The organism is Micromonospora sp. NPDC049203 (assembly GCF_043197215.1).
Classification (GTDB): domain Bacteria; phylum Actinomycetota; class Actinomycetes; order Mycobacteriales; family Micromonosporaceae; genus Micromonospora.
Genome location: NZ_JBICSV010000005.1, coordinates 57,451 through 114,941, shown reverse-complemented (window position 1 = coordinate 114,941; position 57,491 = coordinate 57,451). Strand labels below are relative to the sequence as shown.

General features: G+C 71.6%; 50 protein-coding genes (2 of these 50 only partly in view). 16 read left to right on the top strand and 34 right to left on the bottom strand.

The window, feature by feature from the left end:
• Positions 1-352 carry the 5' portion of a sensor domain-containing protein gene (locus ACGFIA_RS15835; RefSeq protein WP_357384815.1) on the bottom strand. The gene continues 875 nt to the left of window position 1, outside the view, so only the first 352 of its 1,227 coding nucleotides appear in the window; it begins with the start codon at positions 350-352; its stop codon lies beyond the left edge, outside the window.
• 167 nt (positions 353-519) lie between these two features.
• Between ACGFIA_RS15835 and ACGFIA_RS15830 the strand changes: the two genes are divergently transcribed.
• From ACGFIA_RS15830 to ACGFIA_RS15820, 3 genes are all read left to right on the top strand, one after another.
• The gene (locus ACGFIA_RS15830) at positions 520-732 is read left to right on the top strand and encodes a hypothetical protein (RefSeq protein WP_357384813.1); all 213 of its coding nucleotides are present in this window, start codon (positions 520-522) and stop codon (positions 730-732) included.
• A gap of 196 nt (positions 733-928) precedes the next feature.
• On the top strand, positions 929-2,311 hold the full coding sequence (locus tag ACGFIA_RS15825) for a glycoside hydrolase family 43 protein (protein ID WP_393260553.1): 1,383 nt from the start codon (positions 929-931) through the stop codon (positions 2,309-2,311).
• Positions 2,312-2,349: 38 nt separating this feature from the next.
• Positions 2,350-5,103 (top strand): beta-L-arabinofuranosidase domain-containing protein, encoded by a 2,754-nt coding sequence (locus ACGFIA_RS15820; protein WP_393260550.1) that lies wholly within the window; start codon positions 2,350-2,352, stop codon positions 5,101-5,103.
• A 68-nt stretch (positions 5,104-5,171) separates the two neighbouring features.
• Here ACGFIA_RS15820 and ACGFIA_RS15815 read toward each other — a convergent pair whose 3' ends face one another.
• From ACGFIA_RS15815 to ACGFIA_RS15795, 5 genes are all read right to left on the bottom strand, one after another.
• The gene (locus tag ACGFIA_RS15815) at positions 5,172-6,377 is read right to left on the bottom strand and encodes a hypothetical protein (protein WP_357384807.1); all 1,206 of its coding nucleotides are present in this window, start codon (positions 6,375-6,377) and stop codon (positions 5,172-5,174) included.
• Positions 6,364-6,897, bottom strand: a complete 534-nt coding sequence (locus tag ACGFIA_RS15810; protein ID WP_357384805.1) for a SigE family RNA polymerase sigma factor — start codon at positions 6,895-6,897, stop codon at positions 6,364-6,366. The genes ACGFIA_RS15815 and ACGFIA_RS15810 overlap by 14 nt, the downstream gene beginning before the upstream one ends.
• Before the next feature lie 97 nt (positions 6,898-6,994).
• Entirely contained in the window at positions 6,995-7,810 is an 816-nt protein-coding gene (locus ACGFIA_RS15805; RefSeq protein ID WP_357384803.1) for an endonuclease/exonuclease/phosphatase family protein, read from the bottom strand.
• Positions 7,811-7,933: 123 nt separating this feature from the next.
• Positions 7,934-9,889 (bottom strand): translation factor GTPase family protein, encoded by a 1,956-nt coding sequence (locus tag ACGFIA_RS15800; RefSeq protein ID WP_357472983.1) that lies wholly within the window; start codon positions 9,887-9,889, stop codon positions 7,934-7,936.
• Between the two features lie 107 nt (positions 9,890-9,996).
• Positions 9,997-11,040 carry a hypothetical protein gene (locus tag ACGFIA_RS15795; RefSeq protein WP_357472980.1) on the bottom strand — a complete coding sequence of 348 codons (1,044 nt, stop codon included), beginning with the start codon at positions 11,038-11,040 and terminating at the stop codon, positions 9,997-9,999.
• Between the two features lie 66 nt (positions 11,041-11,106).
• Here ACGFIA_RS15795 and ACGFIA_RS15790 point away from each other — a divergent pair, with 66 nt between their 5' ends.
• Positions 11,107-11,688 (top strand): TetR/AcrR family transcriptional regulator, encoded by a 582-nt coding sequence (locus tag ACGFIA_RS15790; RefSeq protein WP_357384796.1) that lies wholly within the window; start codon positions 11,107-11,109, stop codon positions 11,686-11,688.
• A gap of 9 nt (positions 11,689-11,697) precedes the next feature.
• On the opposite strand, the gene ACGFIA_RS15785 is transcribed toward ACGFIA_RS15790, so the two are convergent.
• From ACGFIA_RS15785 to ACGFIA_RS15765, 5 genes are all read right to left on the bottom strand, one after another.
• Positions 11,698-12,594, bottom strand: coding sequence for a VTT domain-containing protein (locus ACGFIA_RS15785; protein ID WP_357472977.1), 897 nt, complete (start codon positions 12,592-12,594; stop codon positions 11,698-11,700).
• A 49-nt stretch (positions 12,595-12,643) separates the two neighbouring features.
• A complete protein-coding gene (locus ACGFIA_RS15780; RefSeq protein WP_357472974.1) occupies positions 12,644-14,296 on the bottom strand; it encodes an RICIN domain-containing protein in 1,653 nt (550 codons plus the stop codon).
• Between the two features lie 56 nt (positions 14,297-14,352).
• A complete protein-coding gene (locus ACGFIA_RS15775; protein ID WP_357472971.1) occupies positions 14,353-15,801 on the bottom strand; it encodes a family 43 glycosylhydrolase in 1,449 nt (482 codons plus the stop codon).
• Positions 15,802-15,826: 25 nt separating this feature from the next.
• The gene (locus ACGFIA_RS15770) at positions 15,827-17,281 is read right to left on the bottom strand and encodes a family 43 glycosylhydrolase (protein WP_357384787.1); all 1,455 of its coding nucleotides are present in this window, start codon (positions 17,279-17,281) and stop codon (positions 15,827-15,829) included.
• A 175-nt stretch (positions 17,282-17,456) separates the two neighbouring features.
• The gene (locus ACGFIA_RS15765) at positions 17,457-17,909 is read right to left on the bottom strand and encodes an OsmC family protein (protein ID WP_357384786.1); all 453 of its coding nucleotides are present in this window, start codon (positions 17,907-17,909) and stop codon (positions 17,457-17,459) included.
• A 243-nt stretch (positions 17,910-18,152) separates the two neighbouring features.
• On the opposite strand from ACGFIA_RS15765, the gene ACGFIA_RS15760 reads away from it, so the two are divergent.
• Positions 18,153-19,268 (top strand): carboxypeptidase-like regulatory domain-containing protein, encoded by a 1,116-nt coding sequence (locus tag ACGFIA_RS15760; protein WP_357384784.1) that lies wholly within the window; start codon positions 18,153-18,155, stop codon positions 19,266-19,268.
• Here ACGFIA_RS15760 and ACGFIA_RS15755 read toward each other — a convergent pair.
• The 7 genes from ACGFIA_RS15755 to ACGFIA_RS15725 are packed head-to-tail and all read right to left on the bottom strand — an operon-like array spanning position 19,228 to position 27,986.
• Positions 19,228-20,508: a HAMP domain-containing sensor histidine kinase gene (locus tag ACGFIA_RS15755; RefSeq protein WP_357472968.1), complete on the bottom strand. Its 1,281-nt coding sequence runs from the start codon at positions 20,506-20,508 to the stop codon at positions 19,228-19,230. The two genes, ACGFIA_RS15760 and ACGFIA_RS15755, sit on opposite strands and share 41 nt — an antisense overlap.
• A complete protein-coding gene (locus ACGFIA_RS15750; protein WP_357384780.1) occupies positions 20,508-21,179 on the bottom strand; it encodes a response regulator transcription factor in 672 nt (223 codons plus the stop codon). Before ACGFIA_RS15750 ends, ACGFIA_RS15755 begins: the two co-directional genes overlap by 1 nt.
• A 52-nt stretch (positions 21,180-21,231) precedes the next feature.
• On the bottom strand, positions 21,232-22,500 hold the full coding sequence (locus ACGFIA_RS15745) for a cation:proton antiporter (protein ID WP_357384778.1): 1,269 nt from the start codon (positions 22,498-22,500) through the stop codon (positions 21,232-21,234).
• Complete coding sequence (locus ACGFIA_RS15740; protein WP_357384776.1) at positions 22,497-23,831, bottom strand: cytochrome P450; 1,335 nt, start codon at positions 23,829-23,831, stop codon at positions 22,497-22,499. Before ACGFIA_RS15740 ends, ACGFIA_RS15745 begins: the two co-directional genes overlap by 4 nt.
• Positions 23,828-24,919: an alpha-hydroxy acid oxidase gene (locus ACGFIA_RS15735; RefSeq protein WP_357384774.1), complete on the bottom strand. Its 1,092-nt coding sequence runs from the start codon at positions 24,917-24,919 to the stop codon at positions 23,828-23,830. The genes ACGFIA_RS15740 and ACGFIA_RS15735 overlap by 4 nt, the downstream gene beginning before the upstream one ends.
• 1 nt (position 24,920) lies before the next feature.
• Positions 24,921-26,486: an NAD(P)-binding domain-containing protein gene (locus tag ACGFIA_RS15730; protein WP_357472965.1), complete on the bottom strand. Its 1,566-nt coding sequence runs from the start codon at positions 26,484-26,486 to the stop codon at positions 24,921-24,923.
• A gap of 12 nt (positions 26,487-26,498) precedes the next feature.
• On the bottom strand, positions 26,499-27,986 hold the full coding sequence (locus ACGFIA_RS15725; protein WP_357384770.1) for an aromatic amino acid ammonia-lyase: 1,488 nt from the start codon (positions 27,984-27,986) through the stop codon (positions 26,499-26,501).
• Between the two features lie 63 nt (positions 27,987-28,049).
• Between ACGFIA_RS15725 and ACGFIA_RS15720 the strand changes: the two genes are divergently transcribed.
• The 4 genes from ACGFIA_RS15720 (at position 28,050) to ACGFIA_RS15705 (ending at position 33,225) form a co-directional block, all read left to right on the top strand.
• Positions 28,050-29,594 (top strand): NAD(P)-binding domain-containing protein, encoded by a 1,545-nt coding sequence (locus ACGFIA_RS15720; protein ID WP_357384768.1) that lies wholly within the window; start codon positions 28,050-28,052, stop codon positions 29,592-29,594.
• Positions 29,584-31,017, top strand: coding sequence for a fatty acid--CoA ligase family protein (locus ACGFIA_RS15715; RefSeq protein ID WP_357472961.1), 1,434 nt, complete (start codon positions 29,584-29,586; stop codon positions 31,015-31,017). The genes ACGFIA_RS15720 and ACGFIA_RS15715 overlap by 11 nt, the downstream gene beginning before the upstream one ends.
• 25 nt (positions 31,018-31,042) lie before the next feature.
• Entirely contained in the window at positions 31,043-31,459 is a 417-nt protein-coding gene (locus ACGFIA_RS15710) for a hypothetical protein (RefSeq protein WP_393260537.1), read from the top strand.
• A 266-nt stretch (positions 31,460-31,725) separates the two neighbouring features.
• The gene (locus tag ACGFIA_RS15705; protein ID WP_393260899.1) at positions 31,726-33,225 is read left to right on the top strand and encodes a CopD family protein; all 1,500 of its coding nucleotides are present in this window, start codon (positions 31,726-31,728) and stop codon (positions 33,223-33,225) included.
• A 24-nt stretch (positions 33,226-33,249) separates the two neighbouring features.
• Here the strand turns inward: ACGFIA_RS15705 and ACGFIA_RS15700 are convergent, their stop codons facing one another.
• The 7 genes from ACGFIA_RS15700 to ACGFIA_RS15670 form a co-directional block, all read right to left on the bottom strand.
• Complete coding sequence (locus ACGFIA_RS15700; protein WP_357384760.1) at positions 33,250-34,170, bottom strand: M56 family metallopeptidase; 921 nt, start codon at positions 34,168-34,170, stop codon at positions 33,250-33,252.
• On the bottom strand, positions 34,167-34,529 hold the full coding sequence (locus ACGFIA_RS15695; protein ID WP_357384758.1) for a BlaI/MecI/CopY family transcriptional regulator: 363 nt from the start codon (positions 34,527-34,529) through the stop codon (positions 34,167-34,169). The genes ACGFIA_RS15700 and ACGFIA_RS15695 overlap by 4 nt, the downstream gene beginning before the upstream one ends.
• 93 nt (positions 34,530-34,622) lie before the next feature.
• A complete protein-coding gene (locus ACGFIA_RS15690) occupies positions 34,623-35,270 on the bottom strand; it encodes a DUF305 domain-containing protein (RefSeq protein WP_357384756.1) in 648 nt (215 codons plus the stop codon).
• Between the two features lie 77 nt (positions 35,271-35,347).
• Positions 35,348-35,740, bottom strand: a complete 393-nt coding sequence (locus ACGFIA_RS15685) for a DUF6153 family protein (protein ID WP_357384754.1) — start codon at positions 35,738-35,740, stop codon at positions 35,348-35,350.
• Positions 35,741-35,861: 121 nt separating this feature from the next.
• The gene (locus ACGFIA_RS15680) at positions 35,862-36,359 is read right to left on the bottom strand and encodes a DUF3237 domain-containing protein (protein WP_357472952.1); all 498 of its coding nucleotides are present in this window, start codon (positions 36,357-36,359) and stop codon (positions 35,862-35,864) included.
• Positions 36,356-36,823 (bottom strand): MarR family transcriptional regulator, encoded by a 468-nt coding sequence (locus ACGFIA_RS15675; protein ID WP_357472947.1) that lies wholly within the window; start codon positions 36,821-36,823, stop codon positions 36,356-36,358. The genes ACGFIA_RS15680 and ACGFIA_RS15675 overlap by 4 nt, the downstream gene beginning before the upstream one ends.
• Complete coding sequence (locus ACGFIA_RS15670) at positions 36,820-38,238, bottom strand: flavin-dependent oxidoreductase (protein WP_357472944.1); 1,419 nt, start codon at positions 38,236-38,238, stop codon at positions 36,820-36,822. The genes ACGFIA_RS15675 and ACGFIA_RS15670 overlap by 4 nt, the downstream gene beginning before the upstream one ends.
• A 60-nt stretch (positions 38,239-38,298) precedes the next feature.
• On the opposite strand from ACGFIA_RS15670, the gene ACGFIA_RS15665 reads away from it, so the two are divergent.
• The 7 genes from ACGFIA_RS15665 to ACGFIA_RS15635 all read left to right on the top strand — a co-directional run bounded on the left by ACGFIA_RS15665 (position 38,299) and on the right by ACGFIA_RS15635 (position 47,515).
• Positions 38,299-39,273 carry an ABC transporter substrate-binding protein gene (locus ACGFIA_RS15665; protein ID WP_357472939.1) on the top strand — a complete coding sequence of 325 codons (975 nt, stop codon included), beginning with the start codon at positions 38,299-38,301 and terminating at the stop codon, positions 39,271-39,273.
• A gap of 7 nt (positions 39,274-39,280) precedes the next feature.
• Complete coding sequence (locus ACGFIA_RS15660) at positions 39,281-40,051, top strand: ABC transporter permease (protein ID WP_357384744.1); 771 nt, start codon at positions 39,281-39,283, stop codon at positions 40,049-40,051.
• On the top strand, positions 40,048-40,863 hold the full coding sequence (locus tag ACGFIA_RS15655; protein WP_357384742.1) for an ABC transporter permease: 816 nt from the start codon (positions 40,048-40,050) through the stop codon (positions 40,861-40,863). The genes ACGFIA_RS15660 and ACGFIA_RS15655 overlap by 4 nt, the downstream gene beginning before the upstream one ends.
• Positions 40,856-41,668, top strand: coding sequence for an ABC transporter ATP-binding protein (locus ACGFIA_RS15650; protein WP_357384740.1), 813 nt, complete (start codon positions 40,856-40,858; stop codon positions 41,666-41,668). Before ACGFIA_RS15655 ends, ACGFIA_RS15650 begins: the two co-directional genes overlap by 8 nt.
• Positions 41,669-41,802: 134 nt before the next feature.
• Positions 41,803-44,367, top strand: a complete 2,565-nt coding sequence (adhE, locus tag ACGFIA_RS15645) for a bifunctional acetaldehyde-CoA/alcohol dehydrogenase (RefSeq protein ID WP_357384737.1) — start codon at positions 41,803-41,805, stop codon at positions 44,365-44,367.
• Between the two features lie 39 nt (positions 44,368-44,406).
• On the top strand, positions 44,407-44,976 hold the full coding sequence (locus ACGFIA_RS15640; protein ID WP_357472936.1) for an SRPBCC family protein: 570 nt from the start codon (positions 44,407-44,409) through the stop codon (positions 44,974-44,976).
• A gap of 109 nt (positions 44,977-45,085) precedes the next feature.
• Positions 45,086-47,515, top strand: a complete 2,430-nt coding sequence (locus ACGFIA_RS15635; protein WP_393260529.1) for a phosphoketolase — start codon at positions 45,086-45,088, stop codon at positions 47,513-47,515.
• 75 nt (positions 47,516-47,590) lie between these two features.
• Here ACGFIA_RS15635 and ACGFIA_RS15630 read toward each other — a convergent pair whose 3' ends face one another.
• From ACGFIA_RS15630 to ACGFIA_RS15590, 9 genes are all read right to left on the bottom strand, one after another.
• Positions 47,591-49,555: a right-handed parallel beta-helix repeat-containing protein gene (locus tag ACGFIA_RS15630; RefSeq protein ID WP_357384731.1), complete on the bottom strand. Its 1,965-nt coding sequence runs from the start codon at positions 49,553-49,555 to the stop codon at positions 47,591-47,593.
• A 66-nt stretch (positions 49,556-49,621) separates the two neighbouring features.
• Positions 49,622-51,295, bottom strand: a complete 1,674-nt coding sequence (locus ACGFIA_RS15625) for a CocE/NonD family hydrolase (protein WP_357472933.1) — start codon at positions 51,293-51,295, stop codon at positions 49,622-49,624.
• Between the two features lie 3 nt (positions 51,296-51,298).
• The gene (locus ACGFIA_RS15620) at positions 51,299-52,168 is read right to left on the bottom strand and encodes a carbohydrate ABC transporter permease (RefSeq protein ID WP_357472930.1); all 870 of its coding nucleotides are present in this window, start codon (positions 52,166-52,168) and stop codon (positions 51,299-51,301) included.
• Positions 52,165-53,118, bottom strand: a complete 954-nt coding sequence (locus tag ACGFIA_RS15615; RefSeq protein ID WP_357473014.1) for a sugar ABC transporter permease — start codon at positions 53,116-53,118, stop codon at positions 52,165-52,167. Before ACGFIA_RS15615 ends, ACGFIA_RS15620 begins: the two co-directional genes overlap by 4 nt.
• Before the next feature lie 71 nt (positions 53,119-53,189).
• Positions 53,190-54,449 carry an ABC transporter substrate-binding protein gene (locus tag ACGFIA_RS15610; RefSeq protein ID WP_357472927.1) on the bottom strand — a complete coding sequence of 420 codons (1,260 nt, stop codon included), beginning with the start codon at positions 54,447-54,449 and terminating at the stop codon, positions 53,190-53,192.
• A gap of 411 nt (positions 54,450-54,860) precedes the next feature.
• Positions 54,861-55,133: a hypothetical protein gene (locus ACGFIA_RS15605; protein ID WP_357472924.1), complete on the bottom strand. Its 273-nt coding sequence runs from the start codon at positions 55,131-55,133 to the stop codon at positions 54,861-54,863.
• 253 nt (positions 55,134-55,386) lie between these two features.
• Positions 55,387-55,851, bottom strand: a complete 465-nt coding sequence (locus tag ACGFIA_RS15600; protein ID WP_357384721.1) for a hypothetical protein — start codon at positions 55,849-55,851, stop codon at positions 55,387-55,389.
• Between the two features lie 144 nt (positions 55,852-55,995).
• A complete protein-coding gene (locus ACGFIA_RS15595; RefSeq protein WP_357472921.1) occupies positions 55,996-56,985 on the bottom strand; it encodes a helix-turn-helix domain-containing protein in 990 nt (329 codons plus the stop codon).
• 443 nt (positions 56,986-57,428) lie between these two features.
• On the bottom strand, positions 57,429-57,491 hold the end of the coding sequence (locus ACGFIA_RS15590; RefSeq protein ID WP_357384717.1) for a polysaccharide pyruvyl transferase family protein. 1,263 nt of this gene lie beyond the right edge of the window; the window shows 63 of its 1,326 coding nt (coding positions 1,264-1,326); its start codon lies off the right edge, out of view — the gene reads right to left on this strand; the stop codon is at positions 57,429-57,431.

Here is a 57,491-nt window from a genome sequence, read left to right as displayed (position 1 = left end):
CGAGCGCGATCAGCCCGGCGACGAAGCCGAGCGTGGCGTGGGCGCCGACCCAGCGCAGCTCCCGCCGGACGACCGGGTCGCGCAGCGCCGGCCGCAGCCCGTCCGGCACCGGGCCGGGCGCCGGGATCGGCGACCCCCACCGGGACAGCCGGGCGCGCTCCCGGTCGGCCACCGACCGCACCGCCCGCAGCATCCCGGGTACGAGCAGCAGCCCGACCCCGCCGGCGCAGGCGGCCGCCACGACGATCACCCCGAACAGCGCGCCCAGTGCCAGCACGGACGTGCCCAGCCCGCCGACCAGGTGTTCCAGCGCGTCCACCGAGGCGCGGAACCGCCCGCGCACGTATTCCATCCCGGCCCACCCCCGGCCGACACGATAGGTCACCGCGGTCCCCGCGCGGCAGGGCCGGGCACGGAAAGTACAGCCTGCTGTACCTCGGTCGTCGTGCTGGCGGGATCGTTCCGGGCGGGCCGCGCGCCTAGCGTTGGTGGCAGACGAGATCGCCCGAGGAGGCAGCCGTGAACGAGCTGGACCGTACCGCCGAGAACACCGCCGCGACGACGCCCGTCACCCGGATGCGCCCGCTGCTGTGGCTGGTGCTCATCGTCAGCGTGGCGGCGAACGTGACGCTGTCGAGCCTGCTGGACAACCCGTGGGCCGGCTCGGCCTTCGGCGCGCTGGCGCTGGCGTCCGGCGTGGCCCTGGCCATGAACCACTACCGCAACCGCTGATCCTCACCCGGCCGCGACGCCGGGAGGAGGGTGACAGCGCAGGGCGGGCCGCGTCGCGGCCCGCCCTGCGGCGTTACCGGCGCCGAACGGCGAGCGCTAACGAATTCATTGACATCAAGCTATGTGAACGCCAGGCTAAGGGACGTTGTTAGCGTTAACGCGGCCGTCATCTCCACCACAGAGAAAGGCCACCGTCGTGCCCCTGACCCGACGTGCGTTCACGGTCGGCGCCCTGTCCGCCGCTGCCACCGCCACCGGCGCGCTCAGCCTGCCGCGCGGCGCGCTCGCGGCCGCGAACACCGCCTACGCGATGGCCTACTTCACCGAGACGCCGAACGGCCTCGGCGCCGACTACGGCCTGCACCTGGCCGTCAGCCGGGACGGGCTGAACTGGACGCCGCTGAACCAGAACAACCCGGTGGTCACCCCGACCGCCGGTCAGCTCGGTCTGCGCGACCCGTTCGTGCTGCGCCGCACCGACGGCACGTTCGTGGTGCTGGCCACCGACCTCAAGGGCACCAACTGGGGGCTGACCAGCCAGTACCTGCACGTGTGGGACTCGGCCGACCTGACCGCGTTCACCGGCTACCGGCGCATCCGGATGCACACGCTCGACACCCACACGTGGGCGCCGACCGCGTTCTGGGACGCCGCCCGGGGCCAGTACGCCATCGTCTACTCCGCGAACAACGGCCGGGACGTGTTCCTGGTCAACTACACAAACGACTTCCGCACCGTCAGCGCCCCGCAGGTCTACTTCAGCCCGAATTTCGGGGTGCTCGACGGCGACGTGGTGGTCGACGGCGCCACCACGTACCTCTACTACAAGAACCTCAACGACGGATACCTCTACGGCGCCCGCTCCACCACCGCCGCGCCGAACAGCTTCACCACGTACACCAGCGGGCTGCGGCAGGGCAACGCGATCGAGGCGCCGCTGCTGCTGCGTACGAACGAGGGTGGCTGGCGGCTGTGGGGCGACTCGTTCAGCCCGGTCAACAACGACTACTACGCCTGGTCCACGACGACCATCTCCGGCAACTCGTGGACGCCGCTGAACCAGCGCGACTACACCCCGCCGCTGAACTCCAAGCACGGCTCGATGATCGGCATCACCGATGCCGAGTACGCCGGGCTGGTCAACCGCTGGGGCACGCCCAACTGGGTGCGGCTCAAGTCGTCGAACCTGCCCGACCGCTACGTCCGGCACGCCGACCGGGTCGCCCGCGTCGACGCGTACCCGTTCGACCCGTACCAGGACCAGATGTGGCGCATGGTCCCCGGCCTGGCCGACTCCGCCGGCGTCTCGTTCGAGTCGGTCAACTATCCCGGCAACTACCTGCGGCACTACGACTACGCGGTCCGGCTGGACCCGAACGACGGCACCGCCACGTTCCGCGCCGACGCCACCTTCCACCGCACCGCCGGGCTGGTCGACGCCGCCTGGTCGTCGTTCCGCTCGCACAACTTCCCCACCCGCTACCTGCGGCACTACGACTACCGGCTGCGCATCGACCCGCTCGGCGCCGGCTCCCCCGCGATCGACCGGCAGGACGCCACCTTCCGGGTCACCGCGTAACCGTCCCACCACCACCGTCCCCGCCACGGAGGCCGTCCATGCCCGCTCCCCTGGTGAACCGCCGCTTCCTGCTCCGCGCCACCGGCGCCACCGCCGTCGCGGCCACCGCCGGCGCCGCCGCCGGATCCGTCCTCTCCGGGGGTACGGCGCGCGCCGCGCTGCCGCCGGCCCGCCCCGACATCGGCGTCTCCGCGTACGCGTTCGACAGCGGCCAGGTACGGCTGACCGCCGGCCGCTGGCAGGACAACCAGAACCGTACTGTCGCCTACCTGCGCTTCGTCGACGTGAACCGGCTGCTCTACAACTTCCGGGCCAACCACCGTCTCTCCACCGGCGGCGCCGCCGCCAACGGCGGGTGGGACGCGCCGAACTTCCCGTTCCGCACCCACATGCAGGGGCACTTCCTGACCGCCTGGGCGCAGGCGTGGGCGGTGCTCGGCGACACCACCTGCCGGGACAAGGCGCTCACCATGGTCGCCGAGCTGGCCCGCTGCCAGGCAAACAACGGCGCGGCCGGCTTCGGCGCCGGCTACCTGTCCGGCTTCCCGGAGTCCGACTTCACCGCGCTGGAGGCCCGGACGCTCAGCAACGGCAACGTCCCCTACTACTGCATCCACAAGACGCTGGCCGGGCTGCTCGACGTGTGGCGGCTGATCGGCAGCACCCAGGCCCGGGACGTGCTGCTGGCGCTGGCCGGGTGGGTCGACCAGCGCACCGGCCGGCTCACCTCGGCGCAGACGCAGGCCATGCTCGGCACCGAGTTCGGCGGCATGAACGCGGTGCTCACCGACCTCTACCAGCAGACCGGCGACGGGCGGTGGCTCACCGTCGCGCAGCGGTTCGACCACGCCGCCGTGTTCAATCCACTCGCCGCCAACTCCGACCAGCTCAACGGCTTGCACGCGAACACGCAGGTGCCCAAGTGGATCGGCGCGGCCCGGGAGTACAAGGCCACCGGCGTCACCCGCTACCGGGACATCGCCGCGAACGCGTGGGCCATCACGGTCGGCGCCCACACGTACGCCATCGGCGGCAACAGCCAGGCCGAGCACTTCCGCGCACCGAACGCGATCGCCGGCTACCTGCGCAACGACACCTGCGAGGCGTGCAACACGTACAACATGCTCAAGCTGACCCGGGAGCTGTGGCAGCTCGACCCGGAGCGGGTCGCGTACGCCGACTTCTACGAGCGCGCGCTGCTCAACCACATGATCGGCCAGCAGAACCCGGCCGACGCGCACGGCCACGTCACCTACTTCACCCCGCTCAACCCGGGCGGGCGGCGCGGCGTCGGCCCGGCGTGGGGCGGTGGAACGTGGAGCACCGACTACAACTCCTTCTGGTGCTGCCAGGGCACCGGGCTGGAGACCAACACGACGCTGGCGGACGCGATCTACTTCCACAACGGCACCACGCTGACCGTCAACCTGTTCGTCCCGTCGGTGCTCACCTGGAGCCAGCGCGGCATCACCGTCACGCAGGCCACCTCGTACCCGGTCGGCGACACCACGACGCTCACCGTCACCGGCTCGGTGGCCGGTTCGTGGACGATGCGGATCCGGATCCCGGCGTGGACCAGCGGCGCGAGCGTCAGCGTCAACGGCGTCGCGGCGGGCATCGCCACCACGCCCGGCACCTACGCCGTCCTGACCCGCGCCTGGACCTCCGGCGACACGGTCACGGTCCGGCTGCCCATGCGGGTGGCCACCGTCGCCGCCAACGACGACGCGGCGGTCCAGGCCGTCACGTACGGGCCGGTGGTGCTCTCCGGCAACTACGGCAACACCGCGTTGAGTGCCCTGCCGACGCTGGACCCCGCCTCGGTCACCCGCACCGGCACGGGCAGTCTCGCGTTCACCGCCCGGGCCGACGGCGCCACCGTCAACCTCGGCCCGTTCTACGACGCCCACGGGCACAACTACACGGTCTACTGGCGGGTCGGCGCGGGCGGTGGCGGCGGTGAGGCGAGCTTCCGGCTGGCGAACGCGGCGAGCGGGCTGGTGCTCGGCATCCAGAACATGTCCACCGCCGACGGCGGGCTCGCCCTGCAGTGGGGTGACACCGGCACCGCCGACCACGACTGGCAGCTCGTGGTCGACGGGTCGGCGCTGCGGCTGCGCAACGTCAACAGCGGCAAGGTGCTGGGCGTGGAGAACATGTCCACGGCCGACGGCGCCCGGATCCTCCAGTGGGCGGACAACGGCACCGCCGACCATCTGTGGACGGTGGTCGACGTCGGCGACGGCAGCCACAAGCTGCGCAACGTACACACCGGCAAGCTGCTCGGCATCTCCGGCGGCTCGACCGCGCAGGGCGCCTTCGCCGTGCAGGACCCGGACAACGGCAGCCCGGACAACCAGTGGCGGTTCCTGCCCAACGGGGCGCGGCGCATCCAGAACCTCGGCAGCGGGCTGGTGCTCGGCGTGCAGGACATGTCGACCGCCGACGGCGGGCCGGTCATCCAGTGGGGCGACACCGGCACCGCCGACCACCTCTGGACCGCCCTGGTGGACACCGGCGGCTACCTGCGACTGCGCAACGGCAACAGCGGCAAGGTGCTGGGCGTCGAGGGCGGTTCGAGCGCGGCCGGCGCCCGGATCGTCCAGTGGGCCGACAACGGCACCGCCGACCACAGGTGGCGGCTGCGGTACGTCGGAGGAGGCTGGTTCCGGATCCAGTGCGCGAACGGGGGCCGGGTGCTCGGCCTGAGCGGCGGCTCCGGCGCCCAGGGCGCGCAGGCGGTCCTCGCCGACGACACCGGGGCCGCGCACCAGCGCTGGCGGTTCCTGTAGATCCCGTGGTGACGGTGGGAGCGGGCTGGCCGCTTCCACCGTCACCGGGTCGTTCGGGGCTCAGGGGGTCAGGGGATCAGGGCGTCCACGGCGGGCGTCCAGGTCGCCTCGTCCCGCACGTCGTCGGCGACGGTGATCCCCTGGGCGATCTTCAGCAGCTCGGCCTGGGGCAGCCGGCTGCCGAGGGTCTGGGAGCTGACCTGGACGACGACTGTGCCGTCAGCGCTCCAGATGTTGCAGAACCCGCCTCTGCGGGCCGGCCCCGGATAGCACCTCGCCGCACCGGGCTCCGGTGACTGGTTGGAGTTGCGGCTCGGCGTGACGAAGATGTGGAACCCGTCCCTGATCGTGCCTTCGCCCGAGTCGAACGGTGCGGTCAGGCCGGTGGTGGGCAGGGCCGGCCTGGTGTACGTCGCGCCGCCGTAGTCACCGCCACGGGCGGTGGCGATGCCACTCAGGCCGGGCATGGCGTGCGTGCCGACCTGCAACGGCACGTAGCCCTTCGGCACGTAGCCCACTGTGAACGGCAGCGGAGCCGGCGTCGGCCCGGCCGGCTTCAGGCCCGCGACCAGGCCGGTCAGGTCCCCGAAGCTCGGCGTCGCCGGGTCGTCGGAGATCGACGTCACGGCCGCCCAGGCGTTGTGGGCGTACTGCCAGGCGAACAGCTTGTTGCCCGGCTCCAGCGGCTGACTCGGGTCGAGGGCGTACGGCAGCGTCGCCCGCACCGCCTTGCGCCCGGCCACCGTGATGTTCCGCCCGTGCTTGATCGCCGCCGGATCGAAGGCGCCGGGCCGATAGACGGTCAGGTAGGCCCAGAGCGACGGCTTCGCCCCGGCGGCCGCCCTCTCGTGCTGCTCCCACGACTCCGCCTCTTCCGCGCTGACGGGCTTGTCGTTCGAGGTGTGCCGGTCGGAGTAGACGGGGGCGATCTGGTACGCGGTCGACACGACTATCGGATCCTGCACGTGCAGCGTGCCCGCGTCGTACCCGGTGAAGGTGAAGGTGAACGGCGAGGCGTCAGGCCAGGGGCTGGCGCCCGGACGCGGCGCCCCGGACACCGCCGAGGTCTCCCCGGCGTCGCGCCTCGCCCCCAGGATCGGCACGGTGATCGCGCCGGCGACCGCCACCGCGACGAGGGCCGCCGCGCCGGCTGTCGCGAACCGGGTCCGGCGGCGCCGTTCGGCGTGCCGTCCGGCCGCGACGATGTCGTCGACGGTACGGCCCATCGGCGGCTCGTCGGCGGTCACGGTGTCCACCAGCTCACGCAACTGCATTCGTCCACTCCCCTATCGGCTTGCCGGTGAGATCGAGGTGTTCGCCGCCCAGTGACTCGCGCAGCTTCGCCAGCCCTCGGGAGACCTGGCTCTTGGCCGTGCCGACAGTGCAGTCGAGCACGGCGGCGGTGTCCTCCAGGCTCAGATCCAGGTAGTGCCGCAGCACCACGGCGGCCCGCTGCCGCGCCGGCACGGCTTCGAGCGCGACCTGCAGGCGCATCCGCTCGTCGGTCGTCGCCGCCGTGTCCCGCACCGTGACGTCCGGCACGGCGTCGCCGGCCGACCGCTCGCGCCGCCAGGGCCGGCGCGTCTCGTCGACCGCGGCCCGGTAGACCATGGTCTTGACGTAGAGATCGGGCCGCTCCAGCTTCGGCCAGCGCGGATAGAGCTTGACCAGCGCGTTGGCCACGGCGTCCTCCGCGGCGTGCCAGTCGCCGCAGGTCATGTACGCCAGCTTGCGCAGCGACGCCATCTGCGACGTCACGAACTCGCGGAACGCCTGCTCGTCTTCGGCTCTCAACTGACTGCCTCCTCATGACGGAGGTAGAACGCACAGACCCACCCGAGACGTTGCACGCGCGGCCCACCCGATTGCGCCGCGCCCGCGCCGGTCCCGGTCAGTACCGTCCCGGCGGCGGCGCTGACCACGAGCGGATCATGGTCGCCAGCAGCGCCGGATGGTCTGTCGTCCCGCGCATGTCCACCGCGCGCCGGCAGCAGATCGTCACGCCGGTGGACGCCAGGATCTGCTGCCGGGCACCGTCGTCGATGCGCCGGTATCCCACCGGCACGCACGAGCGCACGTCCGGCACGCCACCGGCGCGCAGGTTGAGGTCGCCGCCGAGGACGGTCGGCGCGTTCCCGTCGCCCCGGGTCTGCGGCACCACCGCGCCGAGCAACTGACCGCACTGGGCCAGCGCCACCTGGCCGCTGGTGTTCGCCAGGTGCGTGGTGCAGGCGTGCAGCCCGTCGGCCCGGACACAGAGCCAGACCCGCTCCTCCGGGTCGGCGAGGTCCTGCGCCGGATAGGTTCCCCGGTGCACCGACGACCGCGCGTCCCGGCCGTCGAGGCGGGTCAGCAGACCGATCCCGTACGGCTCGCCGTTGTCGCACCGGGTGGGCCCCCGGGAGGGGCGGTCACCGGCGGCCTGGAACGCGGACACCACGGTGCCGCCGGTACGGGCGGCCCGCAGCGTACGCCCCAGCGTCACCACGTCGTCGCGGCAGATCTCGTTGAGCGTGACCACGTCGGGCGCCTCGGCGGCGATCACGTCGGCGGCCTGACGGACGGCCCGGCCGGTGTAGCAGCCGGCCCGCCCGCTGTTGCACAGGTTCATCTGGAGCACCCGCAGCGTTCCCGGACCGGTGGTGCCGGCGCTCGACGACCCGGCGGGCAGCCCGGCCACGACGAGCAGGCACACCACGGCCAGCACCCGGCGGACACGCCGGGTCGGACGGGTGGCCGGCTGCGCTGACAGCGGGGCTCCAACGGGTACGGGCGGCGGCGGGCGCCGGTGATCCTATCGCCGTGACGTGCCAGTCGCCGCCCGGCCGGCCTACCTCGGCACGGCCCGGAACCACGCCTCCCGGTCGTCCGGGTCGGGCCCGCGCCGGTGCAGCGTCGGCGGCTCCTCACCGGTGACCGGCGCGTAGTGGTCGAAGGTGGTGGTCAGGACCGCCTCGCCGCCGGTGAGATCGGGCAGGGCGGCGACCACCCGCGGCACCCGGGCGGACGGCAGGGTGCCGCTCACCTCCAGGTAGCCGCCCGCGACGGCGGTGTCGTGGACGACCGCGCCGAGCCGGCCGAGCAGCGCCAGCACCGTCTCCACCGCGTGCCGGGGCAGGTTGACGTCGAACCGTTCGATCGGCTGGCACACCCGCGTCCCGGCCTGCCGCAGCGCGGCGGCGACCACGACCGGGGCGAGGTTGCGGAAGTCCGCCGCCACCGTCGAGATGGACTTGTCGAACTTCTGGTGCGGGCGGCTCTGCCGGGGCCAGTACCGCGACGCCGTCATGGTGACGGTGCAGTCGGTGACCGGCCAGCCGTGCCGGCCCTGCCGTAGCGCCGCCCGTACGCCCTCCTCGGTGGCGGCGACGAACGCCGGGGGCAGCCGGCCCGGTTCGATCCCGGGCCGGAACCCGATGCCGTGCCCGGCCGGTGCGGCCTCGATGCGCAACCCCAGCCCGGCCAGGTACGGGTTGCCGCGTTCCCGTACCCGCTCCTCGGCGGTGCCGGTGCCGGCGACCCGTTCGACGCAGGCGGTGAGCGTGCCGGAGAACCGCACCCGGACGCCGTACCGCTCCTCCATCAGGGCCGCGAGAACCTCCTTCTGGACCTCGCCGTGCAGACGGATCACCGCCTCCGCCTGCTGCTCGTCGAGGCGCAGGTCCACCAGCGGGTCCTCGTCGGCCAACTCGGCCAGGCCGGCGAACATCGCGAGGCGCTGCCCCGGGTCGACCGGTTCGACGACCGCCTGGCGGGTCGGCGGCGGGAACCGGTAGCCGTGCCGCCGGGGCGGGTCGCCGATGTGCTGGCCGATCCGGGCCGACACCCCGCGTACCGCCGCGATCTGCCCGGCGGAGACCGTCCGGCGCACCAGCACGCCCGCGGGTTCGATGACGGCGATCTCGGTCACCGGCTGCGGACGACCGCCGTCGAGCCGCACCCGGTCCCGCACACGCAGATGCCCGGACCACAGTCGCAACCAGACGCGCCGGCCGTGCCCGTCCCGGTCGACGGCGAAGACGGTGCCCGCAGGCGGACCGTCCCGTGCCTCGCCGTACGGCAGCAGGCCGGCCAGGACGTCGCACAACGCGCGTACCCCGGCGCCGGTGATCGCCGAGCCGCACACCGCCGGGACCAGGTCGGCGCGGCGCACCGCGCGCCGGATCGCCCGCCTGACGTCGCGGACGCGGACCGGCCGGTCGGTCAGCCAGCGCGCCGCCACCGCGTCGTCGACCTCCGCCACCTCCGCCACCACCGGTTCGGCGTCGAGGCCGACCGCCCGTACCCGGGCCTCGCGTGTGCCCTGGCCGGTGACGGTGGTGAGCGGGACCGGCCGCGCGCCGAGCCGCTGCCGCACCTGGGCCGTCGCCCGGTCCACGTCGGCGCCGCCGCGGTCGACCTTGTTGAAGAAGAACACGGTCGGTACGCCGATACGGCGCAGCGCCCGCCAGATCGCGACGGTCTGCGGCTGGACGCCCTCCACGCTCGACACCACGAGCACGGCGGCGTCGAGTACGGTCAGCGACCGCTCGACCTCCGCGATGAAGTCGGGGTGGCCGGGCGTGTCCAGCAGGTTGACGCGCAGATCACCGACGGCGATCGACGTGACAGCCGCCCGGATGGTGATGCCACGGCGGCGTTCCAGCTCCATCGAGTCGGTCCGCGTCGTGCCGGCGTCGACGCTGCCCGGCTCGGCCACGGCGCCCGCCTCGTAGAGCAGGCGTTCGGTCAGGCTGGTCTTTCCGGCGTCAACATGGGCGACGATCCCGAGGTTCAACAGGGCCAAGGCGGAGCTCCACGGTAGGACGGTCAGGGGTCCGAAGCGTGGAAGCTGCTCGCATTGTCTCTCCTGGTCCTTGTCGTGGTGGCGGCGCTCGCCGCCGGTGTGCAGTCCTACCTTGCCCGCCCGTCGCGATCGTCACCACCGAATTCGGTCCGGCTCAGCGCACGGACGCGGCCGTACTCGGCCAGGGCGTGGAAGGCGGCCTTGGGCGTCCACGAGCCGTCCGGCAGCACGCGCACGATCCCCCGTGACGCCAGGTCGTAGTCGTGCTCGGGGTCGCGGGTGGTCGGCAGGTGCCGGTTCGCGAACGTGTACACGAACGCCGCCTCCACCCCGCCGGCCTCGTAGTCGCGCAGCAGGTCGACGATGTAGCGCGCCTGGCCCTCCTCGTCGCGCTCCAGCTTCGCGGTGAGCTTCGCCGCACGGCCGCGCTCGTCGTAGACCACCGGCTCGGTCGCGCCCGCGACGTCGGCCGCGCCGCGGAACGTGCAGCAGCCGAACTCGGTCGCCGCGTACGGCTTGCCCTGTCCCACGGCAGCCGCCAGGGACTGCGGGAACGCCGCGGAGTTGGTCGCGTCGCGGTAGCCGGCGTCGCTGGCGATGATGTCGAACGCCGCCCAGTCGACGTCCTCCAGCGGAATCGAGGCGTATCCGACGGGGCCGCCGAAGCGCTCCCGCACCGCGGGTACCGCTTCGGCGAGGAAGTCGCGCACCGCGGCCCGGGCGGCCGGGACCGCCTCCCGCATGCGCATCGGGTCGGTGAAAAGCGCCATGCGCTCGGTCAGGTCACGGCCGGGCAGGAAACCGTCGGTGAACATGGAGATCTCGGAACCGGTGAGATAGACGACCGGTGCGCCGTCACTTCGCAGCCGCTCGGCCCGCTCGGCGCCGTCGAGCAGGAACGCCATGAGGCCGTCGCGGTCCAGGCCGTTGGTGAACGGGCAGTACCACACCTCGAGCCCTGCCTCGGCCGCCAGCCGCGCGGTCAGCTCCAGCCGGTCCTGCACGCCGCCGGTGACGCGGATCGCGTCGCACCGCAGCTCGTCGCGGATGACACGCAGGTCGCTCCGCACGATGCCGGGGTCGAACGGCTCGTGGGTGGTGGACCCGGCGCTCACGAAGCCGGTGTCGTAGTTCATGCCGAAGACGCGCATCGCTCACTCCCCGCCTGCATAAGGTACGCGTCGTACCCTATAAGGTACGACGCGTACCCTGCAAGCATGAGCAGGAGGCGACGGGGCGAGGAGCTGGAACAGGCGATCCTGCGGGCCGCGGCGGAGGAACTACGCGAGTCCGGCTACGCGGGGATGACGATGGACGGGGTCGCCGCGCGAGCCGGGACCAACAAGAACGCCATCTACCGCCGATGGCCGCACCGGGCGGCGCTGGGCATCGCGGCGTACCGCCACCTGTCCGACGACGCCATGCCGAACCCGGACACGGGCACGCTGCGAGGCGACGCGCTGGAGATGCTCCGGCTCGCAAACGAGACGTGGTCGTCGCCGCACGGGGCCGTCCTGCGCGGCCTGCTCGCCGCCGCGGCCGAGGATCCGGAGCTGCTCACGCTCATGCGAGAACGATCCGGCGCCGACACCATGGACCGCGCGTGGATCGGGATGCTGGAACGGGCCGCCGCCCGGGGCGAGGCGCCGGCGGCGGCAGTCCGTCACCGGGTGGCGACGGTACCGATGATGCTGCTGCGCGCCGAGTACGCGATGCGCGGCGTCCCGTCCGTCCCCGACGAGGTGCTGGTCGAGATCGTGGACGAGGTGTTCCTGCCCCTGGTACGTGGTCGCGGCTGACGCCACCGTTCAGCGGTGGGCCGCCCGGCGCCGGATCCGCCAGACCCGCAGCGCCACGACGACACCGATCACGGCCAGCAGGGCCCACTCCCCGATGCCCAGTTCCCGCTCCAGATAGCGGTAGGAGGCGGCGCCCAGGTAGCCCAGCAACGCCACGGCCGTCGCCCACACCAGCCCGCCGGCCAGGTTCGCCCGGAGGAACACCGGCCACCGCATCCCACCGGTGCCGGCCACCAGGGGGACCACGGCGCGCAGCACCGCCACCCAGCGTCCGACGAGCACCGCCCACGCCCCGCGCCGGGCGACCAGGCGGCGGGCCCGCGCGATGTCGAGGCGCCGTCGCAGCACCCGTGGAGCGCGGGCGAGCACACCCGGGCCGTAGCGGCGGCCGAGGGCGTACCCGGCCTGGTCACCGAGGCAGGCCCCGGCCGTCCCGGCGGCCACCACCGCCCACAGCGGCAGCGCGCCACCGTGGGCCACCAGCCCGCCGATCAGGATCGCCGTCTCACCCGGCACGACGAGCCCGAGCAGCGTCGAGGACTCCAGCGCCGGCAGGACGAACACCAGCGTCAGGACGAGGACCGGCGGCAGCCCGACGAGCGTCTGCAGAACCTTGTCCACCACCAGCTGATTGTCGCCCCCCACGGGTTCACCGGTGGCGAACAGCCGGCGGCGCCGGGCCGGATGTCGTCGACGAGCCGGACCGAGGGCCGGGGCTGGCCACCTCGTACCGACCGGGACGGGAGGCTGCACGGGCCGGACCGGGAACCGCACCCCGGTGAGGTCCTCGGACATGACCCAGAGCCGCGGGTGGCCCTTCACCTCGTAGCGTCCGCCGGGGCCGTAGTACTGGCCGCCGAGCACGGCGGGGTCGGTGGCGGCGCGCAGGGTCGGCAGCGCGCCCATCGCCGGGGTCTGGGTGATCAGCGGGGTGAGCCAGGTGAGCGGGAGCCCGTCAGCACCAGGTCAGCGTCGAGTTGACTCGCGTGACGTTGCTGATCGTGTTGTTCGCGCCGCCGCACGGGTTCTGGGTGATGTTCGTGTTGGTGACCGTCAGGTTCTGGAAGCGGATACCGGAGGAGATCGGGAACTCGGTCCGCGACGCGATCCGCACCTCGCCGCCGCCGGTCACCGTGCCGGACACCCCGGCGATCGTGACGTTGTAGCAGTTCTCCACGAGGATCGAGTTGTTGCCGGTGTTGGAGATGGTCACCCGGTCGATGACCGCGCCGCCGGACTCCGACACGCAGAAGATCCCCCGGCCACCGCCGGACGCGATCACCGTGCCGACCCGGATGTTCGTCGGGTACGAGCTGCCGATCCGGCCGTTGCGGTTGGCCATCCGGAACGCCGCGTAGCCGGTCCCGGTGCCCGCGCCCTGCGCGTCGACGGTGCCCACAGTGGCGTTGATCGTGTCGTTGAGCAGCAGACCGGAGTAGCCGGTGTTGCGCGCGGTGACGGTGCCGATGGTCAGGCCGTCCACACCGTACGTCTCCACGCCGTGCGCGCCCGTTCCGGACACGTACACGGTGTCGATGCGCACGTTGCGCACCTTGACCGCCCGGTCGCCGCCGTGGTTGTCGATCCGGATCCCCAGGCCGCCGGACAGCCGCATGTCGATCTGTCCGAGCGTCAGGTTGTTCACGTTGCGCATGAAGATCCCGTACAGCGGCGCCCCGGTGAGGGTCAGGTTCTGCACCTCGACGTCGGTGGTCCCGCGCGAGTAGACGGGCGCGTAGTCGCCCGACCCCGAGCCGGTCACGTTTATCGTGCCGCAGACCGCGAGCGTCGTGTACGACGGCAGCGACAGCCGCGACCCCGCGCTCATCGATCCGGATCCGCGCACCACCACCCGCTGCTTCGCGGTCCGCCCGGCGGAGAGGGAGTTCACCGCGGCCTGCGCCGCCGCCAGCATGTCCGAGCCCGAGTACACGGTCGACGATCCGTTGCGGGCCGTCCAGGTGCCGCCGCTCAGCACGGCCTCGGCCTGGTAGGCACCGCTGCCACACCCGGTGGACGGCGGCGGCGTGGTCGGCGTGCCGCCGGTGCCCACCCGGACCATCTGCCACTGCTGGTTGGTGCCGTTGAGATCGGTGTACTGACTGACCCGGGCACCGTCGGCTGTCGACCTCTCCCAGACCTCCAGGGCCTTGCCGGAGTGCCTGTTGATCAGACGGACGTAGCTGCCGTCCGAGTCGAGGACCTGGAACTGCTGGTTCGTGCCGTTGAGGTCGGGCCACTGCCGGTACTCCGCGCCGTCGGCGACGTTCCACTCCCACAGGTCCACCACCTTGCCGCTGTGGCGGGCCCGCAGGCGGTAGTAGCCGCTGCCGGAGGAGACGAACTGGAACTGCTGCCACTCGCCGTCGTTGCGGGACCACTGCTGGATGGCCGCGCCGTCGCTGGTCGAGGTGTCCCGGACGTCGAGCACCTTGCCGCTGTTGCGGTTCACCAGCACGTACCAGGCGCTGGTGTCGACGGTGGCCGCCTGCGCCGGCGGCGCGGCCACCACGGCGACGCCGATCACTGCGGCCAGTGCGGCCACCAGGGCCAGCACCAGGCCGGCGGGCCGGCCGCGGTGCGGTGCCGTCACTGCGGGGTTGAGCATCGTTCGACCTCCGGGAAAGGGGTACGCCGAGGGCGGCGTCAGCGGTTCCGGGGCGCCTACTCCAGGTGGAAAGTGGCCGCCGCCCGGTCGGCGCTCGTACCCACCGTCTCGAGCTGGAGCAGTCCGTCCCGGTGGCGGACGTACCGGCCGGGATAGTTCTGCGATTCCAGCGACAGCCCGTCGGCCGAGGCAAGGCCGGTGCGGCGCTGGAAGCTCGCGTCGCCGTCGAACAGGGCCGAGCCGTCGTCGCGTTCGACGTAGAGGGCGAAGGCCCGGTGCCGCAGGTAGTAGCCGGGGAAGTTCGTCGACTCCAGCGACACCGATCCGGCGCCGGCGAGGCCGGGGACGACACGGAACTGCGAGTCGGCGAGGTTGCTGACGTTCGGCTCGACCCGGGCCCGGTAGTCGTAGTGCCGGACGTAGCTCGTGGTCAGGTCGTGCGAGCGCAGCCGGACCGGGGTGGCCCCGTCCGGTACGGGGACGCCGAAGTTCGGGGTGCCGTCGGCGTTCCAGTACAGCTTCTGGATCCGGGTCCGCCGGTTCGGGTCGTTGAGCGGGTCACCGCTGATGTCCCGGTAGTCGCGGTCGTGGTAGACCAGGATGTCGCTCTGCCCGTCCTCGGAGACGGTGAAGGAGTTGTGGCCGGGGCCGTACTGGCCGGTGGCGGCGTTGCTGGCGAACACGGGGACCGGGCTCTTGCTCCAGGCGGCGGGGTCGAGCAGGTTCGCGCGGGCCGACGCGGTGAGCATGCCGAGGCAGTAGTTCGCGTCGGTGGCGCTGGCCGAGTACGTGAGGAAGACCCGGCCGTTGCGCTGGATCACCGTCGGTCCCTCGGCGACGCGGTAGCCGCGGGTCTCCCAGTCGTACGCCGGCACGACCAGCCGGGCGACCGGACCGGTGATCTGCCACGGTTCGGGGCCCATCCGGGCCAGGTAGACGTTGGAGTTGGTGGTGATGCCCGGTTCCTGCTGGGCCCAGGTCAGGTAGCGCACCCCGTTCACCACGAAGGTCGAGGCGTCGAGGCTGAACGTGTCCCACGGCGTGGTGATCCGGCCGCGTTCGGTCCACGAGCCGGTCAGCGGGTTCGCGCTCGCGTTCTCCAGCACGTACATCCGGATCCGCCACACGTCGTCGGTCCGCCCGGCGGCGAAGTAGACGTACCATCTGCCGTTGATGAAGTGGATCTCCGGGGCCCAGATGTGGGCGCCCATCTCGCCGCTGGTGTGCCGGCGCCAGATCGTCGTCTCGGTGGCGGTGGCGAGCCCTTGGAGGGTGGTGGCCCGCCGGAGCACGATCCGGTCGTACTGCGGCACCGTCGCGGTCATGTAGTAGTAGCCGTCGGTGTGCCGGACGATGTGCGGGTCGGCCCGCTGGTTCACCAGCGGGTTGGTGTAGCTCACCGCGGGCGCGGCCGACGCGGGGCCGGGCACGGCGAGGCCGGCTGAGGTGGTGAGCAGCGCGAGCGCCGCGGCCAGGATCGGGCGGAGTAGGTGCCGAGGCGACATGCGCGCCCTCCCAGGTAGCCGGAGATCAGTACACGTAGGGCCAGGCAGCGGCGTCGTAGCCGATGCGGTTGACGCCGAGCAGTGACGCGCCGTTGTCGGCGTAGTAGTGGTAGAAGAGGACGTCGCCGTCGGTGTCGGCGAGGACCGCCTGGTGGCCGGGGCCGTGCACGCTGCCGTGCGACGCCAGGATCTGCGTGCCGCCCCCGGCCAGCATGTCCCGGCCCGCGCGGTCCACGAACGGCCCGGTGGGGCTCGCCGAACGACCGACCATGATCCGGTACGTGCTGGCGGCGCCCTGGCAGCAGCGGTCGAACGAGACGTACAGGTAGTACCAGGCACCGCGCTTGACCAGGACGGGCGCTTCGATGCCGGGGCCGTAGTTCGCGAGCGCGTAGACGGCGGTGCCGAGCCGGCGTCCGCTGGCCGGGTCGATCGGGATCATCTTGATGCCGGACCAGAACGAGCCGAAGGTGAGCCACCAGCGGCCCTGGTCGTCGACGGTGAGGTTCGGGTCGATGGCGTTGACGTCGTCAGTGGTCCGCGACTCGACGACCAGCCCTTCGTGGGTCCAGCTCCCGGCGTTCCCGGTGGTGCTGGTGGCGAGGAAGATCGCCGAGCGGTTGGAGCCGAACGTCGACGCCGAGTAGTACAGGTAGTAGCGCCCGTTGCGGTACGACAGGTCCGGCGCCCACAGGTTGCGCGCTCCCCCGGTGTACGTGGTGGTCCACGGCGCGCCACCGGGGAAGGCGGCGCCGGCGTTGCGGAAGGCGATCCGGTCGGTGGACGTCTTCAGCGTGATGCCGTCACCGGTGTGCGCGACGACGTAGGTGCCGTCGGGCCGCTTGACCACAGTGGGGTCGTGGACGCCGATGTCCCCGGTCACCCGGCCGGGCTGCGGGTAGGCCGGTGCCGGGGTGGTCGGCGCGGGCGTGGTCGGCGTGCCACCGCCCAGCCGGATCAGTTGCCACTGCTGGTTTGCGCCGTCCAGATCGGCGTAACCGGCCAGCCGCCCACCGTCCGCGGTCGACCACTCCCAGACGTCGACGACCTTGCCCCACTGCCGGTTCACGAACCGCACGAACCCGCCCGCGGAGTCCCGCAACCGGAACTGCTGCGTGGCCGACGACCGGTCGGTGCTCTGCACGAGCTGGGTGCCGTCGCCACCGTCCGGCAACTCCAGCACCTTCCCGCTGTGCCGGGACCGCACCTTGTAGAACCCGCCGCCGACGTCCACGAACTGCCACTGCTGCACCGCGAGGTCGTTGCGCGTCCACTGGTTCACCGGCGCGTTCTCCGCCGTCGACCAGTCGTACAGGTCCATCGCCTTGCCGCTGTGCCGGTTCACGACCACGTACGACGCGGACGTGTCCACTGTCGCCGCCGACGCCGGTGGCATCCCGGCCACCACCCCCGCGGCGAGGAGCAGCGCCGCCGAGGCCAGGGCCGCCGCCGTACGCGTCCTCCGAGCGGTCCCTGTCACGGAAACCTCCTGCGCGTGGTCGCCTCCGGCTCCCGAGGTCACGATCAGGCACAAGGATCATGGCGGCGGTGTTACGTCCGGGTTACCAGCCATGTTTGCGATAACATCGACGTCTGTCAAGGTAAGCGCCGGCCGGGACGGCTCGGTCGCGCTGCCTCCGGCGCGGCTTCCGTGGTTATCGGGACCCGGTCGCGCCCGGGTCGTTGCCGTCCACGATCGATACGGGCGTGCCCAGCTCCACGGTCCGCGACACGGTGCAGAGACGGTCGTGGGACTGCCGCAGCGAGCGGGGCAGCGCCTCGCGGGCCCGGTCACCGTCCGCGCCGGCCGGGAACGTCACCGCGAAGGTGACGGTGAGGTTCTCCATCCGGTTCCCGGCCTCCGGGTCACGGATCTTGTCGCCGGTCACCGTGACCGCGAACCGGGTCGGTTCGGCACGACGGCTGGTCACGTGGTCGACGTCGACGGCGGTGCAGCCACCGAGCGCCGCGAGCAGCAGCTCCACGGGCGTGAAGGTCGCGTCCTCCCCCGTACCCATGGACAGCTCGCCGCCACGGGCGTTGCGCGCGACGTATCTGCCCACGCTGGTGCGCTCGATCTCCACCGACCGGAAGGTGTCCTCACTCATGCCACGAACCTACCGACCGGGCCGACGGCCGACCCACCGGACCGTCCTCGTGACGAGCGGCGGGGACCGCGGCGGACCGCCTCACCCACCGGTCGGCACGGCCGCCGGTCGACGTCAGGCGCTGCCCGCAGCGGGAGAAGACCCACCGCACTCGGGACCGGGTCGCGCAACACGTCTCGCACAGGGCATAGTGGCCGCGGCTCCATCGACCGGTGTTGCCAATATCGGCGAAGGTGGTGGGAAGTGACGACGCGCTCACGTGTCCGATGGACCCGGGCGGCGGCAGTTGTCACGCTGACCGCCGGGACGCTCGCGCTGCCGGCGGCACCCTCGACGGCCGCGCCGGCCGCACCGGAGACGGTGAGCATCCTGAGCGTGTCGGCGGAGAACGTGAAACCCCGCGAGGCGGTACGCGTGCGGTTCCGCGTGACGAACAACGGACGCCGGGCCGAGAAGGCCGTGGTGGTGGTCGGCGGCGGCCTGCGGTGCACCGCCGGATGCCGGGCGGAGCCGAACCTCGGGCCCGGCGAGAGCCGGACCTTCGACGCGACGCTCGTCGCCCCGGATGCCCGCGCGGGCGAGACCACCGGGCTCAACATCTCGGTCGGGGTGCGGCTGGCCGGGCAGAACAGCTACGCCTACAAGCTGGTCTACGTGCACGGCCCGGGTGCGTCGCCGTCCGGTGCGGCCGAGGCGACGGCCGGAGTCAGCGGCGTCTCCGGCCGGGTCCGCGACGCCGACGGAAAGGCGATCGACGGCGCGGACCTGACCATCCGGGACAGCGCGGGCCACGAGTACCGGACGACCAGCAACCGCAGCGGCCAGTTCTCGATCACGTCCGGCGCCGGCAAGACGATCGCCGAGGGACCCATCACGGTCCGAGCAAGCATGGACGGCTACCGCTCCGCCCGCACGACCGTACGCGGCAGCGCCGGTGACGTCGCCACCGTACGGCTGACCCTTTCCGCCGTGGCAACGCCGGCCACGACGCCGCCGTCGCCCACCGCGGAGGCGAGCCCTCTCGCGGCAGGGGACGACGACGGCACCCCCGCGGCCGCGCCGCCCACGCTCAAGGCCGTCAGCGACGAGGGCGGCAGTACGTCGATGTTCCTCCTGGGCGGCCTGCTGGTCGCCGCGGGCCTGGGCGCGCTCGCACTGGTGCTGGTGCGGCGGAGGAACGCACCGAGCGCGGTGGCGGAGGCCGCTCCCCCGGCGACCTGGCAGCCGGCCGGCGGCTTGGCCGACGCTCCGACCGCGATCCTGCACGTCGTGCCCGGCCGGTCGGGCAGGCCGGAGAACCCGCCGCACGATCCGGCGCTCACGTACCGGCTCCCACCTGCCACATCCGACGGTTCCTGATCCGCGACACCCTCCCGGTGGGGCTCGGCGGGCCCGTCACGGGAAGGCGTACGGTGAATCGGGCTCCCCGCCCTGGGCGTCCCTCGGCCTCGATGGTGCCGTGGTGGCTCGTGACGACCTCCTGGAGCAGGGCCAGCCCCAGGCCGAAGCGGCGGTCCCCGGCACCCGCGCCCCTGTGGAACCGGTCGAAGATCCGCCGGGCGTCCGCCTGGTCGAAGCCCTTCCCGGTGTCGGCGATCACGAACTCGGCGGCGTCGCCGACGGCCCGGAGCGTCACGTCGATCCGGCCTCCCGCGGGAGTGTGGGCCAGCGCGTTCGCGAGCAGTTCCCCGACGACCCGGCGCAGGGCCGACTCGACACCCGGCACCGGCAGTGGGTCGCCGGGAGTGTCCAGGGTGAGGGTGACCCGGCGTTCGGCGGCGCGGTCGCTCTCGGCGGCGACGGTCGTCCCGACCAGCGAGGTGAGATCGACCTGCGGATCCGGTTCCCGGTCCGCGGGCGCGGCGGCGAGCCGGGCCGAGAGCAGCAGGTCGTCGACGATCTCGCCGAGCCGGCGGGTGGTGCCGACCAGCCGTTCCAGGTCGTCCAGGTTCGTGGCGGTGCCGTCGTCGCGCGCCCGCCGCGCCATCAGCTGGGCCCGGGTGTGCACATGCGCGATCGGGGTTCGCAGTTCGTGGCTGGCGTCCGCGACGAAGCGGCGCTGCCGGGTCAGCGCCTCCGCGAGCGGTGCGACGGCCCGGCGACCGACGAGCACACCGGTGAGCATGGCGGCGAGCAGCCCGGCTGCCGCCGCGAGGCTGAACGCGAGCAGCAGATGCCGCCGGTCGGACAGCTGGAACCGGGCGTCGAACACGGCCTGGACCACGTCGTCGCCGCGAGCCTCGGTACGCACGTGATAGGTGGTGCCGTTACGCGAAACGGTGGTGGTCTCGGTGTGCCGGGTGGCCGCCACGGTGTCCAGCGCCCCGCGTAACGGGAAGCCCGGGGGCGGCGGGTTCGTGCCGGTGCGCACCGTGACGCCGTCGTACCGGAAGATCCAGCTGCACGCGGGCGGGCCGGCGATCGCGCCGTGTTCCGTGCCCCACTCCAGCTCGCGCTGGATCTGCGCCTCCTGGCTGCGGACCAGGACCGCGTACGAGATGCCGCCGCCCAGCAGCAGCAGGGCGCCGATGGTCAGGCCGACGAGCAGGCCGATGCGCAGCCGCGTCCGGCGGACGACCGCCTGCTCGGCCGTCTCCATCAGAGCGTCCCGAGGCGGTAGCCGAACCCGTGCACGGTGCGTACCACCGGCCGGCCGAGTTTGCGGCGGAGGTAGTAGACGTAGGTGTCCACCACCGAGGCCCCCGCCGCCTCCTCGAAGACCCTACGTCGCAGCGCGGCCCGGGGATGCACGGTGCTCGGCCGGGCCGCCAGCACCCGCAGCAGTTCGAACTCGCGGGTGGACAGCGCCACCCGGGTGCCGTCGGGCAGCACCGCGTCCCGCTGCCCCAGGTCGAGCTGCCCGGCGCCGATCGGCAGCACGTCCGTCGGTTCGGACGTGCGCCGGCACAGCGCCCGGACCCGGGCGCTCAGCTCGTCGAGGTCGAAGGGCTTGACCAGGTAGTCGTCGGCGCCCGCGTCCAGCCCGGCGATCCGGTCGTCGACGGTGCCGAGCGCGGTGAGCATCAGGGTCCGGGCCGGAACCGCCCGGGCGCGCAGCCGGGTGACCAAGTCGAGGCCGTCGAGCGCCGGCAGCATCCGGTCGATGACCATCACGTCGTACGACCGGGTGAGTCCGAGGTGCAGCCCGCGCTGGCCGTCGAAGGCCCGGTCGACGAGATAGCCCTCGTGGCCGAGCGTCTCGGTGAGCATCTCGGTCAGGTCCGTGTCGTCCTCGACCAGCAGCAGCCGGTTCGATCTTCCGCCCCGCATATGTTAACGATCTCATAGATAGCGACCGATGCACGCACTGGTATTTGCCTCTTCAACTATCTGAAACCGCGAGCGCTGGTGCGCGCACCGGATCGGGCCGGCGGGCCTCGCGGCGCTCGATCCAGCTCAGCGCCGGCGTGGTCATCAGCGTGGTGACCAACGCGACAAGCACCAGCACGGTGAACAGCGACGGGTTCACGATGCCCGCCTCCAGTCCCACGTTCAGCGCGATGAGCTGCATCAGACCGCGGGCGTTCATCAGCGCGCCGACCCGCAGCGCGACACCCTGCGGTTCGCCGCGGAGCCGGGCCGCCGCCCAGCAGGCGCCGAACTTGCCGACGATCGCCGCCGTCACGCAGGCCAGCGCGAACAACAGCACCGGCGGGGAGGCGAGCAGGCCGAACTCCGTCCGCAGGCCCGAGTACGTGAAGAACAACGGCAGGAAGAGCGTCGCCGCGACCGGGGTGAGCGTGTCCACCACCCGGTCGGTGTTGGCGGTGCGGGGCATCACCACGCCGACCGCGAACGCGCCGAAGACCGCGTACAGGCCGATCTCGTCGGTGTACCAGGCGACCAGGAAGAGCAGGGCGACGGTGCCGAGCAGGCGGGCCCGGTCGTTGAGGGCACGGTGGCCCATCAGCGTGGAGGCGACCGGCCGCCCGCCGAACCAGAGCACCAGCGCGAACAGGATCGCCCCGCCCGCGGTGACGATCGCGGGACCGGCCCGGCCGGAGGCGAAGGCCAGTACGGCGGCCAGCATGATCCAGGCGACCACGTCGTCGATCGCGCCACTGGCCAGGGAGAGGGTGCCGTGCCGGGTGCCGGCGTGCCCGTGCTCGGTGATGATCCGGGCCAGCATCGGGAACGCGGTGATGGCCAGGGCGACGCCGACGAACGCGGCCGAGACGCCGAGGGACGTCCCCTCGGCCTGGATCGGCACGGCACCGGCGGCCACCGGGACCAGCAGCACCCCCAGAAGGAGCGGCGCGGTGACCCCGGCCAGGGAGATCACGCCGGCGGTGCCGGCGAGCCCGGTGACCCGGTGGGCGCTGAACGCGTACCCGGCCTGGAACATGAACAGCACCAGGCCGACCTGACCCACGACGTAGAGGACCGGGAGCAGGGGGGCCGGGAACAGGGCGTCCTGCACGTCCGGCAGGAGGAGCCCCAGCAGCGACGGCCCGAGGAGTACGCCGGCGAGCATCTCGCTGACCACTGCCGGCTGACCCGCCTTGCCGAGCAGCCAGGCGACCCCTTTGCAGAAGATCAGGATCACCGTGACCGCGATGAAGAACCGTGGCGCGAGCTCAGTTGGTGTCATCGGACAGCCCTCTCGAAATAGTCGGTGCACAACCGCTGCCGGCGGGCGTCGACCACCATCCAGGTGCCGAACACCAGTTGCCGGACACTGCGGCCCACGTCGGCCCACCGGTCCCGCGACCGCATCGCGGCCAGCCGCAGCCGCCCCGGGCCGGTGCGCCCGGCCGGCGTCAGGTAGGCCGGACCCCGGCTGGGCATCGACCGGGTGTGCGAGGCCGAGGAGGTGAGCACGTACCGGCGCAGCACCTCGCGGATCGCGGCGCGCATCATCACCGGCGCGACCCCGCGCGCCGGGCAGGCCCGGTTCGCGGTGACCCCGTACGGGATGAAGTGCGCGTCGGCACGTTTGAGCGTGAGCCACCGGTCCGGGTCGAACCGGTCGTCGCCGGCCGACCCGCCCCGGTGGAACGCCAGGTAGTTGAAGAGCAGCACCGTTCCGGCGGGCAGGGACACCCCGTCGGGCAGCGTGATCGGCGCGGACGTGATCCGGTGCGCGACGCCGAAGAGCGGGTGCACCCGCAGCGTCTCGTCGATCACCCGGTCCAGCGCCTCGTCGTCGTCGAGTCCCCGCTGGACGCCGGGATGCGTGGCGAGAGCCAGCAGCACGTGCGCCGTCGCCTCGGACATCTGCACCACTGCGGTGTTGAAGAAGGCGCCCTGGAGGTACCAGGCCGTCTCCTGCGTGGTGAACGGCGGCGGCAGCGTCACCGGGCAGGTCCCCGCCTCGATCCGGTCGCGCAGATACCGGGTCAGCCGGTCGCGCCGCCGCATGTGCCGCAGGCCGGTGCACTTGAGCCCGTTGACCACGTCCTCGGCGTTGGTGACGATCAACGCCCGCGCGTCCGGCGGGCACGCCTCGCCGAAGACGAGTTCGTAGTAGACCTCGGCCCAGACCGGCATCATCAGGTCGCGCAGCCGGACGTGGCTGGTCCGGCCGGCCGGCAGCCGGTCGAGCGCACGCCGGGTGGCGGCGGTCGCGAGGTCGTCGCAGCGCTGACGGCGTACGGCGAGCACGCGCCGGGTGGTGGCGGCCACCGTCCGGTAGCGGTCGCCCGGCTCCAGATGCTCCTGGTGCATGTGCGGCCCGGGCGCCAGCCAGTACCAGAACAGGTCGGACAGTCCGGCACCCCGGCTGCGGCCGTCCGCCGCCGGATCGGCGTACACGCGCTCGAAGTGCTCCATGCCGACTGTCGGACCCGGCACCGGGACGCCCTCGGCGCCGTTGACGGTGACGAACACCCACTCGCGCAGACGGACCACCGTCCGGGGCAGCCAGTACGGCACGGTCCACGCGATCCCCGCCAGGACCATCAGGACGATCAGGGCGCTCATCCGGCTGCCACCGTGGCGACCAGGTCAACGCGCAGGTCCGCCGGCCCGGTCGCGCCGGCCAGCGCCAGCGCCCGGTCGAGGTCGGCGTGCAGCAGGTCGAGCACGTGACGTACCCCGGCGGCGCCGCCGGCCGCGAGCCCCCAGACCACCGGACGGCCGACGAGCACCGCGCTCGCGCCCAGCGCCAGCGCCACCAGCACGTCGGACCCCCGGCGGACCCCGCCGTCGAGCAGCACCGGCAGCCGCCCCGCGACGGCCTCGACGACGGCGGGCAACGCGTCGAGGGTGGCGAGTGCGCCGTCGAGCTGCCGGCCGCCGTGGTTGGAGACGAGCAGACCGTCGACGCCGTACGAGACGGCCAGCGCCGCGTCCGCCGGATGCAGCACCCCCTTGAGCAGGATCGGCATCGTGGTGACCTCGCGCAGCCAGGCGATCCGCGCCCAGTCCAGCCCGGCGTCCATGCCGATGTCGCGCACCCGGCCGGTCGCGTCGCGCATGTTCTCGCAGACCAGCCCGGCCGGCAGGTCGACGAAGCCGTGCCGCAGGTCGCGTTCCCGCCGGCCGAACACGGGCGAGTCGACCGTGACGACCAGAGCGGTGCAGCCGGCCTTCTCCGCCCGCCGTACCACTGACGCGGTGAAGTCGAGGTCCGTCTGCGGATAGAGCTGGAACCAGAGCGGCCCCCCGGCCGCGGCGATCTCCTCGACCGGCCGGGTGGCCGCCATGCTGACCACCATGACCGTGCCCGCCTCGGCGGCGGCGCGTGCCGTGGCCACCTCGCCCTCGGGGTGGGCCAGCCGGTGGAACGCGGTCGGCGCGATCAGCACCGGCATCGAGATCCGGCTGCCGAGCAGCGAGATCCGCAGGTCGCGCCGGCTCGCGCCGCGCAGGACGCGGGGCACCACGTAGCGCCGGGCGAACGCCGCCTCGTTGGCGCGGACCGTACGCTCCTCGCCGGCCCCACCGGAGAAGAAGTCCCAGTGCACCGGGTCCAGGCGGGCCCGGGCGTCGGCGGCCAGGTCGGCCAGGTTCAGCGCCGGACCGTCCAGCGCGGAACCGGGCGGCGCCGCGCCCTCGAACGGACGCATCTCAACGCTCGGCACTGCTCAGGCAGCGGCCGAGGAACGCGACGAGCGGCGCGACGTGCGTCTGCGGCCGGTCCCACCGGTTCTCCAGGTTCTCCGCCAGGTGATGGGTGGCGACGACCCGGCCCGCGTGGTGGTGACGGACCACCGGGTGCAGGTACGCGGCGTCGTGAGCCTGGCCGGGCACGTCCTGGGCGATCCGGTTGACCGTGACGTCGAACGGGTCCACCCGGTCGTGCTCGGGGCCGTACTCGAGGGTGACGACGAAGGCGTGCGCGTAGTCGTGGTCGGCGGTGCGCAGGCCGGTGCCGGTGAAGTACTCGACCGGCACCTCGTCGTGGTAGCGCGCCTCGGACCCGGCCACCGTGACCACGTCACCGAGGAAGCCGAACTGCTGCCACAGGGCGGAGGTGCGGTTGACCCGCGCGATGACGGCGTCGGCGATCGACTCCGGGGTGGCGTCGAGCTTCTCCGCCGGCCACGGCGTGTCCCCGTACCGTCGCTCCAGGATCCGGTGCAGCGCCCGCACGCCGTACCGGAAGCCGTGGATGAAGCCGCTCGTCGAGCGCTTGAAGTCCCGTTCCTGGGTGATGGTGCCGGCGAAGAACAGGCCGGGGACGTTCACCGACTCCCACTCCGGGGTCTGCGCCGGGAAGCGGTCCCTGATCGCGAGCGCCGGCCGGCACGTGTCGTCGAAGATGGACGCGTCGAAGGCGAACCCGGTGCAGACGAGAACGCGGTCGTACCACAGCTCCTTGACCACCTCGTTCGCCCGGGAGAACGAGAACGTCACGGTGAAGCCGGTGCCGTCGCGTTCGATGCGCTTGACCTCGCCGTCGAGGATCGCGTTCGCCGACTTCAGCTGGTACGTGTCCAGGAAGTTGTTGTTCACCGCGCGCAGGTGCCCGACGTAGTGGGTGCGCCAGGCCATCCGCACCGAACTCGGCCCGGCGACGTGGATCAGCGTGGTGGTCTCCATCAGGTTGTCCGCCGTCTCGAACGCGGAGTTCCCCTTGCCGATGATCAGCACCTTCTGGTCGAGGTAGTCGCGCGGGTCGACGGACATGTCCGCGTACTGCTCGGCCAGTTCCAGTCCCGGGATCGCCGGCAGGTACGGCCGGGAGACGCCGGTGGCGACGATCAGCCGTCGCGCCCGGAAGACCTCCTCCCCCGCCCGGACCTCGAACAGCCCGTCGACCCTGCCGACCGACGTCACCCGGGTGCCGTACCGCACGCGCGCCCCGGTCTTCGCGGCGAAGTCCGCCAGGTAGCGGACCATCACGTCGGCGTCCGGGAAGTACCGTTCGGTGTAGCCGGTGAACCGCAGCGCCGGGTCGTCGCTGAGCAGCGAGTTCCAGTCCAGCCGCAGGTTCAGCTCCGGGTCGTCCGAGCCGGTGTGCGGCTTGTTTATGGAGATCAGTTGCCGGTGGCGGGGATGGGTGGCGAAGAACGCACCCGGGATGTCCGCCTGTTCCAGGACCAGATAGTCACGCTTGCCGTCGGCCTCCAGCAGCGCGGCGAGTTGCAGGCCGGCCGGACCGGCTCCGACGATCAGGTAGTCGAGCGTCATGTGCGTCCACCCTCAGGAAAGAGAAACGGAGAGATCAGCGATCACGTCGGCCGCGCGCCGCACGTCACCGTCGAGCGGCCGGTCCGGGTCGACCGGGGGTACGGCCGCGGCCAGCGCGGCCAGCGCCTCGGCACAGCCGGGCGCGGTCGGCGTACGCGCACCGACGTAGGCGGCCTGGCGCAGCCCCAGCGCGAGCGACCCGACGACGAGGCGCAGCAGCCGGGCCTGGTCCAGCACCCGCAGCGCGGCCTGGGTGCCGAGCGGGATGACGTCCTGGTTGTGCAGGTTCGTCGGCACGCTCTGGATGCTCGCCGGCATGGTGTCCCGGCGGATCTCGGTGATCAGCGCGGTCGCCGCCAGTTGCACCCCCTGGAGCCCGTGCTGCTGTCCCGGCCCGGCGGCCAGCATCGGCGGCAGGCCGCCGTTGCGGTTCGGGTCGACGAGCAGGTCGAGTTGCCGTTCGGCGAGGTTGCCGACCTGCGCCACGACCATCGACAGCACGTCGGCGGCGAACGCGGCCGGCTGCCCGAAGAAGTTCCCGCCGTGCACGACGAGGTCGTCGCCGGGAAAGAACAACGGGTTGTCGGTGACGCTCGCGAGGTCGGCGGCGACGACGGCGTCGACGTAACGCAGGGCGTCCTCGGCGGCGCCGAGCAGTTGCGGCGTGCACCGGATGCTGTACGGCTCCTGGAGCGGGCGTGTGCCGGACGCGACGAGCCCGGCGCTGACCCGGCGCATCCGCGCGCCCACGTCGATGGCGCCCGGATGGCCGTACGCGCGTAGCAGCCGGGCGTCGATGAACTGCGTGCCGCTGCCGAGCAGGTCGGCGAGCAGGCAGGTGAGCACCTGGACCGCCAGGTGCGCGGCGCGGACCGCGTCCAGCGCCAGCGCCGTCGCCGCGGTGGTCAGCGAGGTGCCGTTCACCAGGGCGAGAGCGTCCCGGCCGTCCAGCGGCAGCGGTTCCAGGCCGGCCCGCTCCAGCGCCTCGGCGGCCGGTAGCCGTACCCCGTCCAGGTAGGCGTGGCCACGGCCGCGCAGCGCCTGTGCGGCCGCGCCCAGCGGGATCAGGTCGCCGCTGGCACCGACCGAACCCAGCCGGGGCATCGCGGGGACGAACGTGGTCGCGAGCATCGCCGCGAGGGCGTCGATCACGTGCGGGGAGACCCCCGACGCGCCCCGGGCCAGCGACGCGGCCCGCAGCAGCACCGTCGCGCGGACCACCTCCGGATCGAGGTCCGGGCCCTGGCCCGCGCCGAGGTGGGCGAGCGTGTTGTCGGCCTGGTCGCGCAGGTCGGCGCGGCCCGCGTACCCGACGAGCGCGCCGAAGCCGGTGGTGGCGCCGTACACCGCGCGGTCGTCGCCGAGCACCGTCGCCAGGAAGGTACGGGCGGCGGTGACCCGATCGCGGACCCGCGGACCGACCACGATCTTGATCGGGTCGCGGGCGGCGCGCAGGTCGGCGATCCGCAGTGGAACCCCGAGGTCGACCTCTGTCGTCATGCGACCGGACCCTAGAGACGGATTCTCAGAGCGCTCTGAGATCGGGTCGATACGTTGCGTCGCATGACGCTCGACTATCTGATCATCGGAGCCGGACCGGCCGGGTTGCAGCTCGCTCACCTGCTCGAGCGCGACGGCCGCGACTATCTGGTCGTGGAGGCCGGCCCGGCGCCGGGCACGTTCTTCACCACCTATCCCCGGCACCGGCAACTCATCTCGATCAACAAGGTCTGGACCGGCTCCGACGATCCGGAGTTCAACCTGCGCGCGGACTGGAACTCACTGCTCACCGACGATCCGGCGCTGCTGTTCAAGAACTACAGCCGGCGCTACTTCCCCGACGCCGAGGACCTGGTGCGCTACCTGGCCGACGTCGCCCGCGGGCTGCGGGTCAGATACGACACCCGGGTCACCGGCGTCGCGCGCGACGGCGACCTGTTCACCGTGCGCGCCGGCGACGAGACGGTCACCGCCCGCCGGGTGGTGGTCGCCACCGGCGTGTCCCAGCTGTACGTCCCGCCGATAGAGGGCGCCGAGCTGGCCGAACGGTACGACACGGTCAGCGTCGACCCGGACGACTTCACCGACCAGCGCGTGCTCATCATCGGCAAGGGCAACTCGGCCTTCGAGACCGCCGACGCGCTCGTCGAGACGGCGGCGGTCATCCATGTCGCCGGCCCGCACTCGATCAAGCTGGCATGGCAGTCGCACTACGTCGGGCACCTGCGCGCGGTGAACAACAACTTCCTCGACACGTACCAGCTCAAGTCGCAGAACGCGGTACTCGACGGCACCGTCGAGCGGATCGTCCGGCGCGAGGACGGCGGCTACCGGATCGACTTCCGGTACGCCCGCACCGTCGAGGCGATCCGGCCGATCGACTACGACCGGATCATCCTCTGCACCGGATTCCGGTTCGACGCGAGCATCTTCGACCCGTCCGCCCGGCCACGGCTCGTCATCAACGACCGCTTTCCCGAGCAGACCTCCGCGTACGAGTCGGTGAACGTACCAGGCCTGTACTTCGCCGGCACGCTCACCCAGCAGCGCGACTTCAAACGCTCGACGAACGGGTTCATCCACGGCTTCCGGTACGGCGTACGGGCCCTGCACCGGATCCTCGGCGCCCGCCACCACGGCACGCCGTGGCCCGGCACGCCGCTGGAGGTCACCCCGGAGGCGATCGCCGACGCGATCATCGCCCGGATCAACCGCACCTCGGCGCTGTGGCAGCAGTTCGCCGTCCTCGGCGACGTCGTCGTGGTCTCCGGCGACACCGCGCGCTACCACGAGGAGGTGCCTGTCGCGTACCTGAACGACGGCGGCCTGGGACCGGAACCGTTCGCGTTCGTGGTCACGCTCGAGTACGGGCCGGACCACGACCAGGTCGACCCGTTCGACATCACGGTGCCCCGGATCGCCGAGAACGACGCCGCGCACGCCCACGACGCCAGCTACCTGCACCCCGTCGTCCGGGTCCACAGCGGCGGCCGGGTCGTCGCGGCGCACCACCTCGCGGAGAACCTGGAGAACCACTGGAATCTGCCGGACGTGCACCACCAGCCACTCGTGCTCTTCCTCAAGGGCGTGCTCTCCGATGCCGGCTGAGGTCTGGCCACAGCCCGTACTGGATCTGCTCGCCACCGGCGACGACCGTCCGGTCTTCGAGGAGGGCGCGAGGACCGTCACCACCGCCCAGATGTACCGGCTGGTCCGCCGCGTCGCCGCCGGGCTCCGCGCCGCCGGGGCCGGCCCCGGCGTCGGGGTGGCCCTGCGGCTCGGCGTCACAGCGGAGGCGTTCGCGACGATCATCGCGGCGTTCGCGGTCGGCGCCCGGGTCTCCGGGATCCGCCCCGACCTGAGCCCGGCCCACCGCGCCTGGCAGCTCGGTGAGAACACGCTGCTGCTCGACGACGCCCGGGTCGCCGAACTGGCGCGCAGCCCCGACGACGGGAAGCGGCTGATCGCCGCCGGGCGCCCGGACGACGTCGCCCGGATCATCTGGACCAGCGGCAGCACCGGCAGCCCGAAGGGCTGCGCGCAGACGTACGCGGCGATGAGCGCGGCCTGGGCCCCGTACCCCGATCGCTGGCCCCCGGCGATCGCCGACCTCGCCACCCGGCTCCAGCGGTACCTCGTCTTCGGTTCGCTGAGCAGCCAGGTGATGCTGGAGTACGGCATCCTCACCCTGGCGGCGGGCGGCACAGTGGTCGCGGCCCGCCCTCCTGGTTTCCCCGGCATGATCGCCCGGCACCGGGCGACGGCGAGCGTGATCACCGTGGGCAAGCTGAACCAGCTCGTGCGCGACCAGCGCGCCGACCCGGCCGACCTGAGCAGCCTGCGGGCCCTGCTGGTCTCCGGCTCCCCGCTTGCGCCGGGCCGGCTCGCCGAGGCCCTCGACGTGCTCGGGCCCGTCGTCTTCCACGGCTACGGCCAGACCGAGACCGGCATGATCACCATGGTGACGCCGGCCGAGATGCTGGCACACCCGGCCGCCCTCGCCTCGGTGGGCCGGCCTCCCCCGGTGACCGGGCTGTCCATCCGGGACGCCGACGGGCGCCCCGCCACCGAGGGGGAACTGTTCGTCCGGACCCCGGCGCAGGCCGCCGCCTACTGGAACGATCCGGCCGAGACCGCCGAGGTCTTCGTCGACGGCTGGGTCCGCACCCGCGACCTGGCCCGGCTGGACGCCGACGGCTACCTGCACCTGCTCGGCCGGATCCGGGACGTCATCATCGTGCAGGCCAACCTGGTGTACGCCGGTCCGGTCGAACGGGTGCTCGCCGCCGACCCCGCTGTCGCCGAGGCGTACGTGGTCGGCCGTCCCGACGACGTCACCGGGGAGGCGGTGCACGCGTACGTGGTGCCCGCCGCCGATCACGTGCCCGATGCCGGACGGCTGCGTGCGCTGGTGGCGGAGGCGCTGGGGCAAGCGTCGGTCCCCCGGACCATCCAGTCGATCGACCGGGTGCCGGTGGGGCCGAGTGGCAAGCCGGACAAGCGCGCCCTGGAACGTGCGGCGATCAGGTGAACCAGCCATGGCCTAGCATCCGTGCGTGGCCGTACTCGACGAGGCAGCGCAGCGTACCCGCACCCGCCTGCGGGGCACCGCCGTCGGATTCGCCGCCCTGTGGTGCGTCGCCCTCACCGCGTTCGTGGGCGTCAACCTCTGGATCGGGCTGCGGGACCGGCCGTACCTGCTGGAGTACGGCAGCGACGCGGGTGACCGGTTCGGGACCAACGTCATGGTGCTGCTGTCGTGGCTCGGCATCGTCGCCACTGTCGGCCTCGCCACGTGGCTCACAGCGCTGGTGGTGCTGACGCGGACCCCCGACATGCACACAGGGCTGCGCACCCGGGTCCGCGTGGCGTCGGCGGTGGTGCTTGTCGGCACCCCGCTGGTCACCGTCGCGGCGCTCGTCCTCGCGTACGCGCTGATCGTGCCCCGGATCTACGCGGGAGTGCGGTTCTGAAGACCGGGTTCCGTCCGTCTCCGGGAACAAGGACGTGACGGGTTCGGTCCGCATCCGGCTCGGCGAAACCGGAACCGCCGCTCGGCCACGAGCTTGATCAGGCCGACGCTCTACTACCGACTGCTAGTAGTTCCCCTAGGATGGCGACCGCATCTGGTCGGAGCGATGGGCGCCGGGTCCATGTCTCCCTGACGAAGGGATCAGCGGTGCCTTTCCCAGGGCGTCACCGGCTGCCGGCGCGCGGCGCGGCGCGGTGGCTGCTGCTCGTGTGGCTGGCGTGCTGTCCCGCGGTGTTCCTGGTGCTCGGGTTCGCCTCGCCCGCCGCCGCGCACTTCAAGCTGCTCAAGGTCGTACCGGCGGACGGCGCGCGCGTGGACGGCGCGGTCACGGAGATCCGGTTGACGTTCAGCGCCCCGGGCACCCCCACCGGGGCCGGCTTCCGGCTCTCCCGCGAGGGTGCTGCCGTTCCGGTGACCAGTCACACCCCCGACGACGGCCGTACGTGGCTGGTGCACCCGGCCACCGCGCTGACCGGCGGGCAGTTCACGTTGCGCTGGAGCGTGGCCGCCCCGGACGCCCACCCCCTGACCGGCGACGTCACCTTCACCGTGGCCCCGGCAAGCGCGACAGCCACCCCCCGGCGCAGCAACGGTCCACCCGGGCATGCCGGTCACGGTGCGCCGGCGCCTCCCTCGGCGTCGCCGCCGGTCCACTCCGGCGGGCACACGGTTGGGCACACCGCCGACGCCGACCGGGGTTCGGTGCGCTTCGTCGGCGCGACGGGACGGTGGCTGTCCTACGGGGCGATCCTGCTCGGGGTGGGCGGACTGGTCTTCGCGTTGACCACGTTGGTGGGAACGCGCGGCGACATCCGGCTGGTCCAGGTCTGGGTCCGGGCCGCCGGCCTGACGGTGGTGGCCGGCACGCTGCTCGAACTCGTCGCGCTGGCGGCGGCGTTCAGCGTCGAGGGCACTCTCGTCTCGGCGTTCGGTGTGGACGCGGTGACCGCGCTCAGCCGTACGCCGGTGGCGGCCGGGCTGGGCCTGCGGTTCGTCGGCGCGGCCGGGCTGCTCGCGGCCGGTTCGCTGGAGGCGGCGCTGATCCGGGGCCGGCACGCGGTCGGGCGGCACGCCGTGGCGACTGTCGCCGCGATCCCGACCGCCCCTCGCCCGCTGGTGGTGCCGCCCGCCGGTGGTGCGAACGGCGACGAGGCGCAACGGGTTCGCGCGCGAGCGGCGCGGCCGCTGCTCCTCGGTGTCACGGTGGCGCTGCTCGTGGGGTCGTTCCTGTTCGACGGGCACACCGTCACCGCGCGACCGCGGGCGATCGTCGTGGCGGCGGATGTGGCGCACACCGTCGCCGCGGCGGTGTGGGTCGGCGGGGTTCTGCTCCTGGCGGCCCTGCTGCTGGGTCGTGCGCGTCTCGGTGTGCCGACCGGCGCCGCGGAGATGGCGGTGCGGTTCTCCGTTCCGGCCACGGCGGCGGTGGCGCTCACGGGTGTCGCCGGTGTCGCGTTGACAGTGGCGATCCTGGACCGGCCGGGTCACCTGCTGAGCACCGGCTGGGGCCGGATGCTTCTGATCAAGGTCGCGCTGGTGGCGGTCGTCGCCGTCGTCGGGCTCTACAACAGCAGGCGGGTGGTGCCCCGGCTGGACGATCCCACGCCGGACGGGATGCGTCGCCTGCGCCACACGGTGCTGGCGGAGGCGACGCTGATGGTGGCCGTCCTGATGACCACCGCGCTCCTGGTCAACGCCGGCACGTAGGCGGCGCTCACCGGGGGTCGGGGCCTACAGGCAGAACAGGAGGCCGGTCACCACGCCGACGCCCAGGGGCGCGGCCAGGGCGGTCGAGGCGAGCACGGCGCGGGCGAGAACCTCGCGGCGGTGCGGGCGGCCCTGGAGGCGCTGGAGCCGGACGGCCACGTCGGCACCGGCCATCGACAGCGCGGACGACGGGTGCGGCGCACCGGCGAAAGCCAGCAACGCGTCGCGTACGGCGGCCGGGCCGCATTCGCGGACCGCCGCGGCGTCGGCGCGCAGCTCGACGAGCAGGCGCACGGCCGCGGGGGCCTGCCGGGTCAGGGGCAGCCACGGTACGGCCGCCGCGAGCCCTTCCACCGCCGCCACCAGGAGATGGTGACGCTCCCGCAGGTGTGCCCGCTCATGGCTGAGCACCGCGGCGAGCTGGTCCGGCGGCAGGTCACCGGCGGCGCTGGCCAGGACCGTCAGCCCGCCGGATCCGGGGAGGCTGTAGGCCATCGGCGTCGGGTGGGGGATCCAGAGCACCGCCGCCCCGCCCTCCTCCGACCGGCCACCGGCGAGGGTGAGCAGGTCGGCGTGGGCGCGGCGAGCGCGGTGGGCGCGCACCGCCCGGCGGGTGCACGTCACCGTGAACCGGGCGAGCACGGCCAGCACGAGCAGTGCTCCCGTCGCCCCTGCGATCTCGTCGACGGCGGGTGGCCGGCTGGGTTGCGCCCAGTGCCAGCAGATGCGGGCGAGGTCGTGCAGCGCCCACTGCCGGGTGCTGGCCGGGGCGAGGAGCATCACGGTGGCGAGGACGAAGGTGGCGATCACCGCGACGATCAGGCCGAGCCAGCCGAGCAGCATCGCGACGGGGTCCGCGACGTGCCGGAAGCACAGCCGCAGCGCGGCGGGGCCACACCAGGCGACGACCGTCGCGCCGGTGACGAGGGCGAGCGCGAGGCTCACGCCTCGGACTCCCGCTCGTCGAGGACCTGCCGCAGGATGTGCAGTTCGTGGTCGGAGGCGGACCGGGCGAAGTGCAGCAGCACCAGGTCGGGATGGCTGCTCGTCTCGACGACCCGGCGCAGCGTGCGCGCGATGATCTCCTCACGGGTGCCGGCGGCACGGTAGCGGTAGGCCTTGCCGTCCTTCTGCCGTACGGCCCAGCCCTTGCGGTGCAGGTTGTCCAGCACGGTGAGGACAGTCGTGTACGCCAGTGCCCGGCCGGTGGTCACCGCGTCGAGGACGTCGCGCACGAGCACGGGCTCGGGGGCACGCCACAGGACGTCCATCACCGCCGACTCGAGTCTGCCCAGTTCCGCCACGCGCTCTCCCTTCGTGCCGGACAGGGTACGTCAGGTGTCGTGGCGGTGCGGCCGGTCCCGGCGCCGTGGCCGGGGCCGGCCGCACCCGGCACGCTACAGGCGGTCGAGGATCTTCTGCAGGGTCTGCACCTCGGCGGCCTGATCCGAGGCGATCCTGGCGGCGAGCGCCTTGGCCTCGGGGTTGCGGCCGTCGGCCTGTTCGGTCCTGGCCATGTCGATGGCACCCTTGTGGTGGGCGATCATCATCTCGGCGAACATCTTGTCGAACGCGGTGCCGTTCGCGGCAGTGAGGCCCGCCATCTGCTGCTCGGACATCATGCCGGGCATCCCCGGCATGCCGTGCCCGGGCGTGGCGCTCATGCCGGGCATGCTGTGGTCGCCGGGCAGGTCCGTGGGCTTCCCCCAGGCCGTGAGCCACCCCTTCATGGTGGCGATCTCCGGATCCTGCGCCGCCTTGATCCTTGCGGCCAGGTCCTTCAGTTCGGGGTCGCTCGCGCGCGTCGGGGCCAGGTCGGCCATCGTCACCGCCTGCTGGTGGTGCGGGATCATCATCTGGGCGAACATCACGTCCGCGTCGTTGAATGTGGCGTCGGCCGAGGCGGAGGCGCCCGCCGTGGAACCGCTGCCGGTGCCGTGCGTCATGCCGCCGGTGTCGTCCCCGCCGCCGCAGGCGGCGGTCGCGAGCAGGGCGGACAGGGCGACGCCCGCGAGGGCGGCGCGGCGCAGGATGGTCGGTCTCATCAGGTACGTGGTCCTTGTCGTGAGGTGTGCCGGAACGGAGTCGTCGGATCCGGGCGAGGCGCCGGACCGTGCTCTCCTCACGTACGCAGGACCGTCACGGCTCGCAGTCGCAACCCGATGGGCCGGCGGGGTGGACCCCGGTCCCGGCCGGGCAGGTGTGATCGGGGGCCGGTCGGCGCGCCGGCCCCGCGGCGGGGCCGCCACAGCAGGGACATGGCGCCGAGGACGAGGGCGCCGCCCAGCACCGCCAGGCACACGGTGAACACGTGCGTCCCCTCGCGGTGCCCGGGCGAGCCGTCGTCTCCGTGCGCGGCATCGGGAGCGGTGGCGGCGTGGCCGGTGCTCCCGTGTACGGCGCTCGCGTGGGCGGCGTCGAGCCCGGCCGGGTGGCCGAAGGTGTGCATGCCGAACACCCCGAACGTCACGGCGACGAACAGCGCCAGCCGCAGCAGCGGGTGAGCGCGTCCCATCCCATTCCCTCCGCACGTCCGGCCCGGCACCAGCATCTACTACAGGCGCATAGTAGATGGGATATCACAGCGGACGGGCACGGGGCGGGCGAACGCGTCCAAACGCGCTGCCAGGGAACGCCTACGTGACGCGGTAGGCGGTGTAGCGCACCCGGTCGGCCTCCCGGATCGCCGACGCGACGAAGACGCACTGCTCCAGCACGGCCAGCGCGGGCACCGACGTCTCCAGTCGTACGCCCAGGCGGAAGTAGTACTCGGCGGGGTCCACCGCGTCGCCGCGCAACAACGCCTCGAGGACCTCCGGGCGGCCGCTGCGGACGCCGAAGGTACGGAGGTAGACGTGGCCGCCGTCGGCGGTGCGCGCCGAGTAGCGCGTGTCGATCTCGATCGCGCCGTCGGGGCGGACCACCTGCCAGTCCGCGCCGCCGGGCAGGATGTCGGCCTCGAAGAGGCCGGTGACCCGGCCGCCGACGACGGGCACCACGCGCCGGTGGCCCGCGCGGGTCACCCCGTGATCCTCCAGGGCGCCGAGCCGCGCCTCCACCTCGAACGCGGCCTCCAGGCCGGGAACCGGCGGGTCGCTCGCCGGGCCCGGGCCGGCGGGTCGGCGCGTACTCATGGGGTGTCCTTGGTCTGCGCGAGGGCGTCGCGCAGGCGTTCCAACGCGGGCACCGCGGCGGCGAGGGCCGCCCGGTCCGCCGCCGGCAGGGTGGCCGCGGCGCGGGCGACCAGGTCTCCGCTCGCGAGGTCGAAGCGTGCGAACAGGTCGAGGGCCTTCGGGGTGGCCAGGACGTCGACGTGGCGGTGGTTGCCGGGACGGGGGCGGCGCTCGACGAGACCGTTGCCCTCCATCGTGGTGAGCAGGTTGCTCACAGTGGATCGGCTCAGGCGGAGCCGTTCGGCCAGCTCACCGGGGCCGGCCACGGTGCCCCGTGGCAGCGCCCGCACGATCTCGATCTGCGCGTCCGGGATCTCCGGCAGGTGCTCGGCGGCGCGGGCGGCGGCGAGCAGCGTGCGGCGTAGCGGTGAGATCACCGACGCCAGTCGCGCCGCGTCCAGCCCGGTCGGCTCCGGGCCGGTCACGGCAGGACGCCCGAGAAGACCGTCGGCGTCAGGGAGGCCCGTTCGTTGAGGTCGGCGGGCAGGAAGCCGGCCGCCTTCTTGTACCCGGTGGCGATCTCGATCAGCTCCTGCGGCGGGATGACGTCGTGGATGTGCGCGAACCCGTCCGGCGCGCGCTCGCGGGCGAGCACCATCACCTGTTCCGGGCCCTGCCGCCGGTTGCTCAGCACGAGCGCGGTGGTCGCCGGCCGCCGGTCCGCCTCGTAGGCGTCGAGCGCCGCCCGCACCGTCCGCGCGGTGGCGAGGTGAAAGGCGAGGGTACGCGCGTCAAGGATCGCCTGCGACGCCCCGTTGGAACCGTTCGGATACATCGGGTGCGCCGCGTCGCCGAGCAGCGTCGCGTTCCCGTGGGTCCACGCGTCGATCGGGTCACGGTCCACCATGGGGTATTCGAGGATCTCGTCGGCGGCGGCCAGCAGCTCCGGCACGTCGAGCCAGGGGAAGCGCCAGTCCGCGAAGAGCGAGACGACCGGCGCGGGGTCGACCGCCCGGTTCCAGTCCGCGTTCGGCCCGGCGAAACCGGGCCCGCGCCGCTCGGCGACGACGTTGATCAGGCCGGCGCCGATCGGGTACGCGACGAACTTCTGTTCGGCGTCCCCTGCCATGATCATGGTCCGCCCGTCCAGGAATCCGGGCGCCCGTGCCGTCCCCCGCCACAGCGTCAGCCCGTTCCAGAGCGGCGCTCCCTCGGCGGGCTGATGCTGGCGGCGCAGCGCGGAATGGATGCCGTCCGCTCCGACGATCAGGTCACCCGCGACGCTGACCTCCCCCGCCGCCGTCTCGAAGCGCGCGACGCCGTCGCGGACGCCGACGAGCCGGTGTCCGGTACGGACCGCGTCGGCCCCCAGCCGTTCCCGCACCACGGCGAGCAGTTCCATCTGGAACCGGCCACGGTGCACGGAAAGCTGCGGCCAGCGATATCCGGCGTCCAGCCCGCGCGGCTCGCTCCAGATCTGCTGACCGTACCGGTTGTAGTAGGCCAGTGTGCCGGGTGCGGCGCCCAGCCTTTCCACGCGTTCGCCGAGGCCCAATTCGGTCAATTCACGAACGGCGTGCGGGAGCAGATTGATGCCCACGCCGAGCGGATGCAGCGCGGCGGCGCGCTCGTAGACGGTGATCTCACGGAAGCCGGCCCGGTGCAGGCTGAGCGCGGTGGTGAGGCCACCGATACCAGCGCCCACGATCACGATCGCCAAGTCGTCGCCCCCTCCGCCACCGCACCACCAACCGCACAGTTTGGTCACAAAATCGTCGCTCGTCAAGACGCATTCACATCGATGCCGGACCACTCTGATCGCACCGCGATCCGCCTTATCGGAATTCTTGACAATCAATCGTTTCTGCATGACGCTGATCGACGCGGTCGGATGCTTCACCCCGCTGGGCCGGCCCCACTCCCGAGGTTGCACAAAGGCTGCGCACGGAAGGGCTCGTCCATGAAGAAGGCCACCGCCCTCGCTGTTCTCGCCGGCGTCGTGATCGCCCTGACCGGGTGCACGGACTCCGATGCCACCGATCCGTCCCCCGGGGCCAGCGGCGACCTGCGGAAGGTCCGCGTGGCGGCGCTGCCGATCAGCGAGACCGCCGCGCTGTGGGGCGGCATCAAGGCGGGCATCTTCCGGGAGCAGGGGCTCGATGTGGAGGTCGTGCCCGCACAGGGCGGCGCGCAGGCCATCCCGGCCCTGATCAACGGCGACATCGACTTCGCCATCGGTCAGCCGTTCGGCCCGTTCCGCGCCGATCTGCAGAACCTCGGTGTGGTGATCATCGGCAACTACGCGTCGTCATACGCCGACGGCGACGACATCAACGCCGTACTGGCGTCGGCGAAGTCCGGCATCACCCGGCCGGCCCAGCTCGCGGGGCGCAAGGTCTCGGTGAACAGCCTGGGCGCCGCCGGCGACGTCACGATCATGGCGGCGGTCGAGAAGGACGGCGGCGACCCCACCAAGGTCAAGTTCGTCGAGGTGGCCTTCCCGGACGCCCCGGCCCAGCTCGCCGCCGGCAACATCGACGCCGCCTGGGTGACCGAACCGTTCATCACCCAGATGCGCAAGCGCGGTGACGTCCTCGTGGTCGCCCCCTATCAGGCCACGGTGCCAGGTCTCACCACCCTGACCACGATCACGTCGAGCAAGCTGACGGACTCCGACGCCGCGCTGGTAGCCGACTTCTCGGCGGCGATGAAGAAGACGCTCACCTGGGCCAAGGATCCGGCGAACGAGACGGCCCTGCGGCAGGCCATCAAGGACAACCTCGAACTACCGGACGCGGTGGCGGACTCCGTGCGGCTCCCGGCGTTCGGCTGGGAGCTCGACCGGCCCGGCCTGGAGCAACTGGCGACCCTCGCCCAGAAGTACCGCGTCCTCGACCGGCGGCCCGACTTCGACCGCCTCGTCCAGCAGCAGTAGCCGGCCGATGCGCAAGGTCCTGCTGGGTGCCGCCGGCCTGCTGGGGTTCCTCGCCGTCTGGCAACTGCTCCCGACGCTGGGACTCGTCGACCCGCACTACCTGCCGTACGCCACCGACGTGTTCGGGCGGCTGGCCGAGGAGGTCCGCGACCTGGCGTTCTGGCGGCGGATCCGGCTCACCATGACGTCGTGGGCGATCGGACTGACAGTGGCGACGCTCGCCGCGGTGACGTTGGGGACTGTGGTCGGGCTGGTGCCGTTCCTGCGTCGCGCGACGCACACGACAGTCGAGTTCCTGCGGCCGGTGCCGTCGGTCGCGCTGATCCCCCTCGCCGTGCTGATGTTCGGCCTGCAGATGCGCGCCGCGCTCGTCATCATCGTCTACGCGGCGTTCTGGCAGGTGTTCGTGCAGGTCATCTACGGGGTCGCGGACGTCGACACCGTCGCCCGGGACACCGCTCGCAGTTTCGGCCTGACCCGCCTCGAGCGCCTGCGGTATCTCGTCCTTCCGACCGCGCTGCCGTACCTGATGACCGGTCTGCGTCTCGGCGCCGCCGTCGCGCTCATCCTGGCCGTCACCGCGGAGATGGTGATCGGCAACCCCGGTCTCGGGCGCATGATCGAGCTGTCCCGCTCCACCGGGGACGCCGTCGGCCTGTACGGACTCGTCGTGGTCACCGGGCTCCTCGGCCTGCTGGTGAACGTCGTCTTCCGCTTCGCCGAACGCCGCTCGCTGGCCTGGCACCAGTCGGTGCTCGCGGACGGGGCAACCCGGTGACCGCCCTCGGCGCGGGCCGGGCCGGCCGTCGCGGCCTCGGCATCCGGGTCGCCGAGAACGTCCTGTTCGCGGTCGGGCTTCCCGTCGTGGCCGTGGTGCTCTGGGCCGTCTGGTCCACCCGGTCGGCGAACCGGTTCCTCGTCGGCCCCCGTACGCTCCTCGACGCGTTCCGGCAGACCTGGATCGGTCCGGCGTTCGTCGACGACGTGCTGCCGAGCGTGTACCGGCTGCTGATCGGCCTGTTCGCGTCGGTCCTCCTCGGCGTCGCCGCCGGCGTCCTCATCGGCCGGTTCCGCCCGCTACGCGAGATCCTCGAACCGCTACTGGAGTTCTTCCGCGCGATTCCGCCACCCGTGCTGATCCCGGTCGCGATGCTCCTGCTCGGCATCACCGACACCATGAAGGTCGTCGTCATCGTGTCCGGCGCGATCTGGCCGATCCTGCTGAACACGATCGAGGGTGTCCGGGCGACCGACAGCGTGATGCTGGAGACCGCGTACTCGTTCCGGATCTCCCGGTGGGACCGGCTGTGGCTGCTGATCCTCCCGGCGGCGAGCCCGCGCGTCATGACCGGCGTACGCCAGGCGCTCTCGGTGGCCCTGATCCTCATGGTCATCTCGGAGATGTTCGCGTCGTCCGCCGGCCTCGGATACCGGATCGCCTACTTCCAGCGGAACTACCTGATCGCTGAGATGTGGAGCGGCATCCTCCTGCTCGGCCTCATCGGCGTCGTCCTCGCCGTGCTCTTCGGTGTCGCCGAACGCCGCGTCCTGCGTTGGTACCACGGAATGAAGGAGGTCACCCGTGCCTGACGGGAGCCCTCTGCTGCGGGTCGAGCACCTGCGGAAGGTCTACGCCTCCGGCCGGGGCGAGGTCGAGGCGATCGGGGACATCAGCTTCACCATGAGTCCCGGTGAGCTGCTGTGCGTCGTCGGTCCCTCGGGCTGCGGGAAGACCACTCTCCTGAAATGCCTGGCCGGGCTCCTCCGGCCCACCAGCGGCCTGGTCGAGATGGAGGGATCACCGGTGACGGGCCCGAGCCCGGCGATGGCTGTGGTCTTCCAGGAGTACGGCCGCAGCCTCTACCCGTGGCTGACGGTCCGGGGCAACGTGGAGCTTCCGCTTCGCCACAAGAAGCTCTCCCGCGCCGCACGCGGCCGGTTGGTCGCCGACGCCCTCGACGCGGTCGGACTGCCAAGCTCGGCGCGGAGCCACCCGTGGCAGCTCTCCGGCGGGATGCAGCAGCGGGTGGCCATCGCGCGCGCCGTCGCGTACCAGCCGGAAGTGCTGATCATGGACGAGCCGTTCGCCGCGGTCGACGCGCAGACCCGCGCGGACCTGGAGGATCTCGTCCGTGACCTGCACCTGACGCGCGGGATCTCCACCGTCTTCGTGACGCACGACATCGACGAGGCGGTCTATCTGGGCCAGCGCGTGCTCGTCCTGTCGAACTCACCGACCCGGGTGCGGGAGGACCTCGTGATCGACCTCCCACGGGAACGCGACCAGCTCACCACCCGGGCCCTGCCCCGATTCACCGAACTGCGGACCCACGTCTACGAGCAGATCCAGCGGGCCAAGCGCGGGCCGGCCGCGACGCCGCACCCGGCACCGTGACCGCACCTCGCCGGGTCACGTAGCAGGCGTACGGACGCGGGCCGGTGGTCCCGTCCGCACGGGTCCATCGGCCGTGCCCGCATCGATCGTCGCGGATCTATGGTCGAGGCGACGGACCGATGGAGGGCGGAAGCATGATCGAAACCCTGGTGGCGAACGGCCTCACGGCGTTGAGCGGCTACGACTCCTTCGGCCAGGAGCAGATCGACGGGATCGTGAAGAAGGCGTCGGTGGCCGCGCTCGGCCGGCACGCCGAACTCGCGATGCTGGCGGTCGAGGAGACCGGTCGCGGCGTGTTCGAGGACAAGGCGGTGAAGAACATCTTCGCCTGCGAGCACGTCACCAACCACATGGCCGACGTCCGCACCGTCGGGGTGATCGCCCAGGACGACATCACCGGCATCACGCAGATCGCCGAGCCGGTGGGGGTGGTGGCCGCGGTGACGCCGGTGACGAACCCGACCTCGACCACCATCTTCAAGGCGCTGCTGGCCCTCAAGACCCGCAACCCGGTGATCTTCGCCTTCCACCCGGCGGCGCAACGCTGTAGCGCGGAGGCGGCCCGCACGGTGCGCGACGCCGCCGTCGCCGCCGGCGCGCCGGAGCACTGCATCCAGTGGATCGACGAACCGTCGGTGGCCGCGACGAACGAGCTGATGCGCCATCCCGACGTCTCGGTGGTCCTGGCGACAGGTGGCAACGCCATGGTCCGGGCCGCCTACTCCACCGGCAAACCGGCGCTCGGTGTCGGCGCCGGCAACGTCCCCGCGTACGTCGAGGCGTCGGCCGACGTCGCCCGCGCGGTGAACGACGTGGTGCTTTCCAAGGCGTTCGACAACGGCATGATCTGCGCCTCCGAGCAGGCGGTCATCATCGACGACGCGATCCGGCCGGCCGCCCTCGCCGAGTTCCGGCGCCTACACGCCCACATCGCGACGCCGGAGGAGAAGTCGCTGCTGGAGAAGCTGCTCTTCGGCTCCGGGAAGCTCAACCCGGACGTGGTCGGGCAGCCGGTGACCTGGATCGCCGAACACGCCGGCTTCCCGGTCGCCCCGGACGCCTCGATCATCCTGGTCCCGGTCGACCGGGTCGGCCCGGCCGAGCCGCTGACCCGGGAGAAGCTCTGCCCGGTGCTCGCCCTGCTGCCCGCCACCGGTCACGACCAGGCCTTCGGGTACGCCGAGCAGATGGTCGAGTTCGACGGCCTGGGCCACAGCGCCGTCATCCACACGCGGGACGCCGACCTGGCCGAGGCGTACGGCCGCCGGGTCAAGGCCGTCCGGATCATCTGGAACGCGCCGGCCTCGCAGGGCGGCATCGGCGACATGTACAACGCCTTCCTGCCGTCGCTGACGCTGGGCTGCGGAAGCTACGGCCACAACTCGGTGTCGCACAACGTCACGGCGGTCGACCTCATCAACGTCAAGCGGGTCGCCCGGCGGACGAACAACCTGCAGTGGTTCAAGGTTCCGCCGAAGATCTACTTCGAGCCGAACGCGATCCGCTACCTCGCCGACATGCCCGACGTGCACCGGGTCACCGTGGTGACCGACCACACCATGACCAGACTGGGGTACGTGGACCGCGTGCTGTCCGTGCTGCACCGCCGCCGCGAGCAGGTGGCCCTGCAGATCATCGACGACGTCGAGCCGGAGCCGAGCGTGCGCACCGTCGACCGGGGCGCCGAGTCGATGCGCTCGTTCCGGCCGGACACCATCATCGCGCTCGGCGGCGGTTCGGCGATGGACGCCGCCAAGGTGATGTGGCTGCGCTACGAGCACCCCGAGGTGGTCTTCGCCGATCTGCGGGAGAAGTTCTTCGACATCCGCAAGCGCGCCTTCAAGTTCCCCACCCTCGGCGCGCTGGCCCAGCTCGTCTGCATCCCCACCACCTCCGGCACCGGAGCCGAGGTCACCCCGTTCGCGGTCATCACCGACACCGCGTCCGGCAAGAAGTACCCGCTCGCCGACTACGCCCTCACGCCGAGCGTGGCGATCGTCGACCCGATCCTGGCCGCCGACCTGCCGGCGGTGGTCACCGCGGACAGCGGCTTCGACGCGCTCACCCACGCGATCGAGTCGTACGTGTCCGTCTACGCCAACGACTTCACCGACGGTCTGGCCCTGCACGCCGTCCGGCTCATCTTCGGCAACCTCGCCCGGGCCGTCCACCACGGCGCCGCCGACCCGGTGGCCCGCGAGAAGATGCACAACGCCGGCACGATCGCCGGCATGGCGTTCGGCAGCGCCTTCCTCGGCATCGTGCACGCCATGTCGCACACCCTGGGCGCCACCTTCCACGTCGCGCACGGGCGCACCAACGCGATCCTGCTCCCGCACGTCATCCGCTACAACGGCACCGTGCCGAACAAGCTCACCGGCTGGCCCAAGTACGAGACGTACCGCGCGCCGCAACGCTTCGCCGACATCGCCCGTACCCTCGGGCTTCCCGTGACGACCGACGCCGAGGCGGTCGAAGCCCTGGCCACGGCGATCGAGCGACTGCGCGACGAGGTCGGCATCGAGCCGTCGTTCGCAGCGGTCGGCGTGGACGAGCGGGCCTTCCTCGCGGCGCTACCGCAACAGGCGCTGAACGCCTACGAGGACCAGTGCGCGCCGGCCAACCCGCGGATGCCGATGCTCGGCGACATGCAGGAACTGATGCGCGCCGCGTACTACGGACCGGCGGCCGCCGGCTGACCCGCCGGTGACCGCCGCCTCGCTCAGGAGGGAGAGGTCATGAAGGGAACAGTGCTCCAACGGCCCGGACGGTGGCTCACCTGGGGAGCCACCGCGATCGAGGTGGACGCGGCGCTGCCCGGTGACGAGTTCCTCGCCGATCCGGACGTCGTCTCCACCCGGGCGATCACCATCGACGCGCCACCCGAGGCGGTCTGGCCGTGGCTCGTGCAGATGGGCAGCGGTCGCGGCGGCGCCTACACCTACGACTGGATCGAGAACCTGTTCGGGCTCGACATGCACAGCGCCGACGCGATCCTGCCGCAGTTCCAGCAGCTCGCCGGCGGCGACGAACTACCGCTCGGCAAGAACGGGCCGGCCATGCGCGTGGAGATCCTCGACCCGCGCCGGACGCTGGTGTTCCGGTCCGCCGACGGGGCCTGGGTGTGGGGCTTCCACCTGCGACCGGACGGCGCGGGTACCCGGCTGATCAGCCGCAACCGGATCTCCCTGGCGGGGCGTCCGGGACCGGGCCGGGCCGCGTACCGGATGGTGATGGAACCGGGCAGCCTGGTCATGGAGCGCCGGATGCTGCTGGGCATCAAGCAACGCGCGGAAGGGACGTCATGAACGTGCCCGGTCGGCGCGTCGCGGTCGCCATCGAGGGCCGAAGGTCCTTCGGCTTGCGGCCTGCGGCCCCCGGTGGCCGGGCCCGGCTGGGCCTAACCTGGATCCGGACATGACGAGATCAGTGAAAGGAAGCACGGTGACCGCGGTCGAATCCGAAATCCGTACGCTCGCCGAACTCGACGACACCGAACTCGCCCGTCTGGACGCGTGGTGGCGGGCGAACAACTACCTGACCATCGGGCAGATCTACCTGCAGGGCAACCCGTTGCTGCGCGAGCCCCTGGCGGCCGAGCACATCAAGCCGCGCCTGCTCGGCCACTGGGGAACCAGCCCCGGCCTGTCGCTGATCTACGCGCACGTCTCCCGGCTGATCCGGCACACCGGCCAGCAGGCGATCTACCTGGCCGGTCCGGGTCACGGCGGGCCGGCGCTGGTGGCCGCCGGCTATCTGGAGGGCACCTACAGCGAGATCTACCCGGACGTCAGCCAGGACGAGGCCGGGATGCTGCGCCTGTTCCGGCAGTTCTCCAGCCCCGGTGGTATCCCGTCGCACGTGTCGGTGACCACCCCGGGCTCCATTCACGAGGGCGGTGAGCTGGGCTACGTCCTGGTCCACGCGTTCGGCGCGGTCATGGACAACCCGGACCTGCTGGCCATCGCGGTGGTGGGCGACGGTGAGGCCGAGACCGGGCCGCTGGAGGGCTCCTGGAAGGGGGTGTCCTTCCTCAACCCGGAGCGCGACGGCGCGGTCCTGCCGATCCTGCACCTCAACGACGCCAAGATCTCCGGTCCCACCGTCCTGGGACGCAAGGACCCCGAGGAGGTACGCCACCTGCTGCGGGGCCACGGCTACGACGTCATCGAGGTCGAGGGCTCCGACCTGCCCGGCATGCACCACCGCTTCGCCGCCGCCCTCGCCACCGCCTGGACGAGGATCCGCGACATCCAGACCGCCGCCCGGGACGGTTCCTGGGACGGCACCCGCCCGACCTGGCCGCTGATCATCCTGCGGTCGCCGAAGGGCTGGACCGGCCCGGACACCGTCGACGGGGTCACCGTCACCGGGACGTGGCGCTCGCACCAGGTGCCGCTGTCCGGCGTCAAGGACAACCCGGAGCACCTCGCGCTGCTGGAGCGATGGCTCAAGTCGTACCGTCCGGAGGAGTTGTTCGACTCCACCGGCACGCCCGTGTCGCTGATCCGGGACCAGGCCCCCGACGGTGACCTGCGGATGAGCGCCAGCCCGCACGCGAACGGCGGCCTGCTCACCCGGGACCTGGACCTGCCGGACTTCCGTTCCTACGCGATCGAGGTGCCCCAGCCGGCGCAGCAGCGGGCCGAGTCGACGCGCAAGCTGGGCGAGATGATGCGCGACATCTACACGCGCAACGCCGACCGGTTCCGGTTGTTCTGCCCGGACGAGACGAACAGCAACCGCCTCGGCGGCGTCTTCGACGTCTCCGACCGCGCCTTCATGGAGCGGGTGACCCCGGAGGACGTGGCGATCAGCCGCGACGGCCGGGTCATGGAGGTGCTCAGCGAGCACAACTGCCACGGTTGGCTGGAGGGCTACAACCTGACCGGCCGGCACGGCATGTTCGCCACCTACGAGGCGTTCGCCATGGTCAGCGCCTCGCAGACGGTGCAGCACGGCAAGTGGTTGCAGGAGGCCAAGCATCTGCCGTGGCGCGCGAAGGTGCCCAGCCTCAACGTGCTGCTGACCTCGACGGCGTGGCGCAACGACCACAACGGCTTCTCCCACCAGGGGCCGGGCCTGATCCAGGTGGTGCTCACCCAGCGCGGCGACGTGGCCCGGGTCTACCTGCCGCCGGACGCCAACACCCTGCTGTCGGTGGCCGACCACTGCTTCCGGTCGCGGTCGTACATCAACCTGATCGTCATCGACAAGCAGCCGCAGCTGCAGTACCTCAGCATGGACGAGGCGATCGAACACTGCGCCCGCGGCGCGGGGATCTGGGAGTGGGCCGGCACCGACGACGGCACCAGCGACCCCGACATCGTCCTCGCCTGCGCCGGTGACGTCGTCACCATGGAGACGGTCGCGGCGGCACAGATCCTGCGCGACCGGCTGCCCGGTCTGAAGGTGCGCGTCGTCAACGTGGTCAACCTGATGACCCTGGTCCGGCCCAAGGACCACCCGCACGGCATGAGCGAGACCCTGTTCACCGAGCTGTTCACCGATGACGTGGACGTAGTCTTCTCCTTCCACGGCTACCCGGGCGCGATCCACCAGCTCGTCCACGGCCGCCCGGACGCGGACCGGTTCCGCGTGCGCGGCTTCATCGAGCAGGGCACGACCACCACCCCGTTCGACATGACGGTGCGCAACAAGGCGTCGCGCTACCACCTCGTGATGGACGCCATCAACAACGCCAAGCGTCTCCCGCGCGGCGCGGCGGACCTCAAGGCGTGGTGCCGCAGTCAGCTCGACCGCCACGAGGCGTACGTGGTGGAGCACCTGGAGGACATGCCCGAGGTCCGCGACTGGTCCCTCGGCGACTGGGCCGCACGCGGCTGAGTCCGGCGCGGACGGTGGCGCCGGACGGCTGGCGCCACCGTCCTCACGGTGCCGGCGGCGGCACAGTGACCGCCGTCAGAAGACGCGCGTACGGCGCGCGCCGGACGCAAGAACCGCGATCGGGCCGACGGCGCCGTCCCGTCCCGGCTGCCGGGGCTCGCCCGTCAGGTCGACGTCCATGACGGCGGGGCTGCCGTCCGCCTCCTCGAACTCCGCGTCGGCGCAGCGGACCCGTTCCAGGTCCCGGCCGGTGACCACACCGACACGTGCCGCGTCGAACGCGTCGGGGAGATCGGTGACGAGCCAGACCCCGTCACCGTCGTCGACGACCGTCGCCGTCGCAACGCCCAGCACCCGTGGCTCGGGCTCACCCTCGAACGGGCGGGCTCCCGCGGCGTAGGCGTTCGCGCGGGCGTACACCGGTTGTCTCACCTCGACGTACTTCTGCTGGTCGCTCGGCGGCTGGTCGGCGAGGCGGGCCAGGTACTCCTCGAACGACGCGGGATGGCCGTCGTATCCGGCGGTGCCGGCCGTCGGTGGCCCCTCACCCTCCGCACCCGCGCCGTAGGCAGCGCCCGGGTCGCCGCCCAGGAAGAGGTTGCCCACGTACCTGTCGTCGCCGCCGTAGATCACCGCGTACCCGGCGACCTGCGTGCTGTGCGGCAGGTGGTACGGCGTGGCGCGGTCCAGCACCGGCTCCAGCCGCACGGTGCCGCAGATCAGGTTGCAGACGAAGGCGCCGCCCTGGCTGAACAGCTCCAGCGAGGCGGGCGAGCCGAAGATGTTGTGCTCGACCAGGTAGGGGCCGTGGCTGACCTCGACGAAGAGGTCCCGGCAGTTGTCGTGGTAGACGTTGCGCGACAGCCGGGTGCCCTGCGCCTGCCAGTCCAGCCAGGTGCCGAGCGAGCAGCCGTGGATGCGGTTGTGCCGGATCACCACGTCGATGGCGGCGTGCAGCTTGATGCCGGCGATCTCGTACCCGTAGAACTCGCGCTTCACTCCGATGCGGTGGATGTGGTTGTCCTCGATCGTGGAGAACGCACATCCGAGGTGGCCCACAATCGCGTTCTGGCCGCAGTCGTAGATCGTGTTGCGGCGGATCAGGTGCGAGCCGACGTGCTCCCGGTCCCACCCGATCCGGCGGGCTGCGAAGACCGACTCCACCTGGTACTGGTAGCCCGGCTTGTCACCGCGCAGGGCCGAGAAGTTCTGCCCGGTCGATCCCTCCTTCCCGATCGAGATCGCCGCGCACTTGGCGTCGTGGATCACGTTGTCCTCGATGACCCAGCCCTTCGCCCAGCCGGGTCCGATCAGGCCCGGCTGGTCGGCGGTCGGCGGCGCCCACGGGCTGGCCGCGTGCGCCAGCTCGAAGCCGCGGACCGTGATGTAGTCCAGGTGCGGCTGTTCCGGGTAGAAGACGCTGCGGCGTACGTTGATCTCGACCAGCTCCGTGTTCGGGTCGGCGCCCTGGAAGTTGGCCCAGATCGTCGTCCGCTCGCCGACTTCGGCGAACCAGACGAGCCGGGTCCGGTCGGGATCGCCTATCGCATGCGTCACCCGGGTCCAGTCGTCGACGATCTCGGTACGCCGGGGCGGATCGTCGACCTCCGCCCGGCTCCCCACCTCGAAGAAGCTCACGCCGTTCAGGTAGACGTCGCCGAGATGCCGGCGTGGCGCACCATCGCGGTAGACGATCCAGTCGCCGGTCACCTCCTCGGCGAACGGGTTGAACGAGCCGAACAACACGTTGTCGACGACCGCCTGCCACACCGTCCCGCCGAGCGGCTCCCAGCCGGTGACGCGTTCCGATCCCTTGATCACCACGTGCTCGCCGGGCGCCGCCTCGTAGGTGATACGGCGGGAGTCGCTGAGACCGCCGTGGCGTGGCTTCACCCACTCCCGGTACTCCCCCGCGTGCACCACCACCGTGTCACCGGGCTGCGCGACGCCCGCCGCCCGGTTTATCGTCCGGAACGGCCGCTCGGCGCAGCCGTCGGCGGAATCCGAGCCGCTGATCGCCACATGGAACACGGATGTCATCGGGGAGCCCTCCTCGTCGATTGATGGAGATGCCTTCGGCGCGGCGGCCGGCACATCCGCGCCCGTTCACGTCCACACCGGCAGGTCGATGGCGGACGGGCGAGCGCCGTCGTGGGAGATCTCCTGCTGCGCCCGTACCGTGGTGGTCGCGGTGGCGGCGGGTTCGCCGCTGCCGGGATTGCGGGCGTAGCGCGGATGCGCTCCGGAGCTGACCTGGACGGCGACGCGGTGGCCGGGGGCGAAGCTGTGGAACGCCGGCCACAGCGACACGTCCAGCTCGACGAAACCGTCTGCGTCGGGCCGCGGGTCGGTGGCCGCGGTGCCGACGCCGCCGACGCGGCGGATGCCGTCGCACACGCTCATCGAGCGGCCGTCGGGGTGCACGTCGCAGATCCGGACGAAGACGTCCGCGCTGGCTGCCGTCGAGCGGAACCGGACGCGGGCGATCGGCTCCCCGGCGAGGACGACAGCCTGCTCCAGCGGTCGGCTGCGGAAGACCGCCACGTCCGTACGGCGTTCGTGGGCGCTGTTGTCGACCGGCCCGGGGGCCGACCCCAGCCCGGGGCCGCCGAGTGCGGGTGTGGGCCGGTCGGGGTCGTAGGTGTAGCGGGTGCTGCCCCCGGCCGGTATGGCCGGGTCGAGCAGCCCGGACCGGTGCAGGTGCCACCGCCGCACGGAGGTGCCCGGCGGTGGCCACGCGGACAGATCGCGCCACTGCTGCGCGCCGGTGAGGAAGGCACGCACCGGCGCCGGCCGGGCCGCGGGCGCACCGGCGAAGTGTTCCTTGAGGAACGCGATCGACTCGGCGAGAAACGGGCTCTGCTCGCTGGTGTGGCCCCACGGGCCGATGGTCAGCCGGGGCGGGCGACCGGCTGCGGCGAGCCGGGCGTAGTTGCGCAGCTGCCAGGGAAGGAAGATGTCGTACCAGCCGGTGGCCATGTACACGGGCGCGGTGACGTCGGGCACCGACGCGGTGTGCGACTGCCGGGTCCAGTAGTCGTCGGTGAGCTTCTCGTGGGCCAGCCAGTCCTGGTACCAGCCGATCGGGTGGCCCGCCACCGCGGTGTCGCCGCCGGACAGGGGCAGGACGTCGAAGGCTTCGGCCAGCCTCCGGTCCGGCCGCCGCGCGAGCCACGCCCGGACCAGGGTGCCGTGCACGCCCCGCAGGGCCATCCGGCGCGACCAGCCGAGCGAGCCGCCCAGCGAGAACGCGCCGTTGTTCCAGGTGACGGCGCCGAAGTCGGCCATCGTGACGTTCAGGCACAGGGCATCAGGGGCGTTGACGGGATCCTCCCGGCACATCCGGCCCGCCACGGCCCACTGGGTGTAACCGAGGTAGCTCTCGCCGAACGTCGCGACCGTGCCGGTGAACCACCGCTGGCGGCGTACCCACCGGTGGGTGGTCATGCCGTCGCGCTGTTCGTCGAGCTGGGGCCGGAAGGTGCCACCGGAGCCGCCGGTACCGCGGCAGCTCTGCACCAGCACCGTGAACCCCTCGCCGGCGAGCGCCGGCGCGTGTGTGAGCGAGGCGTGCCGGCCGTACGGCGAGCGGACGACGATCGTGGGCAACGGCCGTTCCACCGGGCCGGCCGGCAGGTAGAGGTCGGCGATCAGCTCGACGCCGTCGTCCATCGGCACGCGCAGCCCGCGCCGCACCGTGAAGGCGTACGAGGGCTGCGTGGCCGTGTCGCGACGGGCCTTCCGGCGCCACCCGGCCAGTCGGCGGCGCAGGCTCGTCATCACTCACCCCTTGAACGCGCCTTCCATGATTCCCTGCACCAGCCGGCGTCCGACGAAGACGAACAACACCAGCAGCGGAATGGTGGCCAGGAAGGAGCCGGACATGGCCAGGCCCAGATCGATGTCCCGGTTCTGCTGCAGCGCCTTGATGGCGATCTGGACGGTGTAGTTCTCCGGCGACTTCAGGACGATGAACGGCCACAGGAAGTCGTTCCAGGCGTAGACGAACGCGAACAGACCCAGCACGTACGCCGCTGGGCGGACCAGTGGGAAGGCTATCCGCCAGAAGATCTGCCAGGTGGTCGCGCCGTCCACCCGCGCCGCCTGCATCAGCTCGTCGTCGATGGTGCTGCCGATGTGCTGGCGCATCCAGAAGATGCCGAACGCGCTGACCAGCCCGGGAACGATCACCGCCTGGAGGCTGTCCACCCAGTTCAGCTCCGACATGATCAGGTACTGCGGCACCACCGCGAGCTGCGCCGGCACCGTCATGGTCAGCACGACGATGAGGAACAGCGTGTTGCGGCCCGGGAAGGACAGCTTGGCGAAGGCGAAGCCGGCCAGCGCGCAGAGCACCGCCTGGCCGACGGCGATCGTGGTGGCGACGATGACGCTGTTGAGCAGGGACTGCACGAACGGCACGATGGTGAAGACGAGCTCCGCCAGGCGCAGGAAGTTGCCGCCGGGAGTGAGCGTCGGTGGGAGGGTCGTCGCGGTGGCGGAGTCCGTCGTCGCCACCACGAACATCCAGTAGAGCGGGAAGACGCTGACGAGCGCCATGAGCGTGAGCAGCACGTACACCGGGATCGGGACGCGGTTGGCCTGGCGCCGCCGGGCCCGCGTGGGCGCGGCGGTCGGGGGTGCGGGCTTCATGGGCGCTCCGAACGGATGCGGGTGGTCAGCAGATAGTTGAGTCCGGAGAACACCACCACGATGACGAAGAGGGCGACGCCGACCGCCGCGCCGTAGCCGAAGTGGAACTGTCCGAAGGACTGCTCGTAGAGGTAGAGGGTGACGGTCTGGCACTGCCGTGCCGCCCCGCACGTGAGGCCGCCCACCGGGTTGACCAGCAACGGCTCGGTGAAGACCTGCAACCCGCCGATGGTCGACGTCACGACGGTGAACGCGATGATCGGCCGCAGCGAGGGAATGCTGATGTGCAGGAACTGCTTCCAGCCGTTCGCACCGTCGGCGGCGGCGGCCTCGTACAGTTCCCGGGGAACCGCCTGAAGCGCGGCGAGGTACAGCAGCGTGTTGTATCCGGTCCAGCGCCAGGCGATCATCGTGGCGATCATGACGTGGCTGCCCCACAGCGAGGCGGTGAAGTCGATGTGGTCGAAGCCCAGCAGCCCGAGGAACCAGTTGATCATGCCGTAGTCCCTGTCGAACATCTGGGCGAACACGATGGTCGTGGCCGCCACCGAGGTGACGTAGGGAACGAGCACCGACATCCGGAACAGGGCGGCCAGCCGCAGCCGCGCGTGGTTGAGCAGGTGCGCCAGGCCGAGCGCCAGGAGCAACTGCGGCACCGTCGACAGCACCCAGATGCTGAACGTGTTCCGCAGCGCACCCCAGAAACGCGGGTCGTGCACGAGTTCGGAGAAGTTGTCCAGCCCCACGAAACGGTGCTCGCCGATGGGATCCCAGTCGAACAGCGAGATGTAGAAGGTGAACAGCAACGGGAAGAGACCGAAGATCAGGAACAGCACGAAGAACGGCGAGATGTACGCATACGGCGCCAGGAACTCCCGTACGCCCTGCCGGATCCGCCGGTTGCGAACGGGGCCCCGGATGTCCGGTGGGGCGGTGGCCGGGCCGAGCATGGTGGTCAAAGCGTCACCCTTCCGATGGGCGGCGGCCGGACGGTGCCCGGCCGCCGCGCATCAGCCCTCCGTCATTCGCGTACGGCGTTCTTGACGTTCTTCAGCGCGGTGTCCCAGGCGTTCGCCGGATTCACCTTGCCCTGCTCGACGCTGGTGAGCGTGTTGAGGAACTCGGTGCCGACGGGGCCGTCCTGCGGGCCGAAGTAGAAGGGCTTGATCCCCACCACCGACTGGGTGTAGATCTTGCCGATCGGCGCGTTGCTGAAGAACGGGTCGGTCTTCCCGACCAGCTGCGGATCCGTGTAGACCGACGGCGTGGTGGGCAGCGACCCCTGCATCAGGAAGTGGTCCAGCTGGCCCTTCGGCGACTGCATCTCGGAGATGTAGTTCCACGCCGCCTTCGCGTTCTTGGCGCGCTTGGGGATGGCGAGGAAGCTGCCGCCCCAGTTCCCCGAGCCACCGGGAATGGTGGCGATGTCCCACTTCCCGTTCGTCTCGGGGGCGTTCGTCTTCATCTGGCTGAGCATCCAGGACGGTGAGCACACCACCGCGTAGTCGCCCTTCTTCATCGCCGCGGTCCAGCCGGAGGAGAACGACCCCTGCTTGGCGGAGATGCCCGCGCTGAAGGCCTTCAGCGTCACGTCGAACGCCGCCTTGACCTGCTCGTTGTCGTAGTCGAGCTTGCGGTCGGCGCTGTAGTAGCGCTGGCTGCCCTGGTTGACCGCCTGGAAGAAGACGCTGGTCGGCGTGTTGTCCACGAACGGCTTCCCGGTCTTCTGCACGTACTGCCTACCGACGTTGATGAACTCGTCCCACGTCGGCCAGAGCTTGGCGACCGCCTCCCGGTCGGTGGGCAGGCCGGCCGCCTTGAACAGATCCGTACGGTAGGCCACCGCCAGGCCGCCGACATCAGTCGGCACACCGATGATCTTGTTGTCCTCGGTCGTCGACTGCGCCATCACCCAGTCGAGGTAGTTGCCCTTGATGTCGTTCGCGCCCAGCGTGGTGAGGTCGACGAAGTTGTCCGGGGACTGCATGAACTTCGGCAGGTCGTCGGCCTGGATCAGCACCAGGTCGGGCACCTTGCCACCGGCCAGCGCGGCGGTGAGCGCCTGTGCGGTCTCGGTCGTGGTGCCCACCTCGGTGAGCTTGACGCGCACGTCGGGGTGCGCCTTGGTGTAGACGTCGACGTCGGCCTTCTGGTTGATGTTGGCAAACGACCAGAACTCGAAGGTCTTCGAGTCGGACTTGCCGTCTGATCCCCCACAGCCGGCGAGGAGGAGCGCGATGGCGGCGACGACGGCGACGGTGGTGGTCCGGACGCGTTTCAACGGCCCTCCAACGGGGTGATCGTGAGCGGCGATGGTGGGGTGGCGGGATCTCGCCGCCTCCGAAACTTATCGAGATATTTACATGCCATGATTTTGTGCGCTGAGGCTACTAAGTGCCCCGCCGTCCGTCAACAGGCGCGCTGCCAGCGAGAGCGCCGGACGGCAGGGTGGAATCCTGATCGGCACAGCGCCGAAAGTTTCGGAGCAAGGGGCGTGACTCCGCGCGAAGGACACCGGCGGCCCTCGCCTCCGCTCCCGGACAGCGGCGTCACGCCGACGGCGGCGCCGCGAACGGGAGCACGGAAGTGCGGACGCCGCGGAAGACGCGCGGAGCCGGTCCTCCCACCCGTGGCGGGATCCTGACGAACGGCGCCACCGGACTGCCCCGGAAAGCCGCCGCAGCGCGATGGTCTACCGACTGCGGGTCGCCCGCGTTCGCCGGTCGTCGAGGCGGGCGTCGTCCGCCGCCATCGGCTGGATCAGCACCGGCGCGAGGTGCACGGTGTCGCCGTCCGTGGCGGCGTCGACAATGCCCTGCAGGAACTCGAAGAACTGTGTGGGCGCCCACGGGACGGTACTCAGCTGCGCGGCACTGCTTGCTCGCGCCGTCGATACTCGCTCTGGGCCGGCCCCGGTGTCTGCGCCTCCCGGCCGGATAATCGATCGCCCGGTGTACGCCGACATGCCACGAAGGGCACGTCGCCGCACCCGAACGCGACGGCTACCGACCGCTCCCCCACCCGGCCGGGCTCCGGACCTCATGGCCCGGAGCCCGGCAGGTGGATGGTCGTGCTGAGCGACTGCCGCGGCGAATCTCACCGACGGGATGCCGCAGCCCTCGGGAAGCTCGGCGAGAGGGCGACGGAGGCGGGCCGGAGACGATCCACAGCCGCGTGATGTCGTGGGTGACCAGCGGGCCGATGCCCGTTCCGGCCCCCTAGAAGAGGGTTGCCTTGGCGCACGACGAGACCGCACCCGCACTGTTGATCCTGCAGCTGTAGATCTGCACGTCGCGAACGTCCTTGAAGGTCCAGCTGTGATACACAGTGTCGTAAGCCCCGGTGGTCACCTTGATCGGGTTGGCAGTCGAGTAAACCCATGAACTGCCGTTCCACTTGTAGTAGGTCAGGTGCAGCGCCGCACCGTAACCATCCGGGCAGAGATCACGCTCCCATGCGTCGAAGCCACCTGCGAATGCCTGGTAGCCACCTTTGACGCCGCCATTCGCGTAGTAGGTGTAGGTGCCCCCCGCCTTGGTCGTCATATCACAGCCGCGGCCCGAATCAGCTGGCCCGTTGGCGTAGAAGTTCAACGTGGTGGCGGCGCTGGCCGGAGTGGCGAATGCCATGACTGCCGTCGCCGTTGCGCAAGCCATCAGGGCCGTCCTCTTGATGAATCTCATGAGCGCGTGAAACCTCCATGCTCCAGCGATCGCGGAAAGACGGGGGTTGAGTCCCCGTATCGCGCTACGTGGGTGCGCGAGTCGACCTGCAAGCCATTCTGGACGCCACGAGTCAGGATGGCGTTAGCGCAGAGCGCACGCCGCTTAGCTCTCGATGCCGACCAGGCTGCGCGAAACCATCCCCCGATACTCGCTGGGCGTCATGTCGTAGGAGAGCCGAAATGTCCGGGTGAAATCGGCCGGTCGCGGAAAGCCCCAGCGCAGCGCGATCGCGTGGATCGGACGGTCTCGCAGCCGGGGATCGGCGAGATCGCGGCGGCAACGGGCCAGTCGTTCACGACGGATCCAGGCAGAGACGGTCAAGTCCTGCTGCCGGAAGAGTTGGTGGAGGTGGCGGACCGAGATCTGGTGCGCGGCGGCGATGGTCACCGGGGACAGCTCCGGATCACCGAGGTGCTGTTGGATGAAGGCGTGAATGCGCAGCATGAGAGCGTTCTGAGGGCTCTCGGACGGCAGTCCGCATCCAGCGCCGAGTTCCCGGGCGAGTGTGATGGACAGCAGATCGAGGAAGACCGTGGCCAGCCGAGGGGAGTCCGCAGGCTCGTAGTCGCGTGCACCCCTGACCAGTCCGAACAGGAACTGTGCGACCAGACCTCCGGTTCCGACTCTCCCGGACAAGCGCGCGCCGAGCAGTTGCTCGACGTTGCGCGTGGGCAGCAGCGCTCTGGGGAACTGTGCCACCACCGTGCGAGCCGCCACCGGATTCGCGGCGGTCACGTGCGCCTCGTATGGATGTGACGTGTCGTAGAGCACGAGGTCGTCCGGCCCCGCAACGCTTTCCCGGCCGCGTTGGGCGATCCCTTGCCTGCCCCCAAGGATCATCCCGAGGCTGAGATACCCGGGGTCGCTCTGCCGGATCATTCTCGGCGTACGCCGACACCGCAACGAGGGATACGTCATGGCGACGATCTGGACCGCGCCCAGGTCGAGATGCTGCATCGTTGCCCGAAAGTCCTGGTGCGGGATCTCGGTGGCTACGTCCGAGGCCGCGAGCGATCGCATCGTCATCTCGTGCCAGCGGTCGAATCGCTCGTCGACCGGGAAGTCCCTGCTGTCGAACAACGTCTGGATCATCGTCATCACCCCTTCGAACAGGACAGCAAGAGACCAGGGCGACTACATAGGTCCCGCGACTTACTGGGAAGTACAGCACACCGTGAGTACTGCACCGCATGCGTCGAGAGGGTCGACGAGCATCGATGCCAAAACGTGGTCGGCGGTGATCTTCAGCTCCTGACGTGCTGGCGTTCGTCACCGCTGGTGACGTAAGGAAACAGCGGTGCTGCTCGCTCTGGAGTGAGGGCTGGCTGCCCGGTCGCCGCACGTTCTCGTACACGAACGGTCGCGGTGGGCCGGACGGGCCGAAGCGTACGAGCGCAGCTTCGCCAAGCTCTGCGCGTACCCGGCGGAAGCGCTGCTGGACGCGGCGGGGTGCGGGCCGGACGGCGGGTGATCGACGTCGGCGCCGGGCCGGACACCGTCGCCGGTTGCTCCGCTGCCGACCAGGCGTACGACGGTCAGCGCGACAGCATCCGGCGGACCCGACCGCCCACCGCCTGCTTGACCCGGTCGCGCAGTGG

Bases quoted from the DNA above. Each gene is read 5' to 3' on its own strand.
- ACGFIA_RS15715 (WP_357472961.1), top strand. From the start codon at position 29,584: ATGCCGGCTGAGGTCTGGCCACAGCCCGTACTGGATCTGCTCGCCACC.
- ACGFIA_RS15625 (WP_357472933.1), bottom strand. From the start codon at position 51,295: ATGACGAGCCTGCGCCGCCGACTGGCCGGGTGGCGCCGGAAGGCCCGT.
- ACGFIA_RS15600 (WP_357384721.1), bottom strand. From the start codon at position 55,851: ATGAGATTCATCAAGAGGACGGCCCTGATGGCTTGCGCAACGGCGACG.
- ACGFIA_RS15780 (WP_357472974.1), bottom strand. From the start codon at position 14,296: ATGCTCAACCCCGCAGTGACGGCACCGCACCGCGGCCGGCCCGCCGGC.
- ACGFIA_RS15630 (WP_357384731.1), bottom strand. From the start codon at position 49,555: ATGACATCCGTGTTCCATGTGGCGATCAGCGGCTCGGATTCCGCCGAC.
- ACGFIA_RS15750 (WP_357384780.1), bottom strand. From the start codon at position 21,179: ATGCGGGGCGGAAGATCGAACCGGCTGCTGCTGGTCGAGGACGACACG.
- ACGFIA_RS15745 (WP_357384778.1), bottom strand. From the start codon at position 22,500: ATGACACCAACTGAGCTCGCGCCACGGTTCTTCATCGCGGTCACGGTG.
- ACGFIA_RS15820 (WP_393260550.1), top strand. From the start codon at position 2,350: ATGCCCGCTCCCCTGGTGAACCGCCGCTTCCTGCTCCGCGCCACCGGC.
- ACGFIA_RS15755 (WP_357472968.1), bottom strand. From the start codon at position 20,508: ATGGAGACGGCCGAGCAGGCGGTCGTCCGCCGGACGCGGCTGCGCATC.
- ACGFIA_RS15725 (WP_357384770.1), bottom strand. From the start codon at position 27,986: ATGACGACAGAGGTCGACCTCGGGGTTCCACTGCGGATCGCCGACCTG.
- ACGFIA_RS15795 (WP_357472980.1), bottom strand. From the start codon at position 11,040: ATGCGCGTCTTCGGCATGAACTACGACACCGGCTTCGTGAGCGCCGGG.
- ACGFIA_RS15615 (WP_357473014.1), bottom strand. From the start codon at position 53,118: ATGCTCGGCCCGGCCACCGCCCCACCGGACATCCGGGGCCCCGTTCGC.
- ACGFIA_RS15635 (WP_393260529.1), top strand. From the start codon at position 45,086: ATGACGAGATCAGTGAAAGGAAGCACGGTGACCGCGGTCGAATCCGAA.
- ACGFIA_RS15765 (WP_357384786.1), bottom strand. From the start codon at position 17,909: ATGAGTGAGGACACCTTCCGGTCGGTGGAGATCGAGCGCACCAGCGTG.
- ACGFIA_RS15740 (WP_357384776.1), bottom strand. From the start codon at position 23,831: ATGAGCGCCCTGATCGTCCTGATGGTCCTGGCGGGGATCGCGTGGACC.
- ACGFIA_RS15735 (WP_357384774.1), bottom strand. From the start codon at position 24,919: ATGCGTCCGTTCGAGGGCGCGGCGCCGCCCGGTTCCGCGCTGGACGGT.
- ACGFIA_RS15815 (WP_357384807.1), bottom strand. From the start codon at position 6,377: ATGCAGTTGCGTGAGCTGGTGGACACCGTGACCGCCGACGAGCCGCCG.
- ACGFIA_RS15605 (WP_357472924.1), bottom strand. From the start codon at position 55,133: ATGTCGGCGTACACCGGGCGATCGATTATCCGGCCGGGAGGCGCAGAC.
- ACGFIA_RS15720 (WP_357384768.1), top strand. From the start codon at position 28,050: ATGACGCTCGACTATCTGATCATCGGAGCCGGACCGGCCGGGTTGCAG.
- ACGFIA_RS15595 (WP_357472921.1), bottom strand. From the start codon at position 56,985: ATGATCCAGACGTTGTTCGACAGCAGGGACTTCCCGGTCGACGAGCGA.
- ACGFIA_RS15730 (WP_357472965.1), bottom strand. From the start codon at position 26,486: ATGACGCTCGACTACCTGATCGTCGGAGCCGGTCCGGCCGGCCTGCAA.
- ACGFIA_RS15640 (WP_357472936.1), top strand. From the start codon at position 44,407: ATGAAGGGAACAGTGCTCCAACGGCCCGGACGGTGGCTCACCTGGGGA.
- ACGFIA_RS15785 (WP_357472977.1), bottom strand. From the start codon at position 12,594: ATGGGCGCGCTGCCGACCCTGCGCGCCGCCACCGACCCCGCCGTGCTC.
- ACGFIA_RS15680 (WP_357472952.1), bottom strand. From the start codon at position 36,359: ATGAGTACGCGCCGACCCGCCGGCCCGGGCCCGGCGAGCGACCCGCCG.
- adhE (WP_357384737.1), top strand. From the start codon at position 41,803: ATGATCGAAACCCTGGTGGCGAACGGCCTCACGGCGTTGAGCGGCTAC.
- ACGFIA_RS15620 (WP_357472930.1), bottom strand. From the start codon at position 52,168: ATGAAGCCCGCACCCCCGACCGCCGCGCCCACGCGGGCCCGGCGGCGC.
- ACGFIA_RS15775 (WP_357472971.1), bottom strand. From the start codon at position 15,801: ATGTCGCCTCGGCACCTACTCCGCCCGATCCTGGCCGCGGCGCTCGCG.
- ACGFIA_RS15660 (WP_357384744.1), top strand. From the start codon at position 39,281: ATGCGCAAGGTCCTGCTGGGTGCCGCCGGCCTGCTGGGGTTCCTCGCC.
- ACGFIA_RS15665 (WP_357472939.1), top strand. From the start codon at position 38,299: ATGAAGAAGGCCACCGCCCTCGCTGTTCTCGCCGGCGTCGTGATCGCC.
- ACGFIA_RS15690 (WP_357384756.1), bottom strand. From the start codon at position 35,270: ATGAGACCGACCATCCTGCGCCGCGCCGCCCTCGCGGGCGTCGCCCTG.
- ACGFIA_RS15790 (WP_357384796.1), top strand. From the start codon at position 11,107: ATGAGCAGGAGGCGACGGGGCGAGGAGCTGGAACAGGCGATCCTGCGG.
- ACGFIA_RS15685 (WP_357384754.1), bottom strand. From the start codon at position 35,740: ATGGGACGCGCTCACCCGCTGCTGCGGCTGGCGCTGTTCGTCGCCGTG.